Origin of the sequence: Psychrobacter nivimaris (assembly GCF_904846365.1) — a bacterium.
Classification (GTDB): domain Bacteria; phylum Pseudomonadota; class Gammaproteobacteria; order Pseudomonadales; family Moraxellaceae; genus Psychrobacter; species Psychrobacter nivimaris_B.
This window is the reverse complement of the sequence record NZ_CAJHAL010000005.1, coordinates 1-57,671: the sequence shown is the minus strand read 5'-3', so window position 1 is coordinate 57,671 and position 57,671 is coordinate 1. Positions and strand designations below refer to the sequence as shown.

General features: G+C 42.1%; 47 protein-coding genes and 1 tRNA gene. 31 read left to right on the top strand and 17 right to left on the bottom strand.

The features are described 5' to 3' along the window. Positions 1 to 77 precede the first annotated feature (77 nt). Both fumC and JMX63_RS03685 read left to right on the top strand, forming a co-directional pair. On the top strand, positions 78 to 1,481 hold the full coding sequence (gene fumC / locus JMX63_RS03690) for a class II fumarate hydratase (protein WP_102092240.1): 1,404 nt from the start codon (positions 78 to 80) through the stop codon (positions 1,479 to 1,481). Positions 1,482 to 1,841: 360 nt separating this feature from the next. Next, the gene (locus JMX63_RS03685) at positions 1,842 to 2,501 is read left to right on the top strand and encodes a hypothetical protein (protein ID WP_201571024.1); all 660 of its coding nucleotides are present in this window, start codon (positions 1,842 to 1,844) and stop codon (positions 2,499 to 2,501) included. A 110-nt stretch (positions 2,502 to 2,611) separates the two neighbouring features. Here the strand turns inward: JMX63_RS03685 and JMX63_RS03680 are convergent, their stop codons facing one another. From JMX63_RS03680 to JMX63_RS03660, 5 genes are all read right to left on the bottom strand, one after another. Then, positions 2,612 to 3,424: a MipA/OmpV family protein gene (locus JMX63_RS03680; protein WP_201548198.1), complete on the bottom strand. Its 813-nt coding sequence runs from the start codon at positions 3,422 to 3,424 to the stop codon at positions 2,612 to 2,614. 147 nt (positions 3,425 to 3,571) lie between these two features. Further along, positions 3,572 to 4,648 (bottom strand): rhomboid family intramembrane serine protease, encoded by a 1,077-nt coding sequence (locus tag JMX63_RS03675; protein ID WP_201571023.1) that lies wholly within the window; start codon positions 4,646 to 4,648, stop codon positions 3,572 to 3,574. 106 nt (positions 4,649 to 4,754) lie between these two features. Continuing rightward, the gene (locus JMX63_RS03670) at positions 4,755 to 5,942 is read right to left on the bottom strand and encodes an alpha-hydroxy acid oxidase (protein ID WP_201571022.1); all 1,188 of its coding nucleotides are present in this window, start codon (positions 5,940 to 5,942) and stop codon (positions 4,755 to 4,757) included. A gap of 91 nt (positions 5,943 to 6,033) precedes the next feature. Further along, a complete protein-coding gene (locus JMX63_RS03665; RefSeq protein ID WP_093071257.1) occupies positions 6,034 to 7,806 on the bottom strand; it encodes an L-lactate permease in 1,773 nt (590 codons plus the stop codon). A 488-nt stretch (positions 7,807 to 8,294) separates the two neighbouring features. Further along, positions 8,295 to 8,609, bottom strand: coding sequence for a glutaredoxin family protein (locus JMX63_RS03660; protein WP_201571021.1), 315 nt, complete (start codon positions 8,607 to 8,609; stop codon positions 8,295 to 8,297). A 297-nt stretch (positions 8,610 to 8,906) separates the two neighbouring features. Here JMX63_RS03660 and mtgA point away from each other — a divergent pair, with 297 nt between their 5' ends. The 6 genes from mtgA (at position 8,907) to JMX63_RS03630 (ending at position 13,624) form a co-directional block, all read left to right on the top strand. Further along, on the top strand, positions 8,907 to 9,596 hold the full coding sequence (mtgA, locus tag JMX63_RS03655; protein ID WP_201571019.1) for a monofunctional biosynthetic peptidoglycan transglycosylase: 690 nt from the start codon (positions 8,907 to 8,909) through the stop codon (positions 9,594 to 9,596). Positions 9,597 to 10,007: 411 nt separating this feature from the next. Beyond that, complete coding sequence (ppk1, locus tag JMX63_RS03650; RefSeq protein ID WP_227673231.1) at positions 10,008 to 12,152, top strand: polyphosphate kinase 1; 2,145 nt, start codon at positions 10,008 to 10,010, stop codon at positions 12,150 to 12,152. A gap of 315 nt (positions 12,153 to 12,467) precedes the next feature. Then, positions 12,468 to 12,638 carry a hypothetical protein gene (locus JMX63_RS03645; RefSeq protein WP_185156594.1) on the top strand — a complete coding sequence of 57 codons (171 nt, stop codon included), beginning with the start codon at positions 12,468 to 12,470 and terminating at the stop codon, positions 12,636 to 12,638. A 53-nt stretch (positions 12,639 to 12,691) separates the two neighbouring features. After that, positions 12,692 to 12,958: a hypothetical protein gene (locus JMX63_RS03640; RefSeq protein ID WP_201571011.1), complete on the top strand. Its 267-nt coding sequence runs from the start codon at positions 12,692 to 12,694 to the stop codon at positions 12,956 to 12,958. A 66-nt stretch (positions 12,959 to 13,024) separates the two neighbouring features. After that, entirely contained in the window at positions 13,025 to 13,351 is a 327-nt protein-coding gene (locus JMX63_RS03635; RefSeq protein ID WP_101205163.1) for a hypothetical protein, read from the top strand. A gap of 72 nt (positions 13,352 to 13,423) precedes the next feature. Then, on the top strand, positions 13,424 to 13,624 hold the full coding sequence (locus JMX63_RS03630) for a hypothetical protein (RefSeq protein ID WP_201571010.1): 201 nt from the start codon (positions 13,424 to 13,426) through the stop codon (positions 13,622 to 13,624). A 184-nt stretch (positions 13,625 to 13,808) separates the two neighbouring features. Here the strand turns inward: JMX63_RS03630 and miaE are convergent, their stop codons facing one another. Then, on the bottom strand, positions 13,809 to 14,591 hold the full coding sequence (miaE, locus tag JMX63_RS03625; protein WP_201571009.1) for a tRNA-(ms[2]io[6]A)-hydroxylase: 783 nt from the start codon (positions 14,589 to 14,591) through the stop codon (positions 13,809 to 13,811). Between the two features lie 550 nt (positions 14,592 to 15,141). On the opposite strand from miaE, the gene JMX63_RS03620 reads away from it, so the two are divergent. The 12 genes from JMX63_RS03620 to JMX63_RS03565 all read left to right on the top strand — a co-directional run bounded on the left by JMX63_RS03620 (position 15,142) and on the right by JMX63_RS03565 (position 30,839). After that, entirely contained in the window at positions 15,142 to 17,340 is a 2,199-nt protein-coding gene (locus JMX63_RS03620; RefSeq protein WP_201571005.1) for a malate synthase G, read from the top strand. 610 nt (positions 17,341 to 17,950) lie between these two features. Next, the gene (locus JMX63_RS03615; protein ID WP_101206298.1) at positions 17,951 to 19,060 is read left to right on the top strand and encodes a porin; all 1,110 of its coding nucleotides are present in this window, start codon (positions 17,951 to 17,953) and stop codon (positions 19,058 to 19,060) included. Positions 19,061 to 19,359: 299 nt separating this feature from the next. Then, the gene (locus tag JMX63_RS03610; protein WP_068036869.1) at positions 19,360 to 20,496 is read left to right on the top strand and encodes a porin; all 1,137 of its coding nucleotides are present in this window, start codon (positions 19,360 to 19,362) and stop codon (positions 20,494 to 20,496) included. Between the two features lie 230 nt (positions 20,497 to 20,726). Next, positions 20,727 to 22,361 (top strand): CTP synthase, encoded by a 1,635-nt coding sequence (locus tag JMX63_RS03605; protein ID WP_201571003.1) that lies wholly within the window; start codon positions 20,727 to 20,729, stop codon positions 22,359 to 22,361. A 214-nt stretch (positions 22,362 to 22,575) separates the two neighbouring features. Then, positions 22,576 to 23,451 (top strand): 3-deoxy-8-phosphooctulonate synthase, encoded by an 876-nt coding sequence (kdsA, locus tag JMX63_RS03600; protein WP_201571001.1) that lies wholly within the window; start codon positions 22,576 to 22,578, stop codon positions 23,449 to 23,451. Positions 23,452 to 23,480: 29 nt separating this feature from the next. Next, positions 23,481 to 23,738, top strand: coding sequence for a heavy-metal-associated domain-containing protein (locus JMX63_RS03595; RefSeq protein WP_201570999.1), 258 nt, complete (start codon positions 23,481 to 23,483; stop codon positions 23,736 to 23,738). A 254-nt stretch (positions 23,739 to 23,992) separates the two neighbouring features. Next, entirely contained in the window at positions 23,993 to 24,217 is a 225-nt protein-coding gene (locus tag JMX63_RS03590) for a heavy-metal-associated domain-containing protein (RefSeq protein ID WP_057761178.1), read from the top strand. Positions 24,218 to 24,461: 244 nt separating this feature from the next. Continuing rightward, positions 24,462 to 26,828 carry a heavy metal translocating P-type ATPase gene (locus tag JMX63_RS03585; protein WP_201570997.1) on the top strand — a complete coding sequence of 789 codons (2,367 nt, stop codon included), beginning with the start codon at positions 24,462 to 24,464 and terminating at the stop codon, positions 26,826 to 26,828. A gap of 313 nt (positions 26,829 to 27,141) precedes the next feature. Then, on the top strand, positions 27,142 to 28,458 hold the full coding sequence (gene eno / locus JMX63_RS03580) for a phosphopyruvate hydratase (protein ID WP_057761174.1): 1,317 nt from the start codon (positions 27,142 to 27,144) through the stop codon (positions 28,456 to 28,458). A 152-nt stretch (positions 28,459 to 28,610) separates the two neighbouring features. Then, positions 28,611 to 28,919 carry an FtsB family cell division protein gene (locus JMX63_RS03575; protein WP_201570995.1) on the top strand — a complete coding sequence of 103 codons (309 nt, stop codon included), beginning with the start codon at positions 28,611 to 28,613 and terminating at the stop codon, positions 28,917 to 28,919. A 167-nt stretch (positions 28,920 to 29,086) separates the two neighbouring features. Continuing rightward, positions 29,087 to 29,815, top strand: coding sequence for a 2-C-methyl-D-erythritol 4-phosphate cytidylyltransferase (gene ispD / locus JMX63_RS03570; protein ID WP_227673225.1), 729 nt, complete (start codon positions 29,087 to 29,089; stop codon positions 29,813 to 29,815). Between the two features lie 415 nt (positions 29,816 to 30,230). Then, positions 30,231 to 30,839, top strand: a complete 609-nt coding sequence (locus JMX63_RS03565) for a BLUF domain-containing protein (RefSeq protein WP_201570992.1) — start codon at positions 30,231 to 30,233, stop codon at positions 30,837 to 30,839. 242 nt (positions 30,840 to 31,081) lie between these two features. On the opposite strand, the gene JMX63_RS03560 is transcribed toward JMX63_RS03565, so the two are convergent. The 3 genes from JMX63_RS03560 to pyrC all read right to left on the bottom strand — a co-directional run bounded on the left by JMX63_RS03560 (position 31,082) and on the right by pyrC (position 33,710). Then, positions 31,082 to 31,157, bottom strand: a tRNA-Glu gene (locus JMX63_RS03560). Between the two features lie 531 nt (positions 31,158 to 31,688). Continuing rightward, entirely contained in the window at positions 31,689 to 32,348 is a 660-nt protein-coding gene (rnt, locus tag JMX63_RS03555) for a ribonuclease T (protein ID WP_201571106.1), read from the bottom strand. A gap of 291 nt (positions 32,349 to 32,639) precedes the next feature. Further along, positions 32,640 to 33,710: a dihydroorotase gene (gene pyrC / locus JMX63_RS03550; protein ID WP_201570987.1), complete on the bottom strand. Its 1,071-nt coding sequence runs from the start codon at positions 33,708 to 33,710 to the stop codon at positions 32,640 to 32,642. Between the two features lie 335 nt (positions 33,711 to 34,045). Between pyrC and JMX63_RS03545 the strand changes: the two genes are divergently transcribed. Next, the gene (locus JMX63_RS03545; protein WP_057761167.1) at positions 34,046 to 35,284 is read left to right on the top strand and encodes an argininosuccinate synthase; all 1,239 of its coding nucleotides are present in this window, start codon (positions 34,046 to 34,048) and stop codon (positions 35,282 to 35,284) included. A gap of 144 nt (positions 35,285 to 35,428) precedes the next feature. Here JMX63_RS03545 and JMX63_RS03540 read toward each other — a convergent pair whose 3' ends face one another. After that, a complete protein-coding gene (locus JMX63_RS03540) occupies positions 35,429 to 36,691 on the bottom strand; it encodes a hypothetical protein (protein WP_201570986.1) in 1,263 nt (420 codons plus the stop codon). Between the two features lie 140 nt (positions 36,692 to 36,831). On the opposite strand from JMX63_RS03540, the gene JMX63_RS03535 reads away from it, so the two are divergent. Beyond that, complete coding sequence (locus JMX63_RS03535) at positions 36,832 to 37,347, top strand: L,D-transpeptidase (RefSeq protein ID WP_201570985.1); 516 nt, start codon at positions 36,832 to 36,834, stop codon at positions 37,345 to 37,347. Between the two features lie 144 nt (positions 37,348 to 37,491). Here the strand turns inward: JMX63_RS03535 and JMX63_RS03530 are convergent, their stop codons facing one another. Both JMX63_RS03530 and JMX63_RS03525 read right to left on the bottom strand, forming a co-directional pair. After that, entirely contained in the window at positions 37,492 to 39,090 is a 1,599-nt protein-coding gene (locus JMX63_RS03530) for a CYTH and CHAD domain-containing protein (protein WP_201570984.1), read from the bottom strand. Between the two features lie 154 nt (positions 39,091 to 39,244). Further along, a complete protein-coding gene (locus tag JMX63_RS03525; RefSeq protein ID WP_101206309.1) occupies positions 39,245 to 40,831 on the bottom strand; it encodes an isocitrate lyase in 1,587 nt (528 codons plus the stop codon). 698 nt (positions 40,832 to 41,529) lie between these two features. On the opposite strand from JMX63_RS03525, the gene JMX63_RS03520 reads away from it, so the two are divergent. Continuing rightward, positions 41,530 to 42,519: a LysR family transcriptional regulator gene (locus tag JMX63_RS03520; RefSeq protein ID WP_057761159.1), complete on the top strand. Its 990-nt coding sequence runs from the start codon at positions 41,530 to 41,532 to the stop codon at positions 42,517 to 42,519. A 402-nt stretch (positions 42,520 to 42,921) separates the two neighbouring features. Next, positions 42,922 to 44,295, top strand: a complete 1,374-nt coding sequence (locus JMX63_RS03515) for an NAD-dependent succinate-semialdehyde dehydrogenase (RefSeq protein WP_201570983.1) — start codon at positions 42,922 to 42,924, stop codon at positions 44,293 to 44,295. A 171-nt stretch (positions 44,296 to 44,466) separates the two neighbouring features. Here the strand turns inward: JMX63_RS03515 and purN are convergent, their stop codons facing one another. Together purN and purM are read right to left on the bottom strand one after the other, a co-directional pair. Then, positions 44,467 to 45,159, bottom strand: a complete 693-nt coding sequence (gene purN / locus JMX63_RS03510) for a phosphoribosylglycinamide formyltransferase (protein WP_201570981.1) — start codon at positions 45,157 to 45,159, stop codon at positions 44,467 to 44,469. Next, a complete protein-coding gene (gene purM / locus JMX63_RS03505) occupies positions 45,159 to 46,220 on the bottom strand; it encodes a phosphoribosylformylglycinamidine cyclo-ligase (RefSeq protein WP_201570979.1) in 1,062 nt (353 codons plus the stop codon). Before purM ends, purN begins: the two co-directional genes overlap by 1 nt. 497 nt (positions 46,221 to 46,717) lie before the next feature. On the opposite strand from purM, the gene JMX63_RS03500 reads away from it, so the two are divergent. The 3 genes from JMX63_RS03500 to JMX63_RS03490 all read left to right on the top strand — a co-directional run bounded on the left by JMX63_RS03500 (position 46,718) and on the right by JMX63_RS03490 (position 49,766). Then, positions 46,718 to 47,824, top strand: coding sequence for an AI-2E family transporter (locus JMX63_RS03500; protein ID WP_201570978.1), 1,107 nt, complete (start codon positions 46,718 to 46,720; stop codon positions 47,822 to 47,824). Positions 47,825 to 48,152: 328 nt separating this feature from the next. Then, complete coding sequence (gene hda, locus JMX63_RS03495; protein WP_201570977.1) at positions 48,153 to 48,956, top strand: DnaA regulatory inactivator Hda; 804 nt, start codon at positions 48,153 to 48,155, stop codon at positions 48,954 to 48,956. Between the two features lie 87 nt (positions 48,957 to 49,043). After that, complete coding sequence (locus JMX63_RS03490; RefSeq protein WP_201570976.1) at positions 49,044 to 49,766, top strand: DUF2057 family protein; 723 nt, start codon at positions 49,044 to 49,046, stop codon at positions 49,764 to 49,766. 118 nt (positions 49,767 to 49,884) lie between these two features. Here the strand turns inward: JMX63_RS03490 and JMX63_RS03485 are convergent, their stop codons facing one another. Next, a complete protein-coding gene (locus tag JMX63_RS03485) occupies positions 49,885 to 50,370 on the bottom strand; it encodes a Dps family protein (protein ID WP_201570975.1) in 486 nt (161 codons plus the stop codon). 266 nt (positions 50,371 to 50,636) lie between these two features. Next, entirely contained in the window at positions 50,637 to 51,296 is a 660-nt protein-coding gene (locus JMX63_RS03480; RefSeq protein ID WP_201570974.1) for a YcxB family protein, read from the bottom strand. A gap of 498 nt (positions 51,297 to 51,794) precedes the next feature. Between JMX63_RS03480 and serS the strand changes: the two genes are divergently transcribed. The 4 genes from serS to JMX63_RS03460 all read left to right on the top strand — a co-directional run bounded on the left by serS (position 51,795) and on the right by JMX63_RS03460 (position 57,218). Next, a complete protein-coding gene (gene serS / locus JMX63_RS03475; protein WP_201570973.1) occupies positions 51,795 to 53,081 on the top strand; it encodes a serine--tRNA ligase in 1,287 nt (428 codons plus the stop codon). 295 nt (positions 53,082 to 53,376) lie between these two features. Further along, positions 53,377 to 55,374 (top strand): transketolase, encoded by a 1,998-nt coding sequence (tkt, locus tag JMX63_RS03470; RefSeq protein WP_201570972.1) that lies wholly within the window; start codon positions 53,377 to 53,379, stop codon positions 55,372 to 55,374. A gap of 209 nt (positions 55,375 to 55,583) precedes the next feature. Next, complete coding sequence (locus JMX63_RS03465; protein WP_201570971.1) at positions 55,584 to 56,117, top strand: hypothetical protein; 534 nt, start codon at positions 55,584 to 55,586, stop codon at positions 56,115 to 56,117. An 87-nt stretch (positions 56,118 to 56,204) separates the two neighbouring features. Continuing rightward, positions 56,205 to 57,218 carry a nuclease-related domain-containing protein gene (locus JMX63_RS03460; RefSeq protein ID WP_201570970.1) on the top strand — a complete coding sequence of 338 codons (1,014 nt, stop codon included), beginning with the start codon at positions 56,205 to 56,207 and terminating at the stop codon, positions 57,216 to 57,218. A 7-nt stretch (positions 57,219 to 57,225) separates the two neighbouring features. Here JMX63_RS03460 and JMX63_RS03455 read toward each other — a convergent pair. Further along, positions 57,226 to 57,671, bottom strand: a 446-nt coding sequence (locus JMX63_RS03455) for a transposase (protein ID WP_201570968.1), incomplete at its 5' end; no start/stop codon positions are given.

Genomic DNA, 57,671 nt, shown 5'->3' with positions numbered 1-57,671 from the left:
ATTTCCGTTTATGTGCAGCAGCTGTTGCACTTTTTATCGTTCAGTTATCTAACAACAAACCAGTAAAGAGGGTAGTTATGTCGACACAGAATCAGGCAACTCGTACCGAAAAAGACACCATGGGCAACGTAGAAGTCCCAGCTGATGCTTATTGGGGTGCGCAAACTCAGCGTAGCCGCGAAAACTTTAAAATCGGTGGCGAGACGTTGCCGCGTCCAATGATTGAAGCGATGGCACTGGTCAAAAAAGCCGCTGCGATTACCAATGCAAGCCTAGAGCGTATCGAAGGCGACAAGCGTGATCTCATCGTACAAGCCGCTGACGAAATCATCAATGGTGGTCTGGTCGATCAGTTCCCATTGGTTGTATGGCAGACAGGTTCTGGCACCCAGTCAAACATGAACATGAACGAAGTATTGGCCAACCGTGCTAACGAAATCGCTGGTTCTGAGCGTGGCAGCTACACGCCGATTCACCCAAATGACCATGTAAACCATGCACAGTCTACCAACGACAGCTTCCCAACGGCGATTCGTGTGGCGGCTGCGCGTCAAATCAACAGCTTGTTGATTCCAGCGGTAAAAGCACTACGCGATACGCTAGCGGCAAAAGCCAAAGAATTCGATAGCATTGTAAAAATCGGTCGTACGCATTTGCAAGATGCGACGCCTTTGACTTTAGGCCAAGAGTTTAGTGGCTATGTGAGCCAACTTGACCATTCATTGACTCGTATCGACAACGCGCTACAAGGTCTATATGAGTTGCCACTAGGCGGTACTGCGGTTGGTACTGGTCTAAATGCCCACCCTGATTATGCGGTAAAATCAGCTGAGCAACTAGCGACTTTGACTGGCTTGCCATTCGTCACGTCACCGAACAAATTCGAAGCACTAGCCGCTCGTGATGCAGAAGTATTTGCGTCAGGCGCATTAAAAACGCTAGCGGGCAGCTTAAATAAAATCGCTAACGACGTACGTTGGTTGGCATCTGGCCCTCGTTGTGGTCTGGGTGAATTGACGATTCCTGAAAATGAGCCAGGCTCTTCTATCATGCCAGGCAAAGTAAACCCAACTCAGTCAGAAGCAATGACCATGGTTGTCGCTCAGGTTATGGGTAACGACACGACTATTAGCATGGCTGGCGCATCAGGTAACTTTGAGCTAAACGTGTATAAGCCAGTTATCGCGTTTAACTTGTTACAATCTATCAAGCTGCTTGGCGATGCTTGCAACAGCTTCAACGAAAACTGTGCAGTGGGTATCGAGCCAGTAAAAGACAAAATCGATGACTTCTTGCATAACTCATTGATGCTAGTGACGTCATTGAACCGTCATGTTGGTTATGAAAATGCAGCTAAAATCGCTAAGACTGCTTATAAAGAAAACAAAACTTTGAAGCAAGTGGCGGTTGAGCTAGAGCTATTAACTGAAGCGCAGTTTGATGAGTGGGTCATTCCTGCTGATATGGTACATCCTAAGTAAGCAGTAGACCAAATAATGACCTGCTACGGCGTCAGACTCGCTTAATGTACGATAAGTACCATTTACACTCGTCTTTCTGGTAGCAGCATCATATTTGTCCCACTGAAAATTTAGAAATAAAAAGACCTTGTCACTTCTTATATGAGAATGTGGCAAGGTCTTTTTTGATTTCAGCTCCTATTTTGCTCAGTCAATCGAACATAGAGTGGGAGTATTTTTGAATCTTAATGACGACTACCAAATTTTGCCAATATAGAAATCCAGTAAACCTATTAACCGGTATACTTGAAGAAAAGACTTATTTAGTCTTATAAGGCATGCTGTATTTTTTTATATTATATAACTGTAAGGAGACGTTTTTTGGAAGTGCTATTTGGTGATTGGAAAAATAGAGAGTCGCATAGGGGTAAACTATTCATAACAGATGGAGTAATTGACAAAGAGCTTTGGGATAATTCTCAAAATAGAGTATTATTTTTACTTAAAGAAGCTTATGACTCAAAAAGAGTTGAGGGATCATGGGATTTGCCAGCATTGATACGTCGTGAGAAGGTTTCTGGTAGAACTTTCAAACCTATGGCGCAATGGGCATATGGTATTCATGGTCTTATGGACAATAAAGGAATTATACCTTTTCAAGAAGATGGACCCGATGTAAAGCTTGCTTTATTATCCTCATCTATTATTAACCTCAAAAAAAGTAGTGGTGCAAAAAAATCTAGTAGTAAAAACTTAGCAAGATACGTGGAGGAAGATTGGGATTTAATTTCTGAACAAATTGCAATAATTCAACCAAAAATAGTAATTTGTGGAAACACTTGGTGTCTAATAAGGACAAAAATTTCACACCAGAAAATTTCTGATAGAGCTTACTTATCAGGAAGTGTTCTTTATATTGACTACTGGCATCCTGCAAACAGAGCTTCTAATAAAATGAATTACTATGCTTTGTGCGCTTTGGTTCAATTAGCCATTAGTAAACTTGAAAATAATTTAATTAAGATTGCTACAGGGTTATAAGCTAGTGCAGGTGATAATCTATCTCAACCATTGAATAAACTGATTAGCCAAAAAAAGACCTTACCACATCACGCGGTAAGGTCTTTTTTATATCAAACTTCTAAGCTCAACTAGAATTTATAGAGCAAACCAAGCGTCGTCGCTGCTTCAGTACGAGAGTCGACCATTGGGCTATCGTACTGCTCATTTGGTACATAGCTCACGCTTTGATTGGCAAATCCTGCCCAGCGCTCATTAAAGTCATAGTTGGCACTGATATTGATATACGGGTTCAGGCTTGAGTTAGATTTATAAGCGTCAACGCCTGTCTCTGCTGACTCTTTTTCACTGACACCATAGTAGTATTCATTGTAGTCAGCATCATGATATTCAAAGCCAATACTTGGATAGACCGTTAGCTTGCCTTTAGTAATTCTAGAAAGATAGGTCAGGCGAGCCGTGTTGCCGCCACTACGATCTAACACATCAGCACCTATCTGCGCGCGAATGCCACCGATAGCCGTACGACGCTGATAGCTAAGACCTGCTTCTGCTGATGATTTACGCTCATCCAAGCCTTGCAGTGCGCCATTGGCATCATCAGGTTCAAACTCAGAACCTGCAAGCTTGGCATAGGCAGATAGCTGATTGACACCGTCATTGATCAGATACGCACCAGCTTGGGCACCGCGTACATAGACTTTGTTGTTGTCATAAAATGCACCTGGTAGCACGCGCACTTCAGTGCTGTCTTCGAGATCATAGGCCGATTTGACTGCCATGACATTGACCCCAACGCTGAGCTCAGCATCTTTGTCAGTCGGCAAGTTGTCATTAAAAAGTGCGGCGTTAGACAGGCTAGCCACACTAAATAGTGCAGTAGCGGTGAACGCGCTAAACATAGTACGTGTAGAGATATTAGGTAGCGCTGCAAGTTTTAACATAATTGGATCTCGTAAGTGAGTATAAATAACTGAGTGGTGCGATTAGGCAAAACGTGTTCAAAAGGACAAGCGATAAAACGAATCAGTAATGTCGGTCAGTATGCTGTTTTTGGAGTTTATATAGCAATGATAGATAAGTATGAGCATTTACTCAATGGCTTTTAGTACTTGCAGTAATTGCTGATGAATATCTTGCCACCACCAGACGAAACCAATGCTTATAAGTAACATCGCAAGCCATGGTAATAGCTGCCAAATAATGGAAGGTTTTTTAAGGGCTTCGGGTTCAATACCACTATCATGAGCCGCGCTATTATCTAACGATGAATTGATAGTAGTAATGCTTTCGGCACTATTGTTAGCATTTATATCAGACGCATTCGTTTCATTGTTGGTAACCACAGTATCTTGCTCGGTTGAATTGGCATCAATATGAGGCGATTGGTCGATAGAAGTAGCGTCATAAGGACTTTGGTTATCGTATTGGTCATTATACTGACTGTCATATGGTGGGTTGTCGTGAGTACTGTATGAGTAATTGGTTTGATAAGAATTGAACGTGCGCTGCTGCTGAATCGCTGCGTTTTGTATAGCGACTGCCAGACACTGACGGTAGCCAATGGCAAAAGCCAATGCAATCACTAGTCCCGTGATTGCGCCACCGATATGACCAGCATTATCAATACCCGGTACGGCAAACCCATAGACGAGGTTGATGCCCATAATAAATATCAGGCTTTTGAGGTTAAGCACCATGCCATTGACCGATATTTTAAACAGTGCAGCGATTAATAATGCCGCGCCAATACCCATGATACCGCCTGACGCGCCAGCTGATAGTCCAGGCTGTCCTGTACCATCCAATATACTTTGCCATGTGACATAGTTATTGAGCAAGTTGCCACCGATGGCTGCCAACAAAAACAATGCCAAAAACTTGGCTGAGCCAAACATCGGCTCGGCAATCTGCCCAAAGAAATACATGGCAAACCCATTAAACAATAAATGCATCAGACCAATGTGCAAAAACGCACTACTGGCCAAGCGCCATGGGTCATCCATCATCGTTAAGGGTAAGGCGTTGGCACCCCATTTAACTAACGCTTCAGTTGACGGGTTATTGGCATCGACGCCCGTGACTAGCTGCATGACAAATAGCCCGATAAAGCTGGCTAATAGCAGGGTAGTGACGGGCGCTGTTTTTAATAATTGTTGAATGGTCATAAAGGCTAACTGTCATCAAAAAGTTATAGAGACAGTATAAAGGGTATGAGCAAATTATGTTATGTGTAGCCGGTTTTAAACGTTGATTGTTCTACAATCAGCCGCTCTAAAAACGACCCACTTTGAGGTTTTCATACGTGCCTTTTACCAAGATATTATCCGTGACAGTATTGATATCGGTATGACCACAGAATGCCATAGATATATCACACTCTTTATAGATAATCTCAAGCGCGCGGCGCACCCCGTCTTCACCATACGCTCCCAATCCGTAGAGAAAAGCGCGACCGATCATCGTGCCTTTTGCGCCCAATGCGATAGCCTTTAGTACATCTTGACCAGAGCGAACGCCACTGTCTAGCCATACCTCGATATCGCTGTTTTCGGCTTGTACTGCCTGTACGATGTCTGCGAGGGCAGAGATAGAAGATAACGCGCCATCCAATTGACGACCGCCATGGTTTGAGACGACTAAGGCATCCGCGCCACTGCGAGCTGCCATAATAGCATCTTCAGGCTCCATGATACCTTTTATGATAAGTTTACCGCCCCACATGTCTTTGATACGCGCCACATCGTCCCAGCTCAGACGCGGATCGAATTGCTCTGCCGTCCAAGCAGAGAGTGATGACAGATCCTCAACATTTTGTGCATGACCGACGATATTACCAAACGTGCGACGTTTGGTGCCCAGCATATTCATACACCATTGCGGCTTGGTCATTAAATTTAAAATATTAGCCAATGTGGGTTTTGGCGGTGCGGATAGACCGTTTTTGATGTCTTTATGACGTTGTCCCAGCACCTGTAAGTCCGCAGTCAAAATCAACGCAGAACAGTTTGCTGCTTTGGCACGGCGAATCAAATTGGCCATAAAGTCCTGATCACGCATGACATAAAGCTGAAACCAAAACGGCGCACTGGTATTTTCAGCGACGTCTTCGATAGAGCAGATACTCATGGTCGATAGTGAAAAGGGCACGCCGAATTTTTCAGCGGCGCGTGCGGCATGTATCTCACCATCTGCCCACATCATGCCGGTAAAACCCGTTGGGGCGATGGCTACAGGCATCTTGACTGGCTCACCGATCATACTCGTTGCCAGACTGCGGTTATCCATATCGACCAATACGCGCTGGCGCAGCTTGATACGGTCAAAGTCAGTCTCGTTATTACGATAGGTGGTCTCAGTCCACGAGCCTGAATCGACATAGTCATAGAACATACGCGGCACTTTACGCTCAGCAACGCGGCGCAGATCTTCGATTTCGGTGATTTTAGTTAAGTCTTTCATAGGTTTATCTCTTATTGCTGTTATGTTTTAACTAGAAGGCAACCTTAACCTAACGCTACTAGATCTAGTTTAATAGCGTCAGCTTGCCTGATTATCGTCCATTCAGTTTTCTACGGGAAAATTTGCCACAAAAAGACATCAGTCCAAAGAATGTTATGGGCCAGAGAACGGCTAAAGCCCACCACCATATTTGACCGAAGATGATAGCCATACCGATCAAACCTGCTTGCACGACATAATAAATCATCGCTAGCAGTGTTTTGCGAATCACATAGCCTTCTTTATCCACCAAGCCGACTACTGCGCAAGCAGCTACCACATTATGCACCGAAATCATGTTACCAGCCGCACCACCCACAGCTTGCAAGGCTATTACTTGTGCTGCAAGGTCGCTATTGAGTCCGATCTGATTGGCTGTTGACCATTGAAAATATGAAAACATCATATTGCTAATAGTATTTGAACCGGCGATGAAAGCACCCATTGCCCCAATCCATGGAGACACTAGCGGCCACGCATTTTGAAAAGCATCGGCAGCACTTTCAGCCAGTAATATTGGCATAGCCGGTAGCGCAGTAGCGACTTCAGCGGCTGAGCCTGAATTAATGAATACTTGTACCATAGGCACCGAGAATAGCAAAGCTGGTGCGGCAGCAACCATGGTCTTTGCCGAGTTACTCCAACTGCGCTTTACCGCTTGGCTATTCATTTTGAACAGTAAAATACATAATAAAGAAGTAATAATTAGAATGCTACCAGGAGAATAGGCGAGCTGTATCTTACTAGAGATTGTTGTACCAAAAAGATTAGTAAGGCTAATGGTTGTTAAATCCCCTACCAGAAAAGCTTTGAGTGGTGCAATCACTCGAGTTATGACCAATAAGGCAATCACAATGAAATAGGGCGAAAATGCACGAATTAAAGAGAACTTTGGGGTTGCTGAATCATCATATTTTACCTCGTCTAAAGTACCCAGCCAGTCTTTGTCCCATTTTGCGCGAGGGGCAAAATCAAAAGTATCTTTAGGCATCAAAAAACCACGCTTAGCAGCGGGAAGTACAATTAACAACCCAATGAAACCGCCAATGAGTGAAGGGAACTCAGGCCCTAGAAATTTAGCAACCAAAAAATAAGGAATAGTAAAGCAAAGACCTGCAAAAATGGCAAATGGCCATACTTTAAGCCCTTCTATGAAGGAGCGTTTTTCACCAAAGAACCTTGTCAAAAAAGCACTTAAAATTAAAGGTATCAAAAACCCAATAAGCGCATGTACAAGGCCTACGTTAGCTGTAATCTGTAATAAATAATTTTCGGCAGTAGTAGGGGCAATGGACTGTGCTAAATCTTGTTTATCAGTAATACCTGACCAAACGCCAAGTAGTAGAGGCGTACCAACTGCACCGAATGATACGGGTGTAGATTGAATGATAAGAATAACCATGACCGATGCCATCGCTGGAAAGCCTAAAGCCAACAACAGCGGAGCACCCACTGCAGATGGTGTTCCGAATCCTGATGAACCTTCTACTAAAGAGCAGAACAACCATGCCACAATGATCGCTTGGACGCGCCTATCAGGTGAAATATCCATAAAGCCCTTACGTATGGCGACAAGAGCGCCGCTTTCTTTCAGCGTATTCAGCAGTAAAATAGCTGCGAATACAATGAATAAAATAGTAAGTGCCACAATAATCCCATTAACAGTAGCAGCCGCTACCTGAGCACCACTAGCGTGCCAAATGAAAAAGGCTAGCAGAGCTGTCACCAAATAGGCAATACTCATAGATATCTTAGCTGGCAGGCGCATAACTATGAGTAGTATGAATACAACGAGAATTGGCGCTAAGGCTAAGAAAGTGTACATAATTAACAGTCCTTATTGTTATTAACAGTCCTTATTGTTGTGTATACCAGCTTATTTTTTACTGGTTTTAAAGTCATACTAAGTTATTACTATAGTCGATACACTCTAAAAATGTCATAGCGCTACTGGGATGAATTTTGCGCAGCCTCTGGGAACGCAGCACGCAAGTAAAATTTATACCAGTAGCGCGTTTAAATCCATAACAGTTTTACATTCAGCTAACTATATTTATTAAGGCGTGTTAAACACGCCCTAATAGTTGCTCTTAGGTGCTTTCGCTGAGAATTGTATGTATATGATTTAACAGAGTGCAAGGTTAGAGAGTTGAGATTATTGATCAGTAAATCATTAGCATTAGTATAATCAATTTACCAAACAGAATATAAAAGTAGTCTAGCAAATATTGAAATACCATACTAGCTAAAATTAGCGGTAGATATTCTAATATAAGAAATTTAAAAGCTCTATAACATCAAAACAAAGTGCCGTTAGTTGTGAGCTAACAGCTGCTGCAAATCCATCACCGAAAACGGATAGTTTAATCGTTTAGACGGCGTCAAAATCACAGGAATAGTGGTGGCAAACTCCATCATAAGTGCCTCATCAAAGTTTGCAATATCGACATGTTGGTAGCTAATCGGTTGTACCGCCTGAAACTGATTAATTATTTGCTCAGCGATATCACATAAATGACAGCCTGAGGTGCCGAGTAGCCACCATTGATTGTTATTTTCAGCGGTGTTGAGGCTTGGATTTGCTGCAATAACACGCGCTCGTAATACTTCTATATTATCATCGTGCATGGGTAGTCTCTTATCTTCATACTGATTGCAAAGCGCTGACGCTCAGCACGCGCTTATTTAAAACATAAAATACTTTAACGGTCATTACATCATAAAGAAGTGGGGTAAATAATGACAGCGATTGTGAGATTAGGTAAGATGACCTGCTATTGATCGTTATTAATGACTAATGCTCAACAGTTAATGATTGGCTATAAATAGCCCGTTCACAATCATTGATTCTTAGTTGATGTCTCATAGTCATTGATAGAGCATCTATCTTATCTTATTAATTTTTTAACCACTCGGATATCGCGCATGGCAAGTTTTGGCACATTTATCAAACGTCTGTTATTGGCAATTATGCTATTGGTTGTCGCATTTCATATATTGGTCGTTGGGCTACTATTAATTTGGAAAACACAGCCAATTAACAACAGTATGTTTATGTTGACGCATCGCCTAACGGGCGGCACAGTCACTCAGACATGGGCTGAATATGATGCGATTGCCAAATCTGCCAAGCAAGCGGCGATTGTGAGTGAAGACTCGACGTTTAGTCAGCACAGTGGTTTTGATTTTAAAGGTATCAAAGCCGCACAAAAGAAAAATGAAGAGACAGGCAAAATGTCTGCTGGCGGTTCAACGATTACTCAGCAATTGGCAAAGAACTTGTTCCTCACCTCGCATCGCTCTTATGTGCGTAAAGCTGAAGAGGCTATCATCACTGTGATGATTGAGACGCTATGGGATAAGCAGCGCATTATGACCGCTTACCTAAATGTGGCGGAGTTTGGTAATGGTATCTATGGTATTGATGCAGCAGCGCATCATTATTTCGATAAGTCTGCGGCCAATCTAAACCGAGATGAGTCAGCACTTCTGATTGCGATGCTTACCAATCCAAAGTACTACGAAGACAATCAAGGCGACAAACGTTTGCGTAACAAGCAACGTATTATCAAAAAACGCATGAAAAATGCTGTATTACCGCAAGCATCTTCATAAATATAAAGCATTAAGGTTGGGCTAGGGCGTGTCCTCATTTTAAAAATGGTGATAAAAATGAGATAAATTGCCGTCAAACAAGGAAAATAGTGCAGATAATATCGAGATATTGACCAACTATTTGACGATGTTTGGCAAAATTTAGCTGTTTTTAGCCCATTTAGAGGACATTCGTTTGAATTGAGGACACGCCCTAGATTATAGGATCGGATGTTGTAGGCTCGGCTATTTCGAATAAGACTAGGACATGCCCTAGAAAAGACAGAACGATAAAAGATGATGGCGTATCGATAACGCAAAAGGAGTAGTAACGTGGTAGAGATAAATAATAATCAGAACAGCGGTGATATGAACGAGATGATCGACGTTAATAGTGTGAGTGAAGATGGCAACGAAAACGTTAATAAAAATATGAGCGTAAGCAGTAACTATAATGATCTGACCGACATCGACTGGCAACGCTCAGAAGACGGCAGCTATTCACCTAGCAGTTATATCAATCGAGATTTGTCTTTATTACAGTTTCATCTGCGAGTATTAGCGCAGGCATCTAGTTCACGTCACCCATTGCTTGAACGCTTATTTTTCTTGATTATTTTTTCATCCAATCTTGATGAGTTTTTTGAGATTCGTGTCGCTGGTATCATGCAAAAGCTTAACATCGGTGATGTATCTACCAGTGCTCATGGCATGCGTCCTAGCGAAGTGTTAAACGAGATATCTATTATTACTCATGCGGCTATCAGTGAGCAGTATCGTATTCTCAATGAGGATATCCTGCCAGCACTTGCGCTCGAAGATATTCGCTATCTCAAACGTGATGAGCTAAACGCTGAGCAGTCTGCATGGATGAAGCGCTATTTTACGGAGCAAGTCGTACCCGTATTGACACCGATTAGCATTGATCCTGCGCATCCGTTCCCGCGTCTTGTAAATAAAAGCTTAAACTTTATCGCTACCTTGGAAGGTAAAGACGCGTTTGGACGTGATATCAACTTAGCGATTGTGCCTGCGCCGCGCAGTCTACCGCGTGTGATACGCCTGCCAGATGAGCTAACTGGTGGCAAAGAGCATCATGTGATGCTATCCGCTATTATTCATGAGCATATCGGTGAGCTATTCCCTGGCATGAGTGTGACAGGCTGTCATCAATTTAGGCTGACACGTAATGCTGATTTAGATTTGGCCGATGATGTCGAAGATATTGCCAAAGCACTAGAAGGAGAGCTCGAAAACCGCCGCTTCGGTGATAAGGTGCGTCTTGAAGTAACAACCGATTGCCCAACGCATATCAGTGAGTATCTGCTTAATGAGTTTGAGTTGCATGACAATCAGCTATACCGTGTCAATGGCCCCGTCAACCTAACGCGTTTGCTGTTTGACTTTAATATTCCTGCACTACGCTATCAGCCATTTACTCATGTCGTGCCAAAGGCATTTCGCCGAGAAATGGATAAGTCAGATAAATCGACAAGTATGTTCGCCGCCATGCGTAAAAGTGATGTGTTGGTTCATCATCCTTTTCATGCGTTCTCACCGATTATTAATTTACTTTGGCAAGCGGCCAGCGATCCCAAAGTATTGGCAATTAAACAAACGCTATATCGTTCAGGTACCAATTCAGAAATCGTCAAAGCACTTGCAGCCGCCGCTCGTAATGGCAAAGAGGTTACGGCTGTTATTGAGTTGCGTGCGCGTTTTGATGAAGCGTCTAATATCGCAGTTGCCAACTATCTACAAGAAGCAGGCGCGGTCGTGGTCTACGGTATCGTCGGTTACAAAACCCATGCCAAGCTCATGCTAATCGTACGCCGCGAGGACGACCGAATCCGTCGTTATGTGCATCTGGGTACTGGTAACTATCACGCGGCAAATGCCAAGGTCTACACAGATTATGGTCTGTTTAGTGCAGATCCTGATATCTCAGAAGATGTTCACAAGATATTCCAAGAGCTAACCGGCATGGGTAAGCCTGCCAACCTCAAAAAACTGCTACATGCACCCTTTACTTTGCATGAGAAATTAATGAGCTTTATCGATGATGAAATCGCTCATGCCAAAGCGGGCAAACGTTCTCATATTATTATCAAAGCCAATGCGCTAACTGAGCGCCGCCTCATTGATAAGTTATATGATGCCTCGCAGGCAGGCGTTAAGATCGAGCTTATTTTGCGGTCTATGTGTTGTTTACGTCCACAAGTAAAAGGACTGTCTGAAAACATCACGGTACGCTCTGTTATCGGACGGTTTTTAGAGCATACGCGCGTTTATTATTTCTATAATGATGGCGATGAGCGTCTATACTGCGGTAGTGCAGACTGGATGGATCGTAACCTGTTCCATCGCGTAGAAGTGGCGTTCCCGATTGAGAACAAGAAGCTATTTAAGCAGATTTATCAGGATGGCTTAATTAACTACTTACAGGATAATACGCAAGCGTGGACACTTGATGGCACTGGCGTTTGGCAGCAATTACAGCCAGCAGCAGGTGAGGAGCCACACGTCGCACAAGAGCATTTATTAAAAACGATTAATCGTGTCGAAGAGTCTAGCTAATTTGCAAAGATACCTTTAGGCGATAATCAGCTATTCGATTATATATCTAACCAAGCACCGGTAAATACTGGTGCTTGGTTTTTTTTGCTCACCAATTGCAAAAGTTACAAACTGACTTGCAACCTCACAATTATTCACATATTGATACGGCAGTACACTGGTGCATTACCCAAGGTCATACCTATAATTAATATCAATTCTGACGCTACTTGATAAGTATTGGTTACTCATTTGGGCGTTGGGACAAGTTCAAAACGTATATCGATTTAATGTTTTAAAACCATGTAATCAAATCATGATAATAGGAAATAAACCATGAGTACTACTAATGATGACAATTCAGATATAAAACAAGCTGCAGAACAGGTAAATGGTCAGGAAGTTGAGAAAAACTTAGCAGAGAATAAAAAAGTCGACGCCCCTGAATCATTAAGTGAAGAAGAGCAAACGCCTTTTATTGATGATGATCTACGTACTGATAAGTAATCTATAACATCGAACATCGTCCTAATAATTAATAATAAAGCGAGGGATACGCCATGACTATGCAAGAACCAGTAACACCAGTAGCAACGGAAACAGAAGAAAAAGTAATCGTGGATGACCCTGCTGCTAGTGAACTAGAAAACCCTAAAGATAGCTATGCAGGGCGCAAGCATAAGCCTGAAATCGATGGCCCTGAGCAAGACTCGCAAGAGACTGACGAGGTGTATGCTGATCCACGTAAAGAAGAGAATCTTCCAGCAGGTGGCAAGAACGCAGCAGAACTAAATGCCTACGACTTGAGCCAAAAAAGTAATGAGTAAAGGACTATAGGTAACAGCGGGCTAACCAAATCGATAAAATTATAAATATAAAAAGAGGATATGATAATGCAAGCCAAAGACTCAGCAATAGACAAGACAAAGGTACTAGGATCTGACGATCATAGTGCAATTGAGAAAAATACTACTGAGAACAAAGGGACTGATACTTTTGATGAGTCTGTTGTCGACTCAGAACACGTAAATGATAATGACAATCCAGCGCGCCAACCAGATCGTCGCGATCAAGAAGGTAGTACCGCATTTGACGACAATATTAATGAAGATACTGTCGGTAGTGCAGCACCAAAGAGTGAGGGCATTAATGATTTAAATCGTTATGCCAACATTGACAATGCACAAACTCGCATCTTAAACCCTGATGAAAAAGATTAGATAGGTTTAAATCTCGAAAGATATATAGCGTTTCTTGGGTTAGACGAGTAATTATCATAGTAGGGAGTAACAATGAATAACTCACATAATGAAAGCGTCAATAGTGATCATAATTTAAAAGATGCAGATGACAATAATGGTATTGTCCCTGATGATGCATTACAAAAAGCAAATCCAGCCGCAGCAGAAAAGGCGACGGAAGATCATGATCCGCATAATGTCGCCAAGAGCAACAAACAGTATGATAGTCCATTGATGGAAGATAAAAATTAAGAATTAAGAATTAACTATATCGGTAGCTATTAGTATTTGTACATAAATAGGCATCTGTACATAGATAAAAAGGCACTGTGTTTGGTAAGAGTATATAACTCGTATCAAACACAGTGCCTTTTTGCTTCCTATATTTTTACTTTCTACATTATATAGGTAGATATGTTTAGGTAAGGCGTGGGCCTTATGCAGGTGTACCACTATGAAAGCGTAGCTCAGCATCTGGGCTACTGATTAATTCAGCCTCTACTTCCTTAAAGAAAGCGACACGCTCATCGATATTCTCGTCCGATAATGATTGAGCGAGTGCAAGATAATCTTCGAAATGACGGCTCTCTGACTTGAGCAGATAACGATAATACTTCGCTAAGCGTTCATCATTGATGACCTCGGCCAACGCTGCAAAACGCTCACAAGAGCGCGCCTCAATAAATGCGCCAATTATCAATACATCAACCATCGCTGCTGGCTCGTAAGTGCGTTTGTGCTTCAACATCCCCTTAGCATAGCGTCCAGCACTTAGATATTTCCATTCCTGCCCACGCTCATTCATGATACCCAGTACTTGCTCGTAATGGAGCATCTCTTCACGTATCAGCTGTGCGATTTTACGTTGCAAGTCATACGAGAACTCATAACGAAATATTAAATTCATCGCAGTACCAGCGGCCTTTTTTTCGCAGTTAGCGTGGTCTTGAATAATCATAGGTAGGTTTGCAATCGCGGCATCTACCCAAGCTTGTGTGGTTCGCGCACCTAAGAAATTATAAACAGGAGATAAGTCTACCTTTATAGGAGTGCGCAGATGCGTAATATCGATGCTATCTTCTTCAGGCAGCTCTTCTTCAGCACTATTATTTACAGTTTGAGAGATGTTTTCTTCGACAGATTTTTTCTCGATACTATCGTTATCTATCGTATTTGATGTTGATTGTACTGTTTCGAGGTTTTGTTGATTGATAGTCATAGTCTAAGGAAGCTTTATTTATGAATGGTAATACCAGTAATTATATCGTTAGTCTGACCTAGATACGATGCTAAATAACAGACAGTCATCAATAGGTGTTTATTAATAGATAACGGTTAAGCATAATTAAAGGTATCAATGATTACTTACTGTTTATATTAACGTTGCTGCATCTAATTCCCAGATAATGATTATAGCTCCTAGAGTAGGCCACTTATACATTATCATTATTAAACAGCCTAAGTATTTACTTAGTGAATGGTGTTTCCTTGTTAATTTTATTATTTGATAGTAGGATGAGATTTTGCTCTTTAAGCATTTCGTCTTACTTTTATGATTCGCTCCTAGTAAAGAGTAAGTCTAATATTAATAGGTCATCTTTTATTAGAACATAAAAATTGTAGATATATCTTCTCAGAAAAATTAGAGAATCAAAGATTCCATAACGAATGAGATATGAACGTTTAAACCTCACAAGATTAAAAAATCTTAAACAGTTACTGTCACAACTCAGTATTAGTACCCCTCACGAACAGATAAGGATAACAATATGAGCCAGTCTTCTAACACCAATCGTATTCAAAAAGGCAGTCTTGCCATCGATCAGCAGTTATATGACTTTATTGAAAACGAAGTACTACCGAAAGTCGGTGTGGATTCAGACGATTATTGGTCAGGTTTCGAAAAGGTTATTAAAGAGTTTACCCCGCGCAATAAAGCGCTATTGGAAACTCGTGACAAGATTCAAGCGCAAATTGACCAATGGCACTTAGATAATCCTGCAAAAGATGGCGAAATCGACTATCCAGCTTATAAGACATTCCTACAAGAAATTGGTTATTTGCTACCTGAAGGCGAAGCATTTACGGTTGATACCAAAAACGTCGATGATGAAATTGCACACATCGCAGGGCCGCAGCTAGTTGTACCAGTTCGTAACGCTCGTTATGCGCTCAACGCGACCAACGCACGTTGGGGTAGCTTATACGATGCTTTGTATGGCACCGATGTTATCAGCAGTGACAATGGTCAAGAAGCGGGTGGTAGCTATAATCCTACTCGCGGTGCTGCTGTTGTCGCGTATGCTAAAGCGTTCTTAGATGAGCACTTTACACTAGTATCAGGCTCATACACTGATGCTACTGGCTTTAAAGTTGTCGATGGCAAGCTTGAAGTTATGCAAGGCGATAGCAGTACTGAATTAAAAGATGCCGCTCAGTTTGCAGGTTTTGTCGGCGAGGCTGAAAGCCCAACTGGTATTTTGTTAAAAAACAACAACCTACATGCTGAAATCCAAATCGATGGCAGCCATCCAGTGGGTAAAGACGACCCAGCTAACATTAAAGACGTATTACTTGAATCTGCTATCACGGCCATTCAAGATTGCGAAGACTCAATCGCTGCCGTTGATGCCGAAGAAAAAGTAGAAGTGTATCGTAACTGGTTTGGTTTGATGAATGGCGACTTGCAAGAAACCTTTGAAAAAGGCGGTAAAACCCGTACCCGCAAGCAAAACCCAGATCGTGAATACACCACGCCAGATGGCGGCGCACTTATCCTACCAGGTCGCTCGCTACTATTAATTCGTAACGTTGGTCACTTGATGCAAAACCCGGCTATCTTGGTTGATTTGGGTAACGGTCAAGAAGAGGTTTTTGAAGGCTTAATGGATGGTTTGATTACTCCGCTATTGTCTTTAAATGATTTAAAAGGTAAAAACGAGCTATCAAACTCACGCAAAGGCTCGATGTATATCGTCAAGCCAAAAATGCATGGCCCTGATGAAGTCAAAATGGCCAATGATTTGTTTAATGCGGTAGAGGATTTGCTCGGTCTAGAGCGCCATACGCTCAAGATAGGTATCATGGATGAAGAGCGCCGCATGACGGTAAACCTAAAAGAAGCCATCCGCCAAGCCAAAGAGCGCGTTATCTTTATTAATACCGGCTTCTTGGATCGTACAGGCGACGAGATGCATACCAGTATGAATGCAGGTCCATTTGTACCAAAAGGCGAGATGAAGTCGCAAGCATGGCAGCCCGCCTATGAGCAGTGGAACGTCGATATCGGCCTAGAAACTGGCCTGCAGGGTGTGGCGCAGATTGGTAAAGGGATGTGGGCCAAGCCTGATGAGATGAAAGAGATGCTAGAGACCAAGGCGGCGCATCCAAAATCTGGTGCCAGTACCGCTTGGGTACCATCACCGACAGGCGCCACCTTGCATAGCATGCATTATCATCAAGTCAATGTTGCCGACGTGCAAGACAGCTTAAAATCCCGTGAGCGTGCCAGCTTAGATGATATCTTGACCATTCCATTGGCCAAAGATACCAACTGGACAGAAGAAGAGAAGCAGCAAGAGCTTGATAATAACGCTCAGGGTATCCTAGGTTATGTCGTACGCTGGGTAAACCAAGGCGTTGGCTGTTCTAAAGTACCAGATATCAATGATGTAGGTCTAATGGAAGACCGTGCAACCTTGCGTATCTCAAGTCAGCATATCGCTAACTGGTTGCATCATGGCGTGGTTAGTGAGCAGCAAGTGATGGATACGATGAAACGCATGGCCAAGGTCGTCGATGAGCAGAATGCAGGCGATAATGACTATCAATCAATGGCAGATAACTTTGATAGCTCTTATGCATTCAAAGCCGCCTGCGATCTAGTATTCAAAGGACGCGCACAGCCTAGTGGTTATACTGAGCCATTGTTGCATCAAGCACGTTTGGATCTCAAAGCAAACGCTTAGAACAATAGACCAAATATGACAGGTATCTAAGCATATTTGATGAGCAAGTATGCCAGTCAGTCTTGCTCGTTTGTAACTAACAAATGTGTCAAAAATAAGTCATAAACTGTTTTATAAGCGCTATTTGTTTATTGATAAATAGCGCTCTTTTTTGGCATATTACTTAGTATCTATTACGTGCGTTTAAGACTATTAGTAACGGTATTAACCAATATTACTCGTATCTAATTGAGTAAATAGAAGTTTTTTCACAATCGTTCAAATATAAGAAATTATCTGTTATTCGATAACGCGTGTATCGAAAAAGCAAAAAAATATGTTGCAAATTATGTCAAAGTTGTTATGCTTATACTCGAAGTATGAGTTTGGTAACGGATGTTACGCAGTAGGACGCATAAGACTTAAGTTTACATGGCAGTTACGTTGTTTAATCCCAGTCATGTGAGTCATGGTTTTTTATCTTACTGTAATAGAAATTCGCCACACTTGTTTCTGACTAATCTCGGTAGCCAGTTACACATTATATCTTTGAGGATTTGTGACGATACCAATATGGGCGCCAGCTAATAATAGCTTGCTCATTACTAAAATTGTAAAGTGGAGATACCCCATGAAAAAACTACTTTTAGCTACAGCCGTTGCTGCTCTATCTGTTTCTGCAGCACAGGCAGCACCTACCGTTTATGGTAAAGTATTCGTTACTACTGATTACGTTAATGCTGAAATTGATGGTCAGAATATGGATAATAATAACAGAATTAATGAAGACAACGGTTCATTACAAGTTAATTCTAATCTTTCACGTTTAGGCTTCAGAGGCTCTGAAGCGATAACGGCCAACACTGACGTAATTTACCAATTAGAGTACGGCGTTAAAGTTGATGATAGTGGTAGCGATAACATTGGCTTCAAAAGTCGTGATACTTATTTAGGTTTAAAAAATAAAGACTTCGGTGAATTCCGCTTTGGTCGTAACTACACAGTCATTGACTATATCAATAACGTATCAGTTAATGAAGGTTATTGGGATAATCTTGGCTCTAGTACTCTGAACAACAACGACAGCTTTGCTAATATTTTGACCCCGACCGTTGGTAACCGTATCAATAATTCAATCGTTTGGAAAGCGCCTAAATACAATGACCTACCATTAGCGCTTGCGCTGATGTATGGTGCTGATGAAGACTTTATATCTGAGAGTGATCGTGACGCAGGCTATGGTGCCTCATTGATGTTTGATCCAGGTACAGGCATTACCGCTGGTATTGCTTATGAGCAAGACATGAGTGTTAGTGGTGATATTATCCGTGGCAGTGCTAGCGTCGATTTAGGTAAATATATCGCAGCTCCTGTAAAGTTAGGCGTTCTATATCAAGAAGCTGACTATGCCGGTACTACTACTGCAACAGAGGACGGTTTAGTGGTGAGTGCTGAAATGGGTCTTTCGAATTTTGCCCGTCCAGCCTCTGTTTATATTCAGTATGACAAAACCGACAATATCAGTGGTCTTGAGAATAATGACTCAAATCAAGTCGTTGTAGGTGGCAAATATGCGTTTAAAAATAATATGATCGCTCATGCCTATGCTGGTCTAAATTCAGCGGAATTAAACAATGGTCGTTTTGGTTCGAGAGACGAAGACGGCAATGTTAATGAAATCGACTTACGTGGTGATATTGATGTACTCGCTATCGGTGGCGGTCTAGAATACTTATTCTAATCTAACCATTAGAATCTAAATAAAAAACTCATCCTTCGGGGTGGGTTTTTTTGTTTTGTAATCAATACTGTGTCTTGAACAACAGCGTGTCTTAAATAACAGAATCCGTAAAATTAATAATAACATTTGTGTAAATTTTGGTTTTTTCACCTTACTGTAATATTTGGTTGGTAAAGTTGTGTCTAAGTAATGCTTCTAGCTCATATATATAAATGTTCTATAGGGTAGTCACCCTGCCATTATATATATCGGCCAATCTTAACCAATTTATCAAAAAAATTGTAAAGTGGAGATGTCTTTTGAAAAAACTATTTTTAGCCTCATCAGTCGCAATGCTATTAGTATCTACAGCTCAAGCGGCACCGACTGTTTATGGCAAAGCATTTGTTACCGCCAACTATGTCAATGCTTCATTCGAACGAGAAGCTATGGACGATAGTAGTATAAGCATTAATGAAGACAACAGTTCAGTAGAAATCGCATCAAAATCTTCACGTATTGGTTTCAAAGGTTCTGAAGCCATGACTGCCAATACTGATGTGATCTACCAATTAGAGTATGGAATCAAGGTTGATGATAGTGGCAGCAGTAACATCGGTTTTAAAAGCCGTGATACTTATCTGGGTCTAAAGAATAAAGACCTTGGCGAATTCCGCTTTGGTCGTAACTACTCAGTCGTTGATTATATCGATAATGTCACGGTCAATGAAGGTTACTGGGACAATGTGGGTGCTAGTAGTTTAAGCAAAAATACACTAGCCAATGCTTTAACCTTAGCTGATGGTTACCGAGTTAATAACTCTATCGTCTGGAAAGCGCCTAAATACAATGAGTTACCATTAGAGCTTGCGTTGCAGTATGGTGCTGATGAAGACTTTATATCTGACGATAATAGTCGTGACAGCGGCTATGGTGCCTCATTACTATTTAATCCAGGCAATGGCTTTACGGCTGGTGTTGCTTATCAGAGTGATCTGGCTACTAAAAATCCCAGTAGTACTAATACGGGCGGCGATATGATCCGTGGGACGGCTACTGTCGATCTAAGTAATTATGTTGCTTATCCAGTAAAAGTGGGCGCTCTATACCAACAAGCTGATTTTGATGATACTAATGAAACTGAAAAAGGATTGATATTAAGTGCTGAGATGGGTCTAAGTAACCTCGCTCGTCCAGCCTCAATATATGCACAGTACAATAAAACGGATAACTTAAGAGGCATTAATGAAAATAATTCAGATCAAATCGTCGTAGGCGGTAAATATAGCTTTAGAAAGAATATAATTGCACATGCTTATGTCGGTAATAACACTGCAGACTTAAAAAATGATCTTTTCATTGCTGGTCAAGATGACGGTGATAAAGATATTCTTGTCAGAGCGCGTGGTGATGCTAGCGTCTTCGTGGTCGGTGCTGGTCTAGAATACAAATTCTAATCTAAACATTAGAAAACGTATTATAAAAAACTCATCCTTCGGGGTGAGTTTTTTTGTTGTGACCTTTTTAAAGCCGCAGTGGGTTATAATAGCTACGTATTTACGATGATTACGCACTTATGACAATTAAGCGTTAAAAACTGAGTGTTTTAAAGAGTTTGCGCTTTTGCCCTATATTTTGTAGCGTATTTTTAGTAAAATCCTTCTTTACCAATTACCGACAGAGTACTATGACCAAGTTTATATTTGTGACCGGTGGGGTAGTGTCCTCACTAGGAAAAGGTATTACCGCAGCCTCTCTTGCCGCAGTCCTTGAAGCACGTGGCGTGAGCGTGACGATGACTAAAATGGATCCGTATATCAACGTCGATCCAGGTACGATGAGTCCGTTCCAGCATGGCGAAGTGTTCGTCACCGAAGATGGCGCTGAGACCGATTTGGACTTGGGCTATTATGAGCGCTTCTTACGCCACTCTAAGATGAGTAAGAGCAACAACTTCACCAGTGGTCGTATCTATCAAAACGTTTTGAATAAAGAGCGCCGCGGTGAATATTTGGGTGGTACGGTACAGGTGATTCCGCATATCACTGATGAAATCAAAAGTAAAATTCTTGCCAGTGGCGAAGGCTATGATATCGCCATTATCGAGATTGGCGGTACGGTCGGTGATATCGAGTCACTTCCTTTTATGGAAGCGGTACGCCAAATGCAAGTAGAGCTTGGACGCAATCGCGCTATGCTCATGCATCTAACGCTGGTGCCTTATATCGCTAGTGCTGGTGAGACCAAAACTAAGCCAACGCAGCATTCAGTAAAAGAGCTGCGCTCTATTGGCCTACAGCCTGATATCTTAATCTGCCGCTCTGACCATCATATCTCACAAGACAACCGTCGCAAGATTGCGCTATTTACTAACGTTGAAGAGCGTGCGGTCATCATGTGTGAAGATGCACAGAGTATCTATCAGATACCGCGTACATTACACGAGCAGGATCTTGATGATCTCATCTGTGAGCGTTTCGGTCTTGATGTGCCTGAAGCTGATTTGAGTGATTGGGACAAAGTTGTTGAAGCTCAGTTGAATCCAGAAGGAACAGTGACTGTTGCGATGGTCGGCAAATATGTCGAGCTTCCAGATGCTTATAAGTCTATCAACGAAGCATTGCTACATGCAGGTATCACGCATAAAGTAGACGTGAAGATTGACTACATCGATGCTGAACGTCTAGAAGATGATGATACTTTACTTGCTCAGCTAAATGATGCTGATGCTATCTTAGTACCAGGCGGTTTCGGTGAGCGCGGTACGATGGGTAAGATAAAAGCCATCACTTATGCTCGTGAAAACAACGTTCCATATTTAGGCATTTGCCTTGGTATGCAGTTGGCAGTAATTGAGTATGCACGTAACGTACTTAATATTAACGCCAACTCTTCTGAGTTTGATCGTAAGACAGCTGAGCCTATCATTGGTCTGATCACTGAGTGGTTAGATGAGCGCGGCGAGCTACAGATTCGTAGCGACGATTCAGACCTTGGTGGCACGATGCGTCTAGGCGCACAGCAAGCAGAGCTGGTTTCTGGTAGTAAGCTAAGCCAAATTTATGGTGCGAGCAATATCACTGAGCGTCATCGCCATCGCTATGAGATGAATAACCGTTATATCGAGCCGTTAGAGCAAGCAGGTATGACCATTTCTGGTTATTCTGCCAAGCAGCATTTGGTAGAGTCGGTTGAGATTTCTGAGCATCCATGGTTTGTTGCTGTACAGTTCCATCCAGAGTTCACTAGCTCACCACGTGGTGGTCATCCACTGTTTAATAGCTTTGTAAAAGCGGCTAAGAACCACAGCGAAGCAAAATAGCTCTCAAAATGTAATCTATATTGAAAGCGTTTATTATAAAAAGACTGATCTTCGGATTGGTCTTTTTTTTGCTTAATCCAAACTGCTAGTAGTTATTAACAAGTCAATATCCTCATTAATAATCTCTAATTACGCTTGCATACTTTTTTTAATCAGCCTATCGGTTACAATATGGGATAGAGATATTTATAACAAAATAAGAGGTAGTGGCTTCATGGAAAATTTATTGACCGCACAATCACATATCACGCTCAACACTCCTAATAACGATACGATTAAAATTGGTAACGACCAGCCTTTTGTATTGTTTGGTGGTATGAATGTTTTAGAGTCTAAAGAATTGGCATTTGAGATTGCTGAGCAGTATGTTGATATTTGCCAGCGCTTGGGTATTGGCTATGTTTTTAAAGCGAGCTTTGATAAAGCCAACCGCTCAAGTTTGCATTCGTATCGTGGGCCCGGTTTAGAGCAGGGTATCGATTGGCTAGGTCAGATCAAAGAAAAATTCCAAGTACCGATTATCACTGATGTGCATGAACCACATCAAGCAGCACCAGTCGCTGAAGTGGCTGATATTATTCAGCTACCTGCATTTTTGTCACGTCAGACGGATCTAGTGCATGCGATGGCAAAAACAGATGCCATTATTAATATCAAAAAGGCGCAGTTTTTGGCCCCTCATGAGATGCGTCATATCGTCAATAAGTGCCTAGAGGGTGGTAATGATAAGCTCATACTTTGTGAGCGTGGTAGTGCCTTTGGCTATAATAATTTAGTCGTGGATATGCTTGGTTTTGATACTATGAAGCAGATGGATATCCCCGTATTCTTTGACGTGACGCATAGCTTACAACAGCCAGGTGCACGTAGTGATAGTGCTGGTGGACGTCGTGAGCAGATTACAACGCTTGCCCGTGCAGGTATGGCTACAGGGTTGGCAGGGTTGTTTTTAGAAGCGCATCCAAACCCAGAAACTGCAAAGTGTGATGGTCCATGTGCGCTGCGTATGAGTCAACTAGAGCCTTTCTTACGTCAGCTTAAGCAAATTGATGATTTGGTCAAAGGTTTTGAGGTATTGGATACTCATTGATACGGTACGTGTAATAAGAGGGCTATATAATGGCAATTCAGATGGCGCAAGTAAGCATCGAAAATATCGATGATGCAGAAGGCTTAAATAGCGTAATGACCGCGCTTAAGAATATCTCAGGCGTGACGGCTATTAATTTGGATCCTAAGCATAATGTCGCAACGGTAAGTTATGATGATACGGATACTAGTATCCATGCCTTAACAGCAGCGATTAGTATGGTGGACTACGTGACTCAGCCATTTCCGATTGATTCACCACAGAACCCGCACCATAACGATTTATAATCACAAATAGCTATTGCTATAAATTTGTTGATGCGCTCTTTTACGTTTTTATTAATAAGTTACTGTCTCGTTAATAGCATCTCGTTAATAAAGCAACAACCAAACAGTCTTGTTGTCGAGGATAATAGGGCTTATGCTTATTTAATGTAGCTTTGATAGTTGCTCTTACTTTGATAACTTAAAAGGTGTCAAAGTAAGTATTAACAGAATCACTATTAGAGTTGCTCATTACTAATAAAAATAAGGAGCCCAATATGGCAGATCAAACACGTATTATTAAAATTGACGGTATGACTTGTGGCGGATGCGTAGCAAGCGTACATACGGCAACAGCCGATATTGATGGATTAGAGACTATTACTGTTGACCTCGCTGATAACCTAGCGACGATAACCTTTGATGATAGCAAAACCAGTGCAGAGGCTATTGCTTCAGCTATTGATGATGCCGGATTTGAGGCGACAGTTGCTAACTCATAAATCTCATCACTTATTTACAGAACCAGCTAACATGTTATTACAAGCATGATAGCTGGTTTTTTAATGATTAACGATTACGAGTATTCAGTCTCGATACTTTGATACTTTGATACATGGCTACTTTGTCTAAAATACTCATACTGAATACAATATAACCCAATTGCTTTATTTGAATTGTTTGCCCACCCACGGATATTTTATCGTGGTTCCTACAAATTTATAGGCACCATGACGAGTTTTATTTATGAACGATACCACCCGTACTACCAAAGATGAGTCTTATGATGTCGAAACTGATGTTGAGTCCAACACGCCACTGACACCGCAACGCGCGCATTTGCAATTGGCGATTGATGGCATGACTTGTCAGGCCTGCGCCTCAAGAATCGAGAAGGTGCTTAACAAAAAGCCTGCGGTGTATGAGGTAAGTGTGAGTTTTGCTGGCGAGACTGCCAATGTCGATTATGATCCGACCCAGACGACGCCCGAACAGGTGACAGAGTGGGTGAATAAAACAGGCTTTGTGGCTAATGTACAGGCAGCCGATAGCTTATTTGCTCAGACTGACGAAGATACCGCCACTCAATACCCATGGCGTTTGATCGGATTATGGGTTTGTTTGGTGCCATTTTTGGTGGGTATGGCAGGTATGTTGACGGGTTTTGGTATGGCGTGGATGCCGCTAGTCTGGGTGCAATTTATTTTAGCAACAGTGGTACAGTTTGGTTTAGCGCTACCGTTTTATAAGAGCGCATGGGCATCTATAAAAGGTGGCCTTGCCAATATGGATGTACTGGTGGTCATTGGTACAGTGACGATATGGGCATACTCGACTTACCTTTGGCTCACGCACGGCGATGGTACTTTAAACAGCCTATTGCAAAGTGGGCATCTGGGCGAACACGGTGCTAGTAACAGCCCAGCCGTATATTTTGAAGCAGGGGTGATGGTCATTGCCTTTGTGCGTACAGGTAAATATCTTGAGGAACGTACCAAGAAGCACAGCCTAAACAGTATTGATTTATTATTGTCATTGACACCTGATGAAGTCGAGCAGCAGCAGCCAAATGGTGATTTTCGTAACATTGCACTGTCTGATGTACAAACAGGCGATATCTTGCGTGCCAAGCAAGGCAGCCGTGTCGCGACCGATGGCATCGTCACAGATGGTAGTGGCTGGTGCGTGGAGAGTCACTTAACAGGAGAGTCAATAGCGCTCAAAAAAGAAGCGGGCGATGGATTACTGGCAGGTGCTTTGGTGGAGAATGGCAGTTTGCTCTATCGTGTGAGTGCCAAGGGTAGTGACACCAAGCTTGGTGATATGGTACAAGCCCTGAGTGATGCGCAAGGCTCAAAAGCCAATCTCGCACGTCTCGCTGATCGAGTAACGGCTATTTTTGTACCTGTAGTGGTAATGATTGCGTTGGTTACTTTTGGCCTGACATGGTGGCTGACAGGCATGATCGATACTGCCTTGATGCACGCCGTATCAGTATTGGTCATTGCTTGTCCTTGTGCGCTTGGTTTGGCCACGCCAGCAGCCATCATGGCAGGTATGGGGGTTGCTGCGCGTCACGGTGTTTGGTTCAAAGACGCACAAAGTCTTGAGGCGGCAGGTAATATTGATACAGTGGTGCTCGATAAGACAGGGACGCTGACCATTGGTAAGCCGACTATCGTCGATCAGGTCATGGTGGATAAGTCACTGGCCGTTGACGATGTATTGCAAATTGCAGCCAGTGTCGAGGCGCACGCCAGTCATCCACTAGCAACAGCTCTCGTCAATACGGCTAAAGACCGTCAATTAAATCTATTTGATGTGACTGACATCAGTGTGATAAAAGGCGCTGGTATACAAGCAAATATCGAAGGTCTTGGGCTGATAAAAGTGGGTACGGCAGAGTTTGCGAACTTGACGTTGCCAAGATTCATGCCAAAAGTATGGCAAATTGCCAGTACCGTTGCGATTAGTATCAATGATGAGCCATTAGGCGCATTCGCTTTAGCTGATGACTTAAAGGCAGATACCCCGCAAGCAATCACTGCGCTACAAGATGCTGGTATAAATGTGATCTTGATGAGTGGTGATAAGCAGTCGGTTGTCGACCATGTGGTAGGGCAGTTGGGCATTGATAAGGCTTATGGCAAGATGAGTCCGCGTGACAAAGCTAGCCAAATTGCATTATTGCAAACGGCTGGTCATAAGGTGGCAATGGCAGGGGATGGCGTCAATGATGCGCCAGCAATGGCCACCGCTGACGCCAGTTTTGCGATGTTTGAAGGGACTGATGTCGCGCAGCACAGCGCTTCTGCCCGTCTAATGGGTGAGTCGCTCATGCATATCGATGCGGCACAAAAAATCGCTCAAGCGACGCTACGCAATATCAAGCAAAATCTGTTTTTTGCCTTTATTTATAACTGTCTCGGTATTCCGCTTGCTGCGTTTGGGTTTCTAAATCCGATGATTGCAGCGGCCGCTATGGCGCTTAGCTCCATCTCAGTACTTATGAATGCACTACGATTGACACGGTTTAAGACAGAGGTTGCGCTTGAGAATACGGTATCTACTATGGATAAGAAAAGCAGTTTGGTAAAATCATCACTGAAATAGTCGCTCTGATATGTCATAGACACAGACAATCGCGTTGCACTAGACGCCGCTAACCCTGATTATATTTATGACCGCAAGTCAGTGTAAGATAAGGGAAGTTTGGCAAAATATATGCTATGATGCCAAGCACGATAGCCAACCGTTAATCTGTTCAATAAGCCTTCCTTCATATGTAAATACAGCCATATGGCAGAAAGGCTTGAAGGGATTCTAGGTATATTGGCTATATGATATTTTTCTTTATCTTTTTTGTATGCTAGCTGCCGTTATTTATCTCACAAACTTGGCATGACCAAAGGAATTAACAGACATTATGTACGCTGAAGAAACCAACAACGTCACCGCAATTAAAGACATTCGCGCTCGTGAAATTTTAGACTCGCGCGGCAACCCAACTATCGAAGCTGATGTGATCTTAGCTGACGGTACTGTCGGCCGTGCTGCTGCTCCAAGTGGCGCATCAACAGGCTCACGTGAAGCGCTTGAGCTACGTGATGGCGACAAGACCCGCTTTATGGGTAAAGGCGTCAAAAAAGCCGTTTCTAATGTCAACAGTCAAATCCGCAGTGCCTTGATTGACAAAGATGTGACTGAGCAACAGGCTATTGATGATGCCATGATTGCGCTAGATGGTACAGAAAACAAAGAAAGCTTGGGTGCTAATGCCATGCTAGCTGTGTCACTTGCGACGGCCAAAGCGGCAGCCAAGTCACAGAATCTGCCATTGCATCAATACATCGCCAATCTACGTAATCAAACGTCGTTGACCATGCCTGTGCCGATGATGAACATCTTGAACGGTGGCGAGCACGCGGACAACACGGTTGATATCCAAGAGTTTATGATTGAGCCTGTAGGCTTCACTAGCTTTTCAGAAGCGCTACGTGCTGGTACAGAAATTTTCCATAGCTTAAAGTCAGTATTAAAATCACAAGGTTTAAACACTGCCGTTGGTGATGAAGGTGGTTTTGCACCAAACCTACGTAGTAATGAAGAAGCTATCACGGTTATTATGCAGGCGATTGAGCAGGTTGGCTACAAAGCTGGCGAAGATATCCATCTTGCGCTAGATTGTGCAGCTAGTGAATTTTACAAAAACGGTCAATACGTTTTGGCAGGTGAAGGTAATAAAGCCTTTGATAGCCAAGGGTTCTCAGACTATCTAGTTGGGCTGGCACGTCAGTATCCTATTATCTCTATCGAAGATGGTCTTGATGAGTCGGATTGGGATGGCTGGAAATATCTGACCGAGCAGATTGGTGATAAAGTCCAATTGGTTGGTGATGACTTGTTTGTAACCAATCCTGCAATCTTGCAAGAAGGTATTGATAAGCATATTGCCAATGCTATTTTGATTAAATTTAACCAAATTGGCACCTTGTCAGAAACGCTAGATGCGATTTATATGGCTAAGAAAAATGGCTATGCAACCATCATTTCACATCGTTCAGGTGAAACGGAAGACAGCACCATTGCAGACTTGGCAGTTGGTACAGCGGCAGGCCAGATCAAAACTGGCTCGCTATGCCGTTCAGACCGCGTAGCGAAGTACAATCAATTGCTACGTATCGAGCAGCAAGTACGCGCAAGCTATCGTGGCCGTGAAGAATTTATCGGTCTACGTGGCTAAGAGTTTGACTGGCTCTTTGGCGTGTAACATACGTTAAAAAGCCTAGACTCATCAGCTGAAGTCAATACTTGGGCGATATATAATCATTTGTATATCGCCTAATCAGCTTAAATTTTACTATCCTCTTTTATACCGTTTGGCGTTATCACCTTATGAAATATTTTAGCCAATTTATACTACTTGCTTTAGCCGTTGCAGTGCTTTTAGGATTGCAATATCAGTATTGGTTGGGTGAAAATGGCCGTTTTGAACACAATAAGTTGACAGCTCAAATTGAAGAGCAACAACGTTTGAATGACAATCAAGTTGCAGCAAACAAATTACTACGCACCGATGTTCAAGATTTAAAAACGGGACTTGAGGCCGTAGAAGAGCATGCTCGCTTAGATTTAGGTTTAATCAAACCCAATGAGACTTTTGTCCAAGTATCCACCGCACCCACCACGCACAGCAACTATTAGCTTTATAAATACACTAGCTTTTACGAATACACTAATTTTTACGACATGAATTAATTTTCATGATGCAGCATCATAATGTTGTTATCTGACACCATTCATCACACTTAACACCTGCTTTATTCCTCTTTACATATACTGTCATGGGCTCAAACCATGAGTACACTACTATGAATACAACCCCTAATATACATGCCATGATCGTCGCAGCTGGTCGCGGCAGCCGTTTTGGTGCGTCTATCGCCAAGCAATATACAATGCTAGAAGGTCAGACGCTGTTGCAGCATAGCGTGACACGACTTGCTTATAGTGGTCATATCGATAATTGTCTATTGGTTATATCAGCCGATGACAGCACGGCTCAACAATTAGAGTTTGCACTTCCTATAAGCTATGCAGTCGGCGGAGCAGAGCGTTGGCAGTCAGTACAAGCAGGCGTTGAAGCAATTAGTCAGACAGGTGCTGATGATTCAGATTTGGTGCTTATTCACGATGCAGCACGTCCTGCTGTACCAAGTTCAGATATCGATCAAGTGATTGAAGCAGCGATGTTGGAGCCTTACGGCGCTATTCTAGCGACACCAGTGGCCGATACGTTAAAAGCTTCCTATCAGCTAGCTACCTCCGTAGAAGAGAGTCGTCCACATTCTTATACCAAATCTACTATCGACCGTAGCAATATGTGGCAAGCACAAACCCCGCAAGTATTCCGTTTAGGTCAATTAAAAAAAGTCCTAAATCATGTGTTTGAACATCAGCTAAGCATCACAGATGAAGCCAGTGCTTTTGAACAACTAGGTTTACCAATACGCTTAGTATCTGGTAGTCGCCAAAATATAAAACTGACCTATCCTGATGATGCGGTACTGTTAACAGCGATTATGGCGCTTCAGTCTTAGTTTCAACTCTGCTTCCGCTAACGAGCATCAGCTTTACTCCTTTTATACTTAATGGTGGTCATGATAAGAATTATGGCTTCAGTAGCCACTATATCCTCGTTAGACTTTTCTGTACTATTCTAAAAAATAATCTATTACTAAAACCTATACCGAGAATATATATAATCTACTTTGGAATATAATATGGTTATTACATATGTTTTTTGTGTCTGAGCGGGCCTATGTCCAGTAATAGGTTGCTTTAATGACCAAACTAACCTATGATGTAACTAACTTAATACAATTAATATAAAAACTTATAAAATCAATAATATATCAGACCGATTCATTACGCTTAGTTATGTTGTCTCTATATTTTTTCTGAAGTTAGTATGATTGTTTTAGCGACATTTACCTGATAATAGGGAGAAGCTGATTGTCAACAATCAACGATTCAACAAATCCAGTAACGCCAGATCTCTGCCAGCTTGTATATATAAGCCGGATTACCTCTACTGGTCTTTCAAGTCCTAGCACGCTTAATGATATCTCAGAGACCGCGGTTGAACGCAATCAAATAGATAATGTCACGGGTATTCTTTGCTATGGCAATGGCTACTTTTTACAGTGTGTCGAAGGATCAGAGCAGGCACTAACCAATCTCAAAAATCGTTTGTTGGTAGATGATCGACATAAAGAGTTAAAGATTTTAGATTTTTCTGAAATTACCAAACGTCGATTTGCCGGTTGGTCATTACGTTCGATTACCCTTGAGCGTTGGATGACTAAAGAGCCTGAGCTTAAAAAGTTAATGCCATTTAAGCCGTATGAGTGGGATTCTAATGAGTGGCAGAAGTTCTTAGACATATTGCAGGGCTACTATGAAGAGCAAACGAGAACAGGTAACGTTGATACGCCTCCTGTCAAATACAGTACGCTAGGGGTGACTTTAAGTAAAGTTGTAGGGCAGCATCAGGCGTTCTTTTTAATCCAGACGATATTGGGATTGATGATAGTGGCTACGTTGCTATGGTTACTACTGTAATCGATAGATATGAATAAAGTTGCCCATTGAGCCTAGCTATATTTTATAATTGATAAGACAACCAAATAGAAAAAGCCAGCATCAATTGAATGCTGGCTTTTTTATTTAAAAGAATAAGTTGGCTCTTAATGAGAGACATAAAAAAACCCAGTTCATAATAAATTATGAACTGGGTTTTTGGTGGTACGCTTGTTAGTCTAATCTAATGCTAAGCAATAGTGCTAACAAGTGACGCCAAATAGTGGCGTCCCCAGGGGGATTCGAACCCCCGTTACCGCCGTGAAAGGGCGGTGTCCTAGGCCTCTAGACGATGGGGACTAGTAACAACACTTCAACTGCTTTCACCATTTATGCTGAAGTGGTGCGTATTTTAATAGCGTCGGCGCTTCCTGTCAAGCCTTTTTCTACGTCTTTTTAAAATTAAATATCTTTTTTTAATTGCGCGCCGAGGATGTAGGTCATTTCGCTTTAAATGATAGCGAATCCATAAAGAAGTACAGGCGCTAATCGTCAATGCAAGCAGCATATAACCGAGAATGGTACCCCATAACTTGAGCTGTGGATCCATAATAAAGTCCCTCCTGTTAATCTTGATAATGCTTGCTATCAAGACAGTGTGAGCAACTTAAACCATCTATAGGATATAACCACATCGCTTAAGAGTGATATTTTATCATCAGACAGTTATTCATATCCAATAGAACAACTACGTCTGTCATCACTAAAATAGTTCCGTCTATTTATTATGATATCAATCATATCCCTATTGATTGCCAAATCAAGATGTCAAAGTCATCAAGTATTACAAATAGCACTATTATGTATGATTGGCAATATAGGATATGTGATTTATTGACTGTTGCCATCAGCTGACTCTTCTTTCGCCTCTTCATTATGCAGCGCATTGGCCAACATAGGGTAGTTATTTAGTATATGACAGAATAGCTCAGCAGTCTTTTGAGTGTCATACAGAGCTGAATGAGCATTCTTGCCATCAAACTCCAATCCTGCTGCTTTACAAGCGCGTGCTAGGACGGTTTGACCAAAAGCTAATGCTGATAAGGTTACGGTATCGAATACTGAAAAGTTATGAAATGGATTGTGGTTTTTGCTATTGGTTCGTAGCACGGCTGCATTCAGAAAAGCCAAGTCAAAATGGGCATTGTGCCCAATTAAGACACATTGACGGCATTCTTCGTCACGGCGTACGTCTTTTAACCCTTTAAAAATGCGGCGCAATGCTGTCTTTTCATCTTCCGCAATAGCTTTACGCATTGGGTTTTTAGGATCAATACCCGTAAAGGCAAGCGCACTTGGCTCTAAGTTTGCGCCTTCAAAAGGCTCAATATGAGCGTTGAAAGCTTCACCTGGATAAAATACACCTTGCTCATTCAGTAAGACAGGAATGCAGGCAATTTCTAACAGGGCATCAGTCTGAGCATTGAAGCCTGCTGTTTCCACGTCGACGACGACAGGTAAAAACTTGCGAAAGCGGTCTTTTAAAGCCATAGGTGCTTGCTCATCTGTCGCTAAAGCTGCATCTTTCGGGGAATTGCTTAGAGTAGCATCAGGACTGGCAGATTTAGGGTTTGATAAGTCTTCGTCAGGCAAGGTCGCTATGTTTTGATTGGTCATATAAAGTTAAATCACTTTTATCAGTCGTACTAATATATTGAATAAGAAATAAGCATCCTACGATACTAACTGCACCTTTAGTACAAAGAAATCTACTACAAAGGTATCATTAATATCATAGGATAAAATAATAGGTCGTTTATTGAATGCTAAGCTTTGTGGGCATTAAGCCTTAATTGACCAAGGTAGCGTCTCACCTGCCATCAAGGGCGTCAATGATGCACCATCAAAATAAGGATAGTCAGTCGGCACTTGCATAGGCGTGTTAACAAGTGTGATCGTGCTTTCATTTAGAGGTAAGCCGTAGAACTGAGCACCAAAACGACTAGCAAAGCCCTCTAACTTATCTATTTTTCCAACACTATCGAAGGCGGTCGCATACAAAGGCAGCGCCGTGGCTGCACTATAGCAACCGGCACAGCCACAAGCGGCTTCTTTTTTGTCTGTCGCATGTGGCGCAGAGTCAGTACCCAAGAAGAACTTTGGATTACCACTAGTAGCTACATCTAATAACACTTTTTGGTGGCTCTCACGCTTTAAGATAGGTAGGCAATAAAAATGCGGTTTGATGCCACCAACCAATAGATGATTGCGGTTAAACATCAAATGCTGCGGCGTAATAGTCGCAGCAACATGGTTACCTTGTGACAATACAAAATCTGCCGCATCGCTGGTAGTGATGTGCTCTACTACTATTTTCAATGTAGGGAATTTCACGATAATTTGTGCCAGCACTTCATCTAAGAAACGCTTTTCGCGATCAAAGATATCTATATGGTCTTGTGTCACTTCGCCATGTATCAGTAGTGGCAAATTGTACTTCTCTAATGCTTCAAAAACATCGACACAGGCATTGATATTAGTGACGCCATCTGCGGAATTGGTAGTTGCTCCAGCAGGGTAGAGTTTGACAGCTTGTACGATACCTGACTGCGCTGCCAACTCGATATCTTGGGCAGTGGTGTTGTCCGTTAAATATAGAGTCATACGCGGATCAAAAGCTGACTTGCGCTCAAGACTTAAATCACTTGCTGCTAATTGCTCCATAATACGTGCGCGGTAGGCAATAGCCTCTTGTGCATTTTTGACTGGAGGCACAAGGTTTGGCATACAGATGACACGGTTGAAGCTGCTTGCTGCATGAGGTACGGTCGTGCTCAAGGCTAGATCGTCACGCAAATGAATATGCCAGTCATCTGGCTGAAGGATGGTCAATTCTCTAATCGAATCAGTCATAGTGTCAAAGCGCTCTATATCGTCAAATAAAGGAAACAAAAGGGAGTAATACTGTGGGTCTATCATAACAGATTTGCCCACTTGACTAAATATAAGGCTAGATATCTGTACATAATTCATCGAGCTAAGATTAATATCTTGTCGTTAAATGATGTTTAAATGCTGGTGGCAAAAATGAGGTTGATTAGAATTTAAGTCAAAAGCGTATGCCTTATGGCAGTTAGACTTTTGCCTATAGTAAATATGATGTACACTGAGCAGGTAATTATCGTTCGACTTGCTTTCGATTTGATCGTCGCCTTTTCTAAAACTATATTTCATAATGGGAGTTATTCATGGCTCAACTTGATCCAAAAAATATCAATAAAATCGTCTTGGCTTATTCAGGTGGTCTTGATACCTCAATCATCGCTAAATGGCTACAAGAAACTTATGATGCGGAAGTAATCACCTTTACCGCTGATATCGGTCAAGGCGAAGAAGTTGAGCCAGCACGAGCCAAAGCTCAGGCAATGGGTATCAAGCATATCCATATCGAAGATTTGCGTGAAGAGTTCGCTCGTGATTATGTATTCCCTATGTTCCGTGCTAATGCTATCTACGAAGGTGAGTACTTGCTAGGTACGTCTATTGCCCGTCCATTGATTGCCAAGCGTTTGGTTGAGATTGCTAAAGAGCATAACGCCGATGCTATCAGTCATGGTGCGACTGGTAAAGGCAATGACCAAGTTCGTTTTGAGCTAGGTGCAGTCGCCTTATCACCAGACGTAGTAACTATTGCTCCTTGGCGCGAGTGGGATCTATCAAGCCGTGAAAGCTTGATGAAATATGCTGAAGAGCATGATATCGCAATCGATTATGCGGGCAACAAGAAAAAATCTCCTTACTCAATGGATGCGAATTTACTGCATATCTCTTATGAAGGCGGTGTTCTAGAAGAACCGTATACTGAAGCAGAAGATGACATGTGGCGCTGGTCTGTCAGCCCAGAAGAAGCACCTGATGAAGCACAGTATTTAGAACTAGAGTACGAAAAAGGCGACATCGTTGCTATCGATGGTGAAGCACTTAAGCCTTATGAAGTCATGATTAAGCTGAACGAAATCGGCGGCAAACATGGTATCGGCCGTTTAGATATCGTTGAAAACCGTTACGTCGGCATGAAGTCACGTGGTTGCTACGAGACGCCAGCGGGCACGATTATGCTAAAAGCACATCGCGGTATCGAATCACTAACGCTTGATCGTGAAGCTGCCCATCTAAAAGATGAGCTAATGCCACGCTACGCAAAAATCATCTACAATGGCTATTGGTTCAGCCCTGAGCGTATGATGCTACAAGCATTGATTGATAAATCACAAGAATACGTCAACGGTACTGTACGTGTAAAACTGTATAAAGGTAGCGTGAGCGTTGTTGGTCGTAAATCTGACGATTCATTATTTGATGAAAAAATCGCCACTTTCGAAGATGATGCGGGCGCTTATGATCAAAAAGACGCAGAAGGCTTTATCCGTCTAAATGGTCTACGTTTAGCTATCGAAGCTAGCCGTGGTCGCGATTTATCTAAGTAAGTTTTTTGGCTACTGATAGCCAATTCGTAACTTAGATCGCACAAAAAAAAGAGACTCTATGTTGATAGGGTCTCTTTTTTTATGGTTAATAAATGATTGCTAAAACGGTTGCTTTGAGAGTAGCTATTTCAAAAGTAAAATGCTTTACTCAGTTTTTTCCGTTTCTACAACGTCAGATTCCTCTTCATCTACCATTACAATGGCTACGTCTTGCTGTTGGCGCTCATCAATGGCATCTTGTTCTAATACTTCTTCAGTTGCCAGGATCGCACCGTCAGATTTTTGCGATTGGTACTTTAAGGTAGCGAGAGCACCAAGGACACCAACGACAAGTATGATGATAAGAATGACAGGATTTTTCCATAGCGGTGTAGAAGCCTCATATTCGATGGGCTTTTCACTAGTAGTGGTCGGTGTATTGTCGTTATTGCCACCGATTAGTCCCAAACTCACCAAAGGCGGTTTGGGCGGATTAGCTGGTTCAGAGTTAACACGTAGTCGATTTCGACTGAGATAGATATCTGAGATTTTGGCCAATTGTAGTAGCCAGCGCTGGTGCGGTAAGGCAACGGCATGCATCTCCGTAAATACCAGCATATCATTGTGACGACCCTGCTGTAGATTGTCAGGTGAGCGTCCAATGGCTTTTAGATAATTACCTGTTGCCATTTGCATGTCTTGCACAGGTTCATAGTTTTCAGGTTTGAATCCGGACAGTTCATACCAGTAAGGATCAAAAGGAGGTGGAGTGCTTGATAGCTGCTCAGCATTTAATAACGTACGCTCCGCATTACTCTCTGAGTTGTTCTCTATCGCTTCAACAGTTTCAGTAGTTGATTGGGGCAAGTCACTATTGCTTTCTGTCTCAGCAGATAAGGTATGCTCTGGGCTAAAACGTGCCACTGATAAAAACTGTGGTTGTAGCGCAAACCATTTATTGATCTCATCACTGTCTAGTTGACTGTATTCTGTCAGAATAGCCAATTCACGCAGCACAATCACGCACAAAGAGGTGAGTAGAGTTTGAGCCTGCTGCATCGTTGCATCAATATTCTCAGCGATATGTTCGCTTGCTTTTATGACACGGGCATTATCGCTAAATACAGCATCTGCCGCATCGTGACGATGGTAGAGTGTGGCGCTAATGGTGGCAAAGTTCATTGAGTTATACTGTCGTAACTCTTTGACAGCACTACGACCAAACAGCTTTTTACTGACTGCTTGTCCCTGATGACGCTGTTGATAGGCGAGCAGCGCACTTATGATGGCTTGTAGACTGGCATCCACCCCTAAGCGAGCTTGCGGTAGAGAGAGCTGTGCCGCATCGGCCAAAAGTGACAGCATAGGCTGGGTATCATGATATAAAAAATCATACATCGACACACGTGTCGGTGAAATAGTCGTCATAATCTGCTAGCATCAAAAAGTGTGCCCCTATATTACGGTGCCAAATGTCTTGATACAATCCCTTGATAATAGAAATTTTCAATCATTTTACTAATAACCTTGATAGTAATCTGATGAATGACTGATAGTCGGAAGCATTTATGACCAATAATAAGAAGCTTGATAAACAACTCGTGATTAATATCGCTGAGCAAACATTAACGATGTACCAGCAGCAGACTGAGGTTGCGAGATACGTAGTCTCCACTGCAAAGAATGGTATTGGTAGTCAGCAGGATAGTGGTTGCACGCCGCTTGGTAGGCATGTCATTGAACAAAAAATAGGTGGTAGCGAGCCTATGAATGCGGTATTTGTCGGGCGTGTGCCGACAGGTGAAATATACGATGCAAATCTTGGTGAGCTACATCCCAAGCGTGACTGGATATTGAGCCGTATTCTTTGGTTAAGCGGTCTTGAAGAAGGGCTAAATAAAGGTAGCAATGGCCAAGGTGGTTGCGATACTTATGAGCGCTATATCTACATTCACGGCACACCAGATACTGAACCAATGAGTATTCCGCTATCACATGGCTGTATCCGTATGCGTAATGAAGATATTGTAGAATTATTTGAGCAAGTAGAAGACGGCATGCCTGTTACTATTATTGCTAATTAGGACATGTTGCACATTTAGCCATGACGCTAACAGAAGCTATTTAAATACAATAAAAAAAGACAGCTGGTTATATAACTAGCTGTCTTTTTTATGGAGTGGCTTTACTTTATGAAAGCAGTATCTGTCATAAAAATGATATTACTATTACCAAAACGTTGAGCTGTCCGCAAATTTTGCTAAACGTGCATCAATATGACTCTGGTCATCCGTGAGCATGGCCGTAAACCAACCCGCACCATATAAAGCATTAGCATCTGTTGTTGATTTTAACTCATAGAATTGCTGATATTGATTATCATCGTTCAGTTGTTCTAACGCTTTTTGCGCTTTTATCAGCCGTTTTAGCCAACGTTTGGTTTTCTTTTTAGCTTTTTTCTTACTTAGTAAAGGCGTAGAAAATTCACTGATGTAACGCAAATCTCTTAACTGATTGAGCAGCTCGCTTTCAGGTTGGTCATTATCAGCAACATCTGTGCTTACATTTATGTCATCGTTCACAAGCTCGGTATTACTTACTTCACCACTTACTTCGTCAGCTTTTTTATCGGTTTTAAGACATTTTTTATATTGTTTAGAAAGGACTTTCGTCAGCTTATCGCGGGCAAGCTGATCAGTCTGAGGTTCAATGCTTGAGTCGCTCATAGTAAAGGCAATCAGCTCTAGCAAGGTTATCTGAAAGTCATTGGCTTGCAGCGTATTGATAGGTGTGATTTTGATATTTTCGATATCTGTTGTCCAGTCAACGGCAGGCGCGCCACATGCTTGTAGTTCAGGTTCGATCTGTGTATTGATATAAGCAAGTTGATAGTAATCGCTAAGCAAGTTCGCAGTTTGCTTTAGTATCGGCAGCCATTCAGGATTAATCTCATCAGAGAAGTCGGTAAATGCTTTCAACGCAGTACGCAAGCGATCAATACCAATCCGCAACTGTAGAATATGTTCGTCATCTATACTGCCAGCGACGATAGCACTGCTGTTTGGTAGTATCTGTAATAAGCAATTATGTACGACCGCACGTATAAAGGCAGGTGCACTGCTGTCTTTGTCTATTTGCAATTGACTTAGGTTTGCGTTGACCGCTGGACTGTGTTTTTGTCCATTAATAAGTAAGCCACCGTTCTCAGCTTTGGTCACGGTAGATAGACACAGCTTATAGCGCTTGCACCATGTTTTGGCAGTCGTAAATAGGAAATCTAAATCTCCTGACGCCAATTCAAATTCTATCTCTTGAATAGCTTTGCGTAGCGAGTCATCAGTACCATGAATAATCTCTCCCTGATCGTAAGCCATTTCGATACAGTTATCGGTTTCATCCTCATTACTTTCTGTTAGCAACCGCGTAGTGCGCTCGACATCAGTCACATAAAGTCGTGTCAGATTTTTCGCTAACTTTTTGAGTTTAAAGTCAGCCAATGCTGCAGCGATTGGAGTGTCCTCATATATTGTCAAATCAGGCATCAACTCATTATTATCGAGCATCGCTTGTACTTGCTTATTATCGAGTACGGCATTGTGCTCCAAGCGTGCCGCGATACCATCACCACCAGCTTTAATGGTTTGTACCCATGTATCGCCTTCTTTGCGAATACGCAGGCCGATACCTGCCTGTGCAAGCTGTTGGTCAGACGTATCGTAATAGTGTGCAGCCAGTTGTGTCACTTGTGAGGATTTAACGTGCGTTTGACGCATTAATCCCTTCAGTCGTGACTCTGGTACCAAAAACTTCAGCTCTATCTCTTGCATATTAGCTCCTAATAATTCTGACTGATGGCTCTGGATCGATGGTTGTGATAAACCATTATTAGTCTACCATTCTCTGATTATTTAAACCGCAATAAAAAACCGCCCTACATGATGTAGGGCGGTTTTTTGATAAATACTGCTAGTGTGTCGGTTATTAGAACTGGTTCATTGTGTTCTTGCCGCCGCCAGCTTTCAGAGCGTTATCGCCCGAGAAGATTTCTTTGTGGTCATCGCCAAGGTCAGAACCAGCCATTGCTTGGTGCTTAACACAAGAGATGCCTTCGCGGATTTCTTTACGCTGTACGCCAGCTGCATAAGCAAGCATGCCTTCTTCACCGAAGTAGCCTTTAGCAAGTTCATGAACGCTAAGAGCAGTCGTGTGGTAAGTCGGTAGCGTGATTAAGTGATGGAATACACCAGCTTCACGTGACGCATCACGTTGGAAGTTCTTAGCGGCTACGTCAGCTGCTGCATCAAGCTCAGTACCGTCATAATCAGCACTCATCAAGTCATCTTTATTGTATGCAGAGATGTCTTTGCCTTCTTCTTCCCACTGAGCGATAACTTGCTTACGGAAGTTAAGCGTCCAGTTGAATGATGGGCTGTTGTTATATACAAGCTTGGCTTTAGGCTGTTGCTCTTTAATACGGTCAACCATCATTTTGATGTGTTCTACGTCTGGAGTCGGTGTTTCGATCCATAGTAGGTCAGCGCCGTTTTCTAGAGCTGTTACACAGTCAAGTACAACACGGTCAATGTTGGTCTCTTCACGGAACTGATATAGACCGTTAGGTAGACGAACTGGGCGTACTAGTTTGCCGTTGTGCTTAAGTAAGCTGTCGTTTTCTTGAGCATTCTCTAGCGTTACTTCTTCCATTTCGATGAAATCGATGTATTTAGAAGCAAGGTCACCTGGCTCATTTGATACTGGGATTTTTTGCGTTAGTGATGCGCCCTCGCTATCAGTACGAGCAACGATAACGCCATCTTCAACACCAAGCTCTAGGAATGCATAACGGATAGCGTTTAGCTTAGAGATGAAGTCTTCATGCGGTACAGTTACTTTACCAGCCTGGTGACCACATTGCTTAGCATCAGATACTTGGTTTTCAACCTGAATAGCACAAGCACCAGCTTCGATCATTTGCTTAGTCAATAGGTAAGTAGCTTCTTCGTTACCAAAACCTGCATCGATATCAGCGATGATTGGCACAACATGTGAATCAAAGTTTTCAATTTTTTCTAGGATAGCTGAAGTGTCTTGGCCAGCTTCTTCAGCAGCGTTTAGCTCACGGAAGTAGTCGTTCAACACTTTGGCATCTGCTTGACGCAAGAAGGTGTAGATTTCTTCGATTAGCTTAGGTACTGACGTTTTTTCGTGCATAGATTGGTCAGGTAGTGGACCAAATTCAGAACGTAGGGCAGCTACCATCCAACCTGAAAGGTAGATGTAAGTTTTAGAAGTCGTACCGAAATATTTTTTCTTAGCGTACATAGTTTGCTGTGCAACAAAACCATGCCATGCACCTAAAGACTGCGTGTACTGAGACGTATCATTGTCATAATCTTCCATGTCTTGACGCATGATTTTTGCAGTATATTTTGCGATATCCAAACCCGTTTTGAAACGGTTTTGTGACATCATACGTGCAGCATCAACTTCGCTAATGTTCTGCCAGTTGCCGTGCTTTTGCTTTAATTCACGTACTAAGTCGATCGCTGATTTATATGCAGTTGACATCTATAGTCTCCTTGGTGGGGTGTAAAAACAAATAAGTTAATTGTTAAAATAATGGGTCTGTCGTTTTACTAAAATCCGCTTTACTAAAACCTTTGTACTAAAAAGTAATATTCAAAATTTGGTCTATCATTTATCTATCGAAGCTCTATTTACCCTAAACAAACCGTTAGGCTATTACAAGAAGTTTGCTGAACTCAACAGTTGAAAATAATTGCTGGTTTATAAATATTCATCGATTCTCACTATATATCTAAAAGGTATCTGAATACTTAATAGGCAGTGATGTCATAATTGGTAGCAAGAGATGTTACAATAATGAGGTCAATTAACCGTATTTAACGACTGATAAAAACCATTAATATATTACTTAGCGACAATATTTAATCGGATAAAAGCAGCTTATGAACCTAAGGTTCGTCCTCTATGCTGCAAATCCTTTATAGAACTCACTATAACCACCTTACCAAGATTTATCTAATTTATGATAGTTATCTTTGGTATTTCTGTATGATATAATGTTTATATAACAGCGTCTTACGATAGGTTTAATGAGTTATAATGCAGCTCTATCAGAAAAAAATAGAACCAAATTAGTAAAAAATAATGAAATTATGCTGTTATAGCGCACAAATCATCGTAGCAGCACTACAAATGCCAGCCTTAATATGGCGTTTATTCAAAAGCCAAGAGAACCAAATATGAATTTGCAGCGGGTTGATTTAAATTTATTAGTCCATCTAGATGTGTTGCTACGAGAAAAAAACGTCACTCGCGCAGCCGAGCAGCTTGGGATTACTCAGCCTGCTATGAGTAATATCTTGCGCCGTTTGCGTAAGCTGTTTAATGATCCATTATTGGTACGCTCATCTGAGGGTATGACGCCGACTGAACGCGCCCTTGAGCTACAGCCACGTATCCGTGAGATACTCGCTGACTTGACTCAAGTGTTGGAGCCGCGTACCGAATTCCGCCCTTATAGTACCTCTCGTGTGTTCCGTATCATGACATCAGATTATGCTGAAGCGACCCTAGTACCTAAGCTGGTAAAAGCACTACGTTCTGAAGCACCTAATGTAATTTTGGACTTTTTGACTCCATCAGACGTCTCTTATCGAGATATGGAGCAGGGACGAGTTGATTTAGCGATTAACCGTTTTAATGAAATACCTCAAAGTTTCCATCAGGTTCTAGTATGGCGCGATACTTTTAGTTGCCTATTATCTTCTGACAGTCCTTATGCCAATCGTTTTAATCTGAAAAACTACCTTAAAGCACAGCACGTTTGGGTATCTAAAACAGGGATGGGCGTGGGTTTTGGGGTCAATCCAGAGAAATCTGGTGGATTAGGGTCTATCGATCAGGCCCTGCAGCGTCTTGGGCAAAAACGCCAAATCAGTGTCTTTACTCGACATTATCAAATGCCTGCTATGCTTGCAGCAAATAAAGATTTGATAGCGACTTTGCCCACGCGTGTGGCAAGAATGCAGGCAAACAATGACAGCATTATGATGGAAGATCCGCCGTTTTTTATTCCTGAGTTTGAGCTTACGATGGCATGGTCACCTCTATTGCAGCATCACCCAGCCCATCGCTGGTTACGTCAGCTAATTATGCATGTAGCACGACAAGTCGTTGCTGAAGAAGAAAATCCACCACAAGAGATACCGGTTATTAACCATTTGTTTTGATTGGTTTGTGTGAGTTGAATCTATCTTTTATCAGAGCGGAATATTTCTGATTATCTAAATTTTTAATAAAAGTATTTTTCTTTAGCTCCTACTCCATATAGTTATTAGACCAGCCAATAGGCTGGTTTTTTGTGTTCTAGCGTTTAATAGTTAGTATATGATATTTAGTTATACTTAATAAGTCAGTCACACTATTAACATCTTCAACACACTTCACAATATATTGTAAAACTCTTAATCAAATAGCTTGTTAAGATAACGGCAGATAGAAAACGAGCTACCAATAGATTGTGCTATCGACGTAAATTTAATAATTAAAACTGTCACAGCAAAACAACTACAAGTGGCAATAAACCCGATTATAGATCCCAAATATAAATCCGAATAATAAGGACAGTAACTATGTCAGACATTACTACTATTAACCCAACTACGGGCGAAGAAATCAGTAACTACAATTATATGAGCAACGACGAAGTCAACAAGATTGTCGATGCTTCATATAACGCATTTCTAGAATGGCGTACAGTGAGTCACGAAGAACGCGGCCGTATCATCAAATCTATCGGTGATAAGCTGATGGAATATAAAGAAGAGCTGGCTAAGCTGATGACTGAAGAGCGCGGTAAGTTATATAGCCAAAGCATGCAAGAGATTGATCTTTGCAAAGCCATTTGTGATTACACTGCTGAGAATGGCGTCGCTTCTTTGGCTGATGATGTACGCGATATTGAAAGCATGAAGAAAGGGCTAGTGACGTACCAACCTATCGGTATCATCTACGGTATGCAGCCTTGGAACTTCCCAGCGTATCAAGTATTTCGTTACACCATTGCAAATCTAATGGCGGGTAATAGCGTCCTGTTAAAACACGCATCTAACGTTACAGGCTCTGGTCTATTAATTGAAAAAATTCTTCACGAATCTGAATTGCCAAGTGATTTGTTCCGTACGATTATCATCGATCATGATCAATCAGAAGCATTGATTGGCAATGATAAAGTACGTGGCGTGACATTAACAGGTAGTGACAAAGCAGGCGTGATCGTTGGACAGCAAGCAGCTAAAGCGATCAAGAAAGCTGTATTAGAGCTAGGTTCAAACGATGCATTTATCGTACTAGAAGATGCTGACATCGAAACAGCAGTAGAAACTTGTACTCAAGCACGTCTAATCAATAACGGCGAAACTTGTGTAGCAGCCAAACGCTTTATCGTAGTCGATAGCGTATATGACGAATTCCGTAAGCGTATCATTGAGAAATTTGAAGGTACCAAAGCGGGTGATCCAATGGATGACAGCTCAGATATCGGTCCATTAGCACGTGCAGATTTGCGTGAGCAGCTACATGAGCAAGTAGAGCAGAGTGTTGCTAAGGGTGCAACTATCGCTGTTGGCGGCAAGGTACCTGAAGGTAAAGGTAGCTTCTATCCAGCAACTATCCTAGAGAACGTCGAAAAAGGTCAGCCTGCATACGATGACGAACTATTTGGCCCTGTCGCTTCATTGATTCGTGCCAAAGATGAAGATGACGCAATGCGCATCGCTAACGACAGTCGTTATGGTCTAGGTGGCGCGATTTTCTCGAAAGATGAAGAGAAAGCCGTTCGTCTAGCACGTGAGCAATTCGATACAGGTATGGTCTATATCAATGGTTATGGTCTTGCCAATCCTGCACTACCATTTGGTGGCGTGAAAAACTCAGGCTATGGTCGTGAGCATGGCGGCTTCGGTATCAAAGAGTTTGTCAACATTAAAGCAGTTCATGTATTTTAAGAATGAATTGATTAGACGAATTAGCTAAATAGATAACTATTTACGATTTTAAGTAATAGTAAATAATAAATAGTAATCAAATAAAAAAGCCCAGTTACTCATTATGAGTAGCTGGGCTTTTTATTGAGCTATATAAAGTGGTGTTAAAAGCAGCTTAATAAGCCGAGATTTTTATCCGTCTATAAGCAATTGCAAAGGCAACTTAGGCAAGTAAGTTTCCGTTTGCGATGGTGTATTATTTACTTCAAGTGATAATACGTTTTTTGCTAGTAGTAGAATCGTCCAAGGTAGTAGCTGATGTTCAAGCTTCTGAACCCGTGCTTGTAAGCTCTCTGCGGTGTCGTTGATATCGACATCTAATACAGCTTGAGTCAACACCTGACCCGCATCAAGCTCCGCTGTGACTTTATGAATACTACAACCGTGACAACGTTCACCCGCTTGTATGACTCGTTTGTGAGTATTTAAACCCTTATAAACCGGAAGTAGAGAAGGGTGAAGATTAATCATGGGCGCTGGTACATTATCGATAAATGAGCCACTTAGTACACGCATAAACCCAGCCAAGACGATTAAGTCAGGTTGCCATGCTATTAGCTGTTCGTTGGCGTGGGTTTCAAACGTCTTGATGCCCATACGTTTACCACTAGCAACGTGTGACAATATCGCAACTGGAATATTGGCATCTTTAGCACGTGTCAAAGCATAAGCAACTTCACGGTTACTAATGACACCAACGATTTCAATTGGTAGCGCACCTGCTTGCATTGCATTGATTAACACTTGCAGGTTGCTACCACTTCCTGAGACTAGAACAGCAATACGCAATGGTTTGATAGGCTGGCTTGCGTTATCAATTGACATTAACGGTACACCACTGCATCCGCCTGATCATCAGTGCTGCGTTTGACCATTTCACCTATTTGCCAAGCTGTTTCGCCCGCGTCAGTTAAAGTCTGAATAGCAGCTTCTGCTTTGTCTTTTGGCATAACGATGACAAAACCAACGCCGCAGTTAAAGGTACGGTACATTTCACTCTGTGCGATATTACCTTGGGTCTGTAGCCAAGTGAATAGCTCTGAGAACTGCCAGCTATTGGTATCGATGCTAGCTGCTAAGTTATCAGGTAGTACACGTGGCAAGTTATCCGTTAGACCGCCGCCTGTGATGTGTGACATCGCATGTAAGGCTGAGCTACCAAGCGTGTCTTGTAATGCCTTGATGGCTTTTACATAGATACGGGTAGGAGCCATTAGAGCATCTTGAATAGGCTGGCCGTCTAGTTGCTCATCGCTACTCGTAACATCCACGCCGCTAACTTCGATGACTTTACGAACCAATGAGTAGCCGTTTGAGTGCGCGCCACTTGAGGCAAGTGCAATCAGTACATCGCCTTCTGCGACATTTTCACCAGTGACGACTTCTGCTTCTTCAACCACGCCTACACAGAATCCAGCTAGATCGTAATCGTCGTCTTGATACATGCCTGGCATTTCAGCAGTTTCGCCACCGATAAGCGCACAGTTAGCTAGTTTACAACCATCACCAATACCAGTCACGACAGTCGCCGCTACATCAACATCCAGCTTACCAGTTGCATAGTAGTCTAAGAAGAATAGTGGCTCTGCGCCGCAAACCAATAGGTCATTGACGCACATCGCGACCAAATCAATACCAATCGTGTCATGACGGTTCAGCTGTAGCGCCAGTTTTAGTTTGGTGCCGACGCCATCAGTACCAGAAACCAATAATGGTGAGGTATAACCTGTTGGGATACGGCATAACGCACCAAAACCGCCAAGTCCACCCACGACTTCAGGACGAGTAGTGGCTTTTGCAACGGACTTGATTCGCTGAACCAAAGCATCGCCTGCATCGATATCAACACCGGCATCTTTGTAGCTTAAAGAAGGCTTGTCACTCATAGTCATCTCACAGTTGGGATAGATAATTGGGATTAGAAGGTAAAGTAATTGAGCACGCAAAAATCAGCGTTATAAAGTTCAAAAGCAAAGTTTAAAGACAGTGCGCGCATTATACCCAAAAACAGACCGTACTCGCAAAGCAACTTGCCAATATTTGACTAAGATTTGCATTAAGTGGCAAATAAGCGGTTAAGAAACAAAAAATGACTGATTTTTTGTTGTACTCTGCGATAATAGAACGCTAAATTTATTGCCAATAATGGCCTTAATACAAGTCCAAATGTGATTGACAGAATAAAAACTAATAAACATAAATTTATTAAGAGTCAGGCTTTTTAGGAACTTTGATACGTCTCAGTTTAGCTAGCTAAAACTAATGAGAAGAAAGCAATTCGCCTAGTGATACATCGTGATGGCTGTAGTTATATCATTTAGAAATCGCTATTACTGACTCCCTGTCACTTTTTTAAGCTCGTCCAACTATAGGATTACTTGCCATGATGAATCAACCAATAGATCCTTTTTTTCGGCGTTTATTTATTGTCGTGGCGTTAGTTGTGGCTGTGTTTATTTTGTATTTAATGATGCCCGTCATCGTACCTTTCGTTTTTGCCTTTATGCTGGCTTACCTATTCAATCCTCTAGTCAAGCGCCTATCAAAATACATCAAGCGCTGGGTCGCGATTATTATTGTCTACTCGACAATTACTTTGGGGATGGCGTTATTATTATGGTGGCTGGTACCGACATTGTGGCATCAGTTGCAAGCGGCGTGGGATTATTTACCAAAGATATTTAATTGGTACAATCAAGTAGTACGAGAGTGGTTCAATAGTAATACTCGTATCAAATTGCCCCAATTAGAGTCGAAAGAGTTTTCCGATACTCTCGTCGATTACATGCAAACGAACTATAAGTTCGCTGATGCTAGCACCATGATGAGCCAAATACTGACCTCAAGTATGAACTTCATCAATAATGCAGGTCTCATTGTATTGGTGCCTATTTTGACCTTTTATTTTCTATTTAATTGGGACCAGCGTTTGCATAACTGGAAAATGGCGATACCAGGTGCTTACTGCCAAAAAGTGACTGAAATAGCTAAAGAGTGTGATCTGGCATTGATGGCATTTATCAAAGGGCAATTACTAGTGATGGTATTGCTAGGCGCTATTTATGCTGTACAGTTACAGCTCATTGGATTAGAGCTTGGGCTTATCATTGGTATGGTAGCAGGCATTGCCAGTTTTGTGCCGTATTTAGGATTTGGTATTGGTTTTATCGCGGCTATTATCGCCTGCCTATTTCAATTCGGATTGGACTGGACGTATTTGTCATTGGTCGTAGGTGCGTTCTTGATTGGACAAGCTGCAGAAGGTTATATTCTACAACCATTGCTGTTAGGTGATAAGATTGGTCTATCGCCATTGTGGGTCATATTTGCTGTATTGGCAGGTGCCAGTTTACTAGGTTTTGTCGGTATGTTAATCGCCTTGCCAGTGTCCGCTGTCTTAAATGTCCTATTCCGCCACTTATACAGCTATTATCGAACCACTGACTTTTATAAAGGTCGTAAACAACTGGCACTGTTTGAAAAAAGATAATTATCTTATTATTGGACATACTAGATAAATATTGATATGCAATATCAAGATAGGAACGTAATGATTGATAAGGCTTAATGGGTAAAAGACTTGTCAGTCATTTTGTAAATATGTTATATATAGGCGCAGTGTTGATAGTATCAACCTTTTTGGTACCAGTTTTGCTAACGTTGTTTTCGACAAAGTGACTGACCGATTTTTGCAAAGACTATAGGGCCATTACTTACAGCTGTATCGGCTAGTATTGACAGTAATGAATACAGCTCAAAGCAACCTATCTTTTTTATTATATTTTTTCATTGCACTACGCAACACGAGTTGATGATTCATGGCAGAAGCACAGCTAAGTCTCAATCTGGACATTAAGCATGATGCAAGTCTCAGCGACTTTGCCGGTCCCGGTTGGATGTCGATTATTGATGCAGTACGGCAGTTACATGTCGGCCTGATCGGTCAACTATATCTGTTTGGTAGCCCTGCTACAGGTAAGTCCCATTTGCTGTCTGCTATTTGCGAGTCATTTATCGAAATGGACAAATCGGCTATCTGTTTGTCCCTCAATGAGCTAATTCATACAGATGTCCACGTACTGTCATCGTTAGAAAACTTCGATTTGATTGCTATCGATGATTTGGAAGTGCTTGAGCAAAGCAGTCAGTGGCAAGAAGCTTTATTTCATTTGATTAATCGTAGTCGAGAAGGACAACGCCAGTTATTGTTTGCCGCTAATAAACCAGCTGATGACTTACCATTCCAGTTAAGAGATTTAATGACGCGCTTGGCACAAGCACCGACCTTTAAAGTACCTACTGGCCATGATTTAGCAGACAGACAAGCACTATTACAGTCTATTTTGCGTCGACGTGGATGGCAGTTTGACGATCGAATTATTGATCACTTACTGACCGATGGACCGCATCGTATCGGTGCGATGATGGAAGTACTTAATTATATTCAACCAATGTTCTCTAACCTTGGTCGCAGTAATATCTCAAAAGCAGTCATAAGTGATGCTCTGCGTACCATCGATGAGCAGACGCTTGCCGCGGAGCTAGCGGATATCGCTCAAGAGAGGCAAGTAGATAACGACACGCCTGATCAAGACCAACATACGATGCCATTTGATTTTTAGCAGTAAGGCTTTTAGCAGCAAAAAATGAATAACCGTTAGAATACAAATACTTTGTCCAACTCGCTTTTACTATTAATGGAATAACTTATGAAATCGAATACTCTTTTGCTAAAGAAATTAACGATAGGTACGCTGTTGGCAGGGGCTGCCTCGGTCTCTATGTTGTCACAGGCAGCGGTTACTCTACAGGTTGATGACCATATCAAAGTCACTGCTATTAATGGGCAGGAAATTCAGCAGAGTGCTTTTCAGCCGCTACAAAAAACATTTACGTTACAGCCTGGACAACACGCTATTACTGCTAAGTATGACCGTTTATATAACTTGCGTCGTGATGAGCATGATTATTTGCGTTCAGGTAATGTCAGTGTGACGGCACAATTAGCCGACAATCAAACATATCGTTTGACTATGCCTAATCAACCAGAAGATTATGAAGCTGCTAGAGAATATGCCAAGCAGCCAACACTCGCTGTGCAACAAAACAATACGGTTATTGCTAGCCAGCAAAGTATGGCCGGTAACCAAGGTGGTCTATTTTCAGGCCTTGGTAAAGCGCTAGGCGGCGTGTTCGGCGGTGCAGGTGATGCAGAGTTACAGAACCAACGCGCGATTGCATCATTGGATCAGCCAGCAGTTACGAATACAAGTCCAGCAGCGATGCCTAAAGGCAACGTCAATACGACGACTGCTGTCCAGCAAAGTGCAAATGTAAGTACGTCTACCAATACGTTAGATTCATTCATGCAAATTTGGCTACAAGCAACGCCTGCTGAGCGTGAAAAAATGCGTCAATGGATCCAAAAATAAATCTATCTTCTATAAAAGATAGACAATAAAAAAGCACCTAATTAGGTGCTTTTTTATTGTTTAGAACTTGATGATCATTATGCTTATTAAGATTTAGCCTAGTAAAATCTAACGACTATTAACCCAAAAACGCGTTATACATCCATACCAGTTTTTCTTGTTCTTGTACGTAAGCATCAACTAGGTCAGCTGAACCTTGGTCTTCGCTCTCTTCTGCTAGAGAAGATACTTGGCGCTGTTCAGTGATTAGGGCTTGTAGACCATTTACTACGCCTTTTACACAGGTTGTGCCATCTTTAACGTTTTTATCTTCGCTGATGCTAGTATGCTGAGAAAAATCGCTATAAGCATGAAGTGGTGTGCCACCCAATGTCAAAATACGCTCAGCAATCTCATCAATCTGTAGTTGTAAAGCAGTATATAGCTCTTCAAATTGTGGATGTAAAGTAAAGAAGTGCTCACCTTTCACATTCCAGTGATAACCACGTACATTCAAATAAAATACATGGTATGTCGATAGTAGGTTATTCAGTTGCGCAATAACTTCGCTCATGTCTGCTTTTTCTAGACCGATCTGGTTAGTAGCATTATTAGAATTACTCATAGTATTGTCCTTATAGTGTGAGTGTAGTTATATGATAATAAATAAAGAAGAATAAAGACTCTAATAAATTAAAATACAGTGAAAAATACTATAGTTTTCATCTGTATCTATCAATATAGACTCTATCTCTTCCTTTGATGCTTATAATAATAGCAAACTATCATTAATAAGTTAAATTTAATAAATGCAATTTTACGATTGGTTTTATAAAAGTAAAATCAAATTTCTCTATCGTTTTCCTAAACGATAGAGAATCCTAATTACAGCTATGCTGGTGGCTGCAAGTTTTCAGGGTTCAATCCTTTCACAGGAACCACTTCTTGTAGATGTTGACGTATCGTATCGATAGGAAACTTCTGTGCTTGCAAGCGTTTCGGTACGATTTGGCTGCCTTGCTGACCTTTTAGCTCAAACATCATAAAGATATAGTCATCAGTCTCATCCCAGCTTTTGATAGCAGTCCAAGGAATAACTGCTTGCTGAGTCGCGCCTGCACGCATCTGCATACCGCGCATTTGTGAGTTTTTCATCATATCAGGTTGGTTGCTTGGCATTGCCATAACTAAACCATGCTTTTGTACACCCAGCTTCATCTGACGCATTTCATCTGGCATCTCTTGGTCGGCCACTTGTTTGTCAAACTCTCTTTTTACGTACCATTTAAAACCTAAGGTACGTGCCAATAGATAAATCACCACACCAACCAGCATTAACCAAAATATAATGGTTGAATAGCCGGTCACAAAGATGAGTCCTGCAATAGCGAGTACCACAACCACTGCCATGATGATCCACTCTTTGATCTTAAAGCTTGATAAACCAAAAGACGGGCTGGCACTGGCAAACAGTTCATACTGTGCTTGGTGAAATTCAGCCTCAGTTAGGTTTAAGGCGACAGGTTGGAGCGTGTAGGGGTACAGGGCCATAAAGGTTTCTCAAATACTTATATTAAAAGCGTTGGATTAAAACTGCCAAAGCGAAGCAGCGATGCTGTACTTGGCTAGAAGTGAATAAAGGTATGCGCTTATCTTACCGAAAAGTACTCCTAAATGAAACATATAAGCAAGACTGTTCACGGATAGATGTCATATTAATGACGTAGTTCACGCTCTATACTCAGCTTATTCAGACTAGACGAAAGCAAAAGTGAGAAATTAGAAATAGAATAACTTGCTATCAGTGATTAGCCTAATGAACAAAAGCTAGTGAAAATCAGCCAAAAACAGTGAAAAGCAGTCAAAGATATCCAAAACATGGTCAAATCTGCCGTGTCTTGGTATTATAGCGTCTACAAGATATGTTGATATAAAACATAACGTCATAGCCAGTTATCACAAAGACTGTGATAGCGATGTGCTAGGCAATTACTCTATTAATAATACTTTTAAACCTTTTACTCACCTTTAGTGTTACAGGCAACTACTATGATTGATCCGAAACTCTTACGCGGCGATTTAAGCGACCTACAACAGCAGCTAGCCACCCGTGGTTATGAGCTTGATATGGAGTTCTGGCAGACGATTGAAAACGAGCGTAAGTCTCTACAAGTCAAAACCGAAGAATTGCAATCACGCCGTAACGCTGGTGCTAAACAAGTAGGTGCCCTAAAAAAATCAGGCGAAGATGCTAGTGAGCTATTGGCTGAGATGCAAAGCGTTAGCGGTGAGATTAAAGCTGCGGAAGACGAGCTACGTACGCTACAAGAGCGTATCACTCAAGCAGCTTTGCAAATTCCAAATATTCCGGCGGCGGATGTACCAGTCGGTACGTCAGAAGACGATAACGTAGAAGTGCGTAAGTGGGGCACGCCGCGTACGTTTGATTTTGAGATTCAAGATCATACTCATATCGGTGAGACACTTGGTATGCTGGACTTTGAGGCAGCGACTAAGTTGACTGGTAGCCGTTTTAACGTGCTAAAAGGACAATTGGCGCAATTGCATCGTGCGTTGATTCAATTTATGTTGAATACGCATACTATGAAGTACGGCTATCTTGAGACCTATGTGCCTTATATCGTTAATAGCGATAGCTTAAAAGGTACGGGTCAGCTGCCTAAGTTTGAAGATGATTTGTTTAAGCTAAGCAATCACACCAATAATGATGAAATGGATTTTTACCTTATTCCAACCGCTGAAGTGCCAATGACCAACTTGGTACGCGGCGAACGTTTGGATATTAAAGAGCTACCGCTAAAATTCACCGCCCATACGCCATGTTTCCGTAGTGAAGCTGGTTCGCACGGGCGTGATACCCGTGGCTTGATTCGTCAGCATCAGTTTGAAAAGGTTGAGATGGTCAATATTGCCACGGCTGAGCAGTCTGATGACCTATTAGAAGCGATGACAGGACAGGCTGAATATATTTTGCAGCAGCTTGAGTTGCCATACCGCACGGTACAGCTATGTACGGGTGATATGGGTTTTGCTGCACAAAAAACCTATGACATCGAAGTATGGTTACCAAGCCAAGATACCTATCGTGAAATCTCTAGCTGCTCTAACTGCGGTGACTTCCAAGCGCGCCGTATGGGTACTCGTCTCAAAGATGGCAAACAAACCAGCTTAGCTCATACTTTAAATGGTTCAGGTTTGGCCGTGGGTCGTACGCTACTAGCAGTGATGGAAAACCATCAAAACGCTGATGGTAGCATCACGATTCCAGAAGTATTGCGTCCGTTTATGGGCGGTGCTGAGACTATTTCAGTTTAATAGGTTGACTATAAGTAATGAGCTGCTTGTCACTCAGTTCACTCGTAGCTTGTTATTTATAACTTAAATCAAAGTCCGTCATTGCTTATCGTTTAACAAAACTGATGTGAGTCATTGCTAAATATAAACGGTCTTGTCACCGCATTTTTGGCTAGGCTCATAGCAAATATGTTAATATTGCATTTTTATTTTATAGCCTATCCATTGAGGACGCCTGCCGCGTTTTTGATGGATTATCCTCTGAGTAAACTCTCCTCTTATCTTTATACGACTCATTCGAATATTAGGACACTCTATGCCAGCTCCAATTAGCGAACGTAAACTAGCCAATGCCATCCGTGTACTGTCGTTTGACGCGGTTCAAAAAGCCAACTCTGGACATCCGGGTGCGCCAATGGGCATGGCTGATATTGCCGAAGTTTTGTGGCGCAAATTTTTGAAGCACAATCCAGCTGATCCTAATTGGCACAACCGTGATCGCTTTGTACTGTCAAATGGTCATGGCTCGATGCTTATTTATTCATTGCTACATTTATCAGGTTACGATGTGAGCGTTGATGACCTTAAAGGTTTCCGTCAGCTGCATTCAAAAACCCCAGGGCATCCTGAACTTGGTTATACGCCTGGTGTAGAAACGACGACTGGTCCACTAGGACAAGGTATTGCTAATGCCGTTGGTTTTGCAATCGCAGAAAAAACACTAGCCGCACAGTTCAACCGTGACGGTCATAACGTCGTCGATCATCATACCTATGCATTTTTAGGTGATGGTTGCTTGATGGAAGGTATCAGTCATGAAGTGTGCTCGCTGGCTGGCACGTTGGCGCTTGGCAAATTGGTATTCTTCTACGATGATAATGGTATCTCAATCGACGGTAATGTCGAAGGCTGGTTCACTGATGATACTGAAGCGCGTTTTGAGTCTTACGGCTGGCAAGTTATCAAAGTCGATGGTCATGATACTGATGCAATCACGCAAGCGACTGAGCAAGCCATTGCAGAGACTGCTAAGCCAAGTCTAATTATTTGCAAAACCACGATCGGTGCTGGTAGCCCTAACAAACAAGGTCTAGCGGCTAGTCATGGTGCTCCACTTGGTGATGACGAAATCGCCTTGACCCGTGATGCGCTGTCTTGGAAACATGCTCCATTTGAATTAGATGACGAAATCTATGAAGCGTGGGATGCTAAAGCCAAAGGCGATGTCCAGCAAAAGAACTGGGACGCTGACTTTGAAGCATATAAAAAAGCCTATCCAGAGCTTGCAGCAGAATTGTCACGCCGTCTAAACGGCGAGTTGCCTGCTGATTTTGCTAGCCAAGCACAAGCTTATATTCAGCAAACGCAAGAAGCGGGCGGTGATGTCGCTAGTCGTAAAGCGAGTCAAAATGCAATCAATAGCTTGCAGCCTTTATTGCCAGAACTGTTGGGTGGGTCAGCCGACCTAGCTGGCTCGAACTTGACGCTATTTAAAGGCGCTAAGGGTATCGAAAAAGATGCTGACGGCAACTATATCTATTACGGCGTACGTGAGTTCGGTATGACCGCGATTGCCAATGGTATTGCATTGCATGGCGGCTTTATCCCTTACGTAGCAACGTTCCTGATGTTTATGGAATACGCACGTAACGCGGTACGCATGGGCGCACTAATGAAGCAGCGTGTCATCCATGTCTATACGCATGACTCTATCGGTCTTGGTGAAGATGGCCCAACGCATCAGCCAGTTGAGCAATTGACTAGCCTACGTACCACGCCAAACCTACGTACATGGCGTCCTTGTGATGCTACCGAATCTGCCAGCGCGTGGGTAGAAGCAATCAAATCAGAAAATAACCCATCAGCATTGATCTTTAGCCGTCAAAGCTTGCCACATCAAACACGTGATAGCGAGCAAGTAGCGAACATCACCAAAGGTGGTTATGTACTGGCAAAAGAACAAGGCGAGCTACAAGCTATCATCATCGCCACTGGCTCAGAAGTTGGCTTAGCGATGGAAGCGTATGAAGCCTTGAGCGTAAATGGTGTTGGTGTCCGTGTAGTATCTATGCCATGTGCAGAGATTTTCGTTGAGCAAGATGCTAGCTACCGTGAAGCGGTATTACCTGCCAATATCCGTGCTCGCGTCGCAGTAGAAGCGGCGCATGTAGATTACTGGTATAAGTTCGTTGGTCTAGATGGCAAAGTCATCGGTATGACGACTTATGGCGAATCTGCTCCTGCTAGTGATTTGTACAAAGAGTTCGGTATCACGACTGATGCTGTGGTTGAAGCAGTAAATGGTTTGATGTAATAGACCTAACTTAGTTGGTGTTTAAAAAAAGAGTCACTAGAGAAATCTGGTGGCTTTTTTTTATGGTAAATTGAGCTAAGCTTTCAAGTTTTTACGGAAGTTTAAATTTCGCTTATTGCCTAAGTTGTTTATAAGAATCGTTCTTTAATAGTATGAGTTTATCCTACCATTGTTTGAACCTAATCAAGATTTGATAAGGAAGTGTCAGTTTGGAATTTCATGAGATTAATTGGATTGCGACAGCAGCATGGGTGCAAGCTATTGGAAGTATAATAGCAATTGGCATCGCAATATGGGTTCCCTTTAAGCTAGCTAAAGACTCACAAAAGAAACAAGAAGCTGAGAAGATATCTCTCTCAAGAGTAGTACAAGTGTCTTTACTACCAGATTTATATAGATTACGTTCATGCACTAAAGATTTTCTAGATTTTCAATCAGGGGAAAAATCTTTTCTTGGTGTGAACAGAAGCCCCGAAGATTTTAATGAGGACTTTTTTAGTTTGGTGAAAGAGTACGCTAATATTTTAAAAATTGCATCGAAAAGTGGAGTTATACAAGAGCAGTTAACAGAGCTTATGTCCATTGTCTTCCAAACAAATGAACTTCTTGCAGAAAATACTAGGTTACAAAGAGATGGCTATCATGCAGCTTGGACTAATCATAAAGATCTATTTATTGAAGCTGCAGAAAGTATTAATGAGCTATCAGACAAAGTTATTTTAAGTATTGAGTCACTGTATTAGCTTTAGTTGAGAACAGCGAATAAATTCTGAAATTTGAGAATTTTCAAGATATATAAACTTTAATAAGGCTTTTTTTGAGATTTTCTTATGTCCCTAAAATCCTCCTTTAAAGGCTTCCTCGGTGAAACCGTCATCAATGTTGCTATGTGGCTTAAACTTGAAAAAGATGTTTATCACCGATTAAACGGTATTACCTTGCCACGAGCTAATGGTGGCAGTACCCAAATCGATCATATCATCGTTTCTGTATACGGCATCTTTGTCATCGAAACCAAAAACTATAAAGGCTGGATATATGGTAGCGAGAACCAAAGACAGTGGACACAGTCTTTTCCAAATGGCAGTAAGTATAAGTTTCAGAACCCACTACGCCAAAATTATCTACATATTAAGACGCTCGCAGATTTATTAGGCTTAGAGCTTAGCTACTTTCATTCGATGATTGCTTTCATCGGGGAGTGCGAATTAAAAACCCGTGATGAGTTGCCTGAACACGTATTGACGAGTGGTATGGTCTCTTATGTGAAGAAAAAGCAGGATGAAATCCTGACTGAAGACGAGGTCAAATCCATTGTTGAGCAGATTAATAGCAATAGATTTAGTAAGTCTTGGCGCACCAATCGGCACCATAAAGCCTACCTAAAAGACAAGTATAACCCCTCAAACAAACAGCTTAGTGGTAACGCTAATGATAGACCAGTTGTTAAGACTGCTAGTAAACCTACACCTGAGCCGATAGTAAAAGAAACCGCTAAACGAGCTGTTCTAAAAAGTAGGGAAGTACATGGATGGTCTGGCCAAACTGAGATTGAAACTAGCGAGTTATCAATTGATAGTTTGAATACTCAGCAGGCAATTATACCGCCTACCAGCATGTCACATGATATGACCAATAAAGTGTTTATGACGCCGTTTGAGATTATAGAGTCTGAGCCGCAGGTGGAAGCACCTGAGATACCTAAAGAGACAGACGATGTAACTAATCTTGTTCAAACACCAAACTGTCCAAGATGTAACGGTGAGATGATCAAGCGCGTGGCAAAAAAAGGCCAGCAGCAAGGGCAGGCCTTTTTTGGTGAGACCATCCCGAATTCTGTGTAACTGCCGTTTAGATTAAATGCTTGCTGATACGGTCATCAAACATAATCATAAAACGATTCAGAGCAGACGTCCAGTTACGGATTGGCATCGACCACTTTTTGGATGCCTGCTGGGTTGCTAAGTACACCACTTTGAATGCTGCCTGATCAGATGGGAACACCTTACGCTTATTCACCGCTGTCCGAATCACGCTGTTTAGCGACTCTATCGCATTGGTGGTATAGATCACTCTTCTGATGTCTTTAGGATAACCAAAGAACACCGTTAAGCCCTCCCAGTTATTGCGCCAAGACTTGATGACATGCGGGTACTCTTTGCCCCATACTTCATCAAAGTGCTCAAGGTTGGCCTCTGCCATCTCAAGCGTATCAGCACCGTAGATGGCCTTTAAATCAGCTGCTACGGCCTTCTTGTCCGTCCAAGGTACGAACTTCATCGAATAGCGCACCATAT

What these genes read in the sequence shown, in the direction of transcription:
- JMX63_RS03665 (WP_093071257.1), bottom strand. Translation starts at nt 7,806, where the DNA reads ATGTACACTTTCTTAGCCTTAGCGCCAATTCTCGTTGTATTCATACTA.
- JMX63_RS03680 (WP_201548198.1), bottom strand. Translation starts at nt 3,424, where the DNA reads ATGTTAAAACTTGCAGCGCTACCTAATATCTCTACACGTACTATGTTT.
- JMX63_RS03500 (WP_201570978.1), top strand. Translation starts at nt 46,718, where the DNA reads ATGATGAATCAACCAATAGATCCTTTTTTTCGGCGTTTATTTATTGTC.
- ispD (WP_227673225.1), top strand. Translation starts at nt 29,087, where the DNA reads ATGAATACAACCCCTAATATACATGCCATGATCGTCGCAGCTGGTCGC.
- JMX63_RS03675 (WP_201571023.1), bottom strand. Translation starts at nt 4,648, where the DNA reads ATGACCATTCAACAATTATTAAAAACAGCGCCCGTCACTACCCTGCTA.
- JMX63_RS03630 (WP_201571010.1), top strand. Translation starts at nt 13,424, where the DNA reads ATGAATAACTCACATAATGAAAGCGTCAATAGTGATCATAATTTAAAA.
- JMX63_RS03660 (WP_201571021.1), bottom strand. Translation starts at nt 8,609, where the DNA reads ATGCACGATGATAATATAGAAGTATTACGAGCGCGTGTTATTGCAGCA.
- JMX63_RS03640 (WP_201571011.1), top strand. Translation starts at nt 12,692, where the DNA reads ATGACTATGCAAGAACCAGTAACACCAGTAGCAACGGAAACAGAAGAA.
- serS (WP_201570973.1), top strand. Translation starts at nt 51,795, where the DNA reads ATGATTGATCCGAAACTCTTACGCGGCGATTTAAGCGACCTACAACAG.
- JMX63_RS03615 (WP_101206298.1), top strand. Translation starts at nt 17,951, where the DNA reads ATGAAAAAACTACTTTTAGCTACAGCCGTTGCTGCTCTATCTGTTTCT.
- rnt (WP_201571106.1), bottom strand. Translation starts at nt 32,348, where the DNA reads ATGGCTTTAAAAGACCGCTTTCGCAAGTTTTTACCTGTCGTCGTCGAC.
- JMX63_RS03590 (WP_057761178.1), top strand. Translation starts at nt 23,993, where the DNA reads ATGGCAGATCAAACACGTATTATTAAAATTGACGGTATGACTTGTGGC.
- JMX63_RS03645 (WP_185156594.1), top strand. Translation starts at nt 12,468, where the DNA reads ATGAGTACTACTAATGATGACAATTCAGATATAAAACAAGCTGCAGAA.
- JMX63_RS03530 (WP_201570984.1), bottom strand. Translation starts at nt 39,090, where the DNA reads ATGCAAGAGATAGAGCTGAAGTTTTTGGTACCAGAGTCACGACTGAAG.
- JMX63_RS03535 (WP_201570985.1), top strand. Translation starts at nt 36,832, where the DNA reads ATGACCAATAATAAGAAGCTTGATAAACAACTCGTGATTAATATCGCT.
- JMX63_RS03460 (WP_201570970.1), top strand. Translation starts at nt 56,205, where the DNA reads ATGTCCCTAAAATCCTCCTTTAAAGGCTTCCTCGGTGAAACCGTCATC.
- kdsA (WP_201571001.1), top strand. Translation starts at nt 22,576, where the DNA reads ATGGAAAATTTATTGACCGCACAATCACATATCACGCTCAACACTCCT.
- hda (WP_201570977.1), top strand. Translation starts at nt 48,153, where the DNA reads ATGGCAGAAGCACAGCTAAGTCTCAATCTGGACATTAAGCATGATGCA.
- eno (WP_057761174.1), top strand. Translation starts at nt 27,142, where the DNA reads ATGTACGCTGAAGAAACCAACAACGTCACCGCAATTAAAGACATTCGC.
- JMX63_RS03670 (WP_201571022.1), bottom strand. Translation starts at nt 5,942, where the DNA reads ATGAAAGACTTAACTAAAATCACCGAAATCGAAGATCTGCGCCGCGTT.
- JMX63_RS03585 (WP_201570997.1), top strand. Translation starts at nt 24,462, where the DNA reads ATGAACGATACCACCCGTACTACCAAAGATGAGTCTTATGATGTCGAA.
- JMX63_RS03520 (WP_057761159.1), top strand. Translation starts at nt 41,530, where the DNA reads ATGAATTTGCAGCGGGTTGATTTAAATTTATTAGTCCATCTAGATGTG.
- pyrC (WP_201570987.1), bottom strand. Translation starts at nt 33,710, where the DNA reads ATGACTGATTCGATTAGAGAATTGACCATCCTTCAGCCAGATGACTGG.
- JMX63_RS03525 (WP_101206309.1), bottom strand. Translation starts at nt 40,831, where the DNA reads ATGTCAACTGCATATAAATCAGCGATCGACTTAGTACGTGAATTAAAG.
- JMX63_RS03540 (WP_201570986.1), bottom strand. Translation starts at nt 36,691, where the DNA reads ATGACGACTATTTCACCGACACGTGTGTCGATGTATGATTTTTTATAT.
- JMX63_RS03545 (WP_057761167.1), top strand. Translation starts at nt 34,046, where the DNA reads ATGGCTCAACTTGATCCAAAAAATATCAATAAAATCGTCTTGGCTTAT.
- JMX63_RS03485 (WP_201570975.1), bottom strand. Translation starts at nt 50,370, where the DNA reads ATGAGTAATTCTAATAATGCTACTAACCAGATCGGTCTAGAAAAAGCA.
- tkt (WP_201570972.1), top strand. Translation starts at nt 53,377, where the DNA reads ATGCCAGCTCCAATTAGCGAACGTAAACTAGCCAATGCCATCCGTGTA.
- JMX63_RS03515 (WP_201570983.1), top strand. Translation starts at nt 42,922, where the DNA reads ATGTCAGACATTACTACTATTAACCCAACTACGGGCGAAGAAATCAGT.
- purM (WP_201570979.1), bottom strand. Translation starts at nt 46,220, where the DNA reads ATGAGTGACAAGCCTTCTTTAAGCTACAAAGATGCCGGTGTTGATATC.
- JMX63_RS03490 (WP_201570976.1), top strand. Translation starts at nt 49,044, where the DNA reads ATGAAATCGAATACTCTTTTGCTAAAGAAATTAACGATAGGTACGCTG.
- JMX63_RS03605 (WP_201571003.1), top strand. Translation starts at nt 20,727, where the DNA reads ATGACCAAGTTTATATTTGTGACCGGTGGGGTAGTGTCCTCACTAGGA.
- mtgA (WP_201571019.1), top strand. Translation starts at nt 8,907, where the DNA reads ATGGCAAGTTTTGGCACATTTATCAAACGTCTGTTATTGGCAATTATG.
- JMX63_RS03595 (WP_201570999.1), top strand. Translation starts at nt 23,481, where the DNA reads ATGGCAATTCAGATGGCGCAAGTAAGCATCGAAAATATCGATGATGCA.
- purN (WP_201570981.1), bottom strand. Translation starts at nt 45,159, where the DNA reads ATGTCAATTGATAACGCAAGCCAGCCTATCAAACCATTGCGTATTGCT.
- JMX63_RS03575 (WP_201570995.1), top strand. Translation starts at nt 28,611, where the DNA reads ATGAAATATTTTAGCCAATTTATACTACTTGCTTTAGCCGTTGCAGTG.
- JMX63_RS03620 (WP_201571005.1), top strand. Translation starts at nt 15,142, where the DNA reads ATGAGCCAGTCTTCTAACACCAATCGTATTCAAAAAGGCAGTCTTGCC.
- JMX63_RS03635 (WP_101205163.1), top strand. Translation starts at nt 13,025, where the DNA reads ATGCAAGCCAAAGACTCAGCAATAGACAAGACAAAGGTACTAGGATCT.
- JMX63_RS03480 (WP_201570974.1), bottom strand. Translation starts at nt 51,296, where the DNA reads ATGGCCCTGTACCCCTACACGCTCCAACCTGTCGCCTTAAACCTAACT.
- ppk1 (WP_227673231.1), top strand. Translation starts at nt 10,008, where the DNA reads ATGAGCGTAAGCAGTAACTATAATGATCTGACCGACATCGACTGGCAA.
- miaE (WP_201571009.1), bottom strand. Translation starts at nt 14,591, where the DNA reads ATGACTATCAATCAACAAAACCTCGAAACAGTACAATCAACATCAAAT.
- fumC (WP_102092240.1), top strand. Translation starts at nt 78, where the DNA reads ATGTCGACACAGAATCAGGCAACTCGTACCGAAAAAGACACCATGGGC.